Origin of the sequence: Rufibacter ruber (assembly GCF_001647275.1) — a bacterium.
Lineage (GTDB): Bacteria > Bacteroidota > Bacteroidia > Cytophagales > Hymenobacteraceae > Nibribacter > Nibribacter ruber_C.
Genome location: NZ_LRMM01000008.1, coordinates 1 through 57,671, shown reverse-complemented (window position 1 = coordinate 57,671; position 57,671 = coordinate 1). Strand labels below are relative to the sequence as shown.

At 51.5% G+C, this 57,671-nt stretch carries 41 protein-coding genes, 1 tRNA gene and 3 pseudogenes; 31 read left to right on the top strand and 14 right to left on the bottom strand.

Translation table 11 applies throughout. The features are described from left to right. The first annotated feature begins 222 nt into the window (after positions 1–222). The 3 genes from A8O25_RS05045 (at position 223) to pruA (ending at position 3,869) form a co-directional block, all read left to right on the top strand. Positions 223–963, top strand: coding sequence for a nucleotidyltransferase (locus A8O25_RS05045; RefSeq protein ID WP_066831810.1), 741 nt, complete (start codon positions 223–225; stop codon positions 961–963). 253 nt (positions 964–1,216) lie between these two features. Then, the gene (locus A8O25_RS05040) at positions 1,217–2,074 is read left to right on the top strand and encodes a metallophosphoesterase family protein (protein ID WP_241498938.1); all 858 of its coding nucleotides are present in this window, start codon (positions 1,217–1,219) and stop codon (positions 2,072–2,074) included. Positions 2,075–2,237: 163 nt separating this feature from the next. Continuing rightward, positions 2,238–3,869: an L-glutamate gamma-semialdehyde dehydrogenase gene (pruA, locus tag A8O25_RS05035; RefSeq protein WP_066831715.1), complete on the top strand. Its 1,632-nt coding sequence runs from the start codon at positions 2,238–2,240 to the stop codon at positions 3,867–3,869. Positions 3,870–4,148: 279 nt separating this feature from the next. Here pruA and A8O25_RS05030 read toward each other — a convergent pair whose 3' ends face one another. Then, the gene (locus A8O25_RS05030; protein WP_066831713.1) at positions 4,149–5,393 is read right to left on the bottom strand and encodes an N-acetylmuramoyl-L-alanine amidase; all 1,245 of its coding nucleotides are present in this window, start codon (positions 5,391–5,393) and stop codon (positions 4,149–4,151) included. 559 nt (positions 5,394–5,952) lie between these two features. Here A8O25_RS05030 and A8O25_RS05025 point away from each other — a divergent pair. The 9 genes and pseudogenes from A8O25_RS05025 (at position 5,953) to A8O25_RS04995 (ending at position 17,571) form a co-directional block, all read left to right on the top strand. Then, positions 5,953–7,134, top strand: coding sequence for a copper amine oxidase (locus tag A8O25_RS05025; RefSeq protein WP_153042598.1), 1,182 nt, complete (start codon positions 5,953–5,955; stop codon positions 7,132–7,134). A gap of 278 nt (positions 7,135–7,412) precedes the next feature. Beyond that, positions 7,413–7,706 (top strand): annotated as a pseudogene (locus tag A8O25_RS24045) (SGNH/GDSL hydrolase N-terminal domain-containing protein); the annotation flags it as partial. 12 nt (positions 7,707–7,718) lie between these two features. Beyond that, positions 7,719–8,303 carry an SGNH/GDSL hydrolase family protein gene (locus tag A8O25_RS05020; RefSeq protein WP_277620006.1) on the top strand — a complete coding sequence of 195 codons (585 nt, stop codon included), beginning with the start codon at positions 7,719–7,721 and terminating at the stop codon, positions 8,301–8,303. 102 nt (positions 8,304–8,405) lie between these two features. Further along, complete coding sequence (locus A8O25_RS05015) at positions 8,406–9,104, top strand: SGNH/GDSL hydrolase family protein (RefSeq protein ID WP_066831711.1); 699 nt, start codon at positions 8,406–8,408, stop codon at positions 9,102–9,104. A gap of 7 nt (positions 9,105–9,111) precedes the next feature. Further along, positions 9,112–11,412 (top strand): beta-N-acetylhexosaminidase, encoded by a 2,301-nt coding sequence (locus tag A8O25_RS05010; protein ID WP_082893452.1) that lies wholly within the window; start codon positions 9,112–9,114, stop codon positions 11,410–11,412. Between the two features lie 18 nt (positions 11,413–11,430). Beyond that, the gene (locus A8O25_RS05005) at positions 11,431–13,284 is read left to right on the top strand and encodes a family 10 glycosylhydrolase (protein ID WP_161947698.1); all 1,854 of its coding nucleotides are present in this window, start codon (positions 11,431–11,433) and stop codon (positions 13,282–13,284) included. Between the two features lie 283 nt (positions 13,285–13,567). Continuing rightward, positions 13,568–14,464: pseudogene (locus A8O25_RS24315) on the top strand (phosphodiester glycosidase family protein); the annotation flags it as partial. 39 nt (positions 14,465–14,503) lie between these two features. Continuing rightward, on the top strand, positions 14,504–16,735 hold the full coding sequence (locus A8O25_RS05000) for a TonB-dependent receptor domain-containing protein (RefSeq protein ID WP_082893462.1): 2,232 nt from the start codon (positions 14,504–14,506) through the stop codon (positions 16,733–16,735). Continuing rightward, positions 16,735–17,571, top strand: a complete 837-nt coding sequence (locus A8O25_RS04995) for a DUF4249 domain-containing protein (RefSeq protein WP_066831697.1) — start codon at positions 16,735–16,737, stop codon at positions 17,569–17,571. The genes A8O25_RS05000 and A8O25_RS04995 overlap by 1 nt, the downstream gene beginning before the upstream one ends. Before the next feature lie 116 nt (positions 17,572–17,687). Here the strand turns inward: A8O25_RS04995 and A8O25_RS04990 are convergent, their stop codons facing one another. Next, a complete protein-coding gene (locus A8O25_RS04990) occupies positions 17,688–18,506 on the bottom strand; it encodes a purine-nucleoside phosphorylase (RefSeq protein ID WP_066831690.1) in 819 nt (272 codons plus the stop codon). A 181-nt stretch (positions 18,507–18,687) separates the two neighbouring features. Next, positions 18,688–20,457 (bottom strand): signal peptide peptidase SppA, encoded by a 1,770-nt coding sequence (sppA, locus tag A8O25_RS04985; protein WP_066831687.1) that lies wholly within the window; start codon positions 20,455–20,457, stop codon positions 18,688–18,690. Between the two features lie 292 nt (positions 20,458–20,749). Between sppA and A8O25_RS04980 the strand changes: the two genes are divergently transcribed. Further along, positions 20,750–21,262 carry a hypothetical protein gene (locus A8O25_RS04980; protein ID WP_241498937.1) on the top strand — a complete coding sequence of 171 codons (513 nt, stop codon included), beginning with the start codon at positions 20,750–20,752 and terminating at the stop codon, positions 21,260–21,262. A 158-nt stretch (positions 21,263–21,420) separates the two neighbouring features. Then, positions 21,421–21,594, top strand: a complete 174-nt coding sequence (locus A8O25_RS23480) for a ferritin family protein (protein ID WP_206598648.1) — start codon at positions 21,421–21,423, stop codon at positions 21,592–21,594. Between the two features lie 360 nt (positions 21,595–21,954). Here the strand turns inward: A8O25_RS23480 and A8O25_RS04970 are convergent, their stop codons facing one another. After that, complete coding sequence (locus tag A8O25_RS04970; protein ID WP_161947696.1) at positions 21,955–22,293, bottom strand: hypothetical protein; 339 nt, start codon at positions 22,291–22,293, stop codon at positions 21,955–21,957. A gap of 286 nt (positions 22,294–22,579) precedes the next feature. Next, a complete protein-coding gene (locus tag A8O25_RS04965) occupies positions 22,580–23,857 on the bottom strand; it encodes a replication-associated recombination protein A (RefSeq protein ID WP_066831679.1) in 1,278 nt (425 codons plus the stop codon). A 202-nt stretch (positions 23,858–24,059) separates the two neighbouring features. On the opposite strand from A8O25_RS04965, the gene A8O25_RS04960 reads away from it, so the two are divergent. Further along, on the top strand, positions 24,060–24,488 hold the full coding sequence (locus A8O25_RS04960; protein ID WP_066831676.1) for a DUF6640 family protein: 429 nt from the start codon (positions 24,060–24,062) through the stop codon (positions 24,486–24,488). On the opposite strand, the gene A8O25_RS22410 is transcribed toward A8O25_RS04960, so the two are convergent. Continuing rightward, entirely contained in the window at positions 24,421–24,579 is a 159-nt protein-coding gene (locus A8O25_RS22410) for a TetR/AcrR family transcriptional regulator (RefSeq protein WP_338152733.1), read from the bottom strand. The genes A8O25_RS04960 and A8O25_RS22410 overlap by 68 nt on opposite strands. Here A8O25_RS22410 and A8O25_RS24040 point away from each other — a divergent pair. From A8O25_RS24040 to A8O25_RS04950, 3 genes are all read left to right on the top strand, one after another. After that, the gene (locus A8O25_RS24040) at positions 24,551–24,682 is read left to right on the top strand and encodes a hypothetical protein (RefSeq protein WP_277620008.1); all 132 of its coding nucleotides are present in this window, start codon (positions 24,551–24,553) and stop codon (positions 24,680–24,682) included. The two genes, A8O25_RS22410 and A8O25_RS24040, sit on opposite strands and share 29 nt — an antisense overlap. A 173-nt stretch (positions 24,683–24,855) precedes the next feature. Next, entirely contained in the window at positions 24,856–25,884 is a 1,029-nt protein-coding gene (gene thiL, locus A8O25_RS04955) for a thiamine-phosphate kinase (protein ID WP_066831674.1), read from the top strand. Next, positions 25,877–26,146 (top strand): hypothetical protein, encoded by a 270-nt coding sequence (locus A8O25_RS04950; protein WP_066831672.1) that lies wholly within the window; start codon positions 25,877–25,879, stop codon positions 26,144–26,146. Before thiL ends, A8O25_RS04950 begins: the two co-directional genes overlap by 8 nt. Positions 26,147–26,787: 641 nt before the next feature. Here A8O25_RS04950 and A8O25_RS04945 read toward each other — a convergent pair. The 3 genes and pseudogenes from A8O25_RS04945 to rlmD form a co-directional block, all read right to left on the bottom strand. Further along, the gene (locus A8O25_RS04945; RefSeq protein ID WP_066831669.1) at positions 26,788–27,837 is read right to left on the bottom strand and encodes a hypothetical protein; all 1,050 of its coding nucleotides are present in this window, start codon (positions 27,835–27,837) and stop codon (positions 26,788–26,790) included. Between the two features lie 171 nt (positions 27,838–28,008). Continuing rightward, positions 28,009–28,377, bottom strand: coding sequence for a hypothetical protein (locus tag A8O25_RS04940; protein WP_066831667.1), 369 nt, complete (start codon positions 28,375–28,377; stop codon positions 28,009–28,011). 409 nt (positions 28,378–28,786) lie between these two features. Continuing rightward, a pseudogene (gene rlmD, locus A8O25_RS04935) lies at positions 28,787–30,201 on the bottom strand (23S rRNA (uracil(1939)-C(5))-methyltransferase RlmD). A 444-nt stretch (positions 30,202–30,645) separates the two neighbouring features. Here rlmD and A8O25_RS04930 point away from each other — a divergent pair. Then, a complete protein-coding gene (locus tag A8O25_RS04930; RefSeq protein WP_066831804.1) occupies positions 30,646–31,452 on the top strand; it encodes an SDR family oxidoreductase in 807 nt (268 codons plus the stop codon). An 80-nt stretch (positions 31,453–31,532) separates the two neighbouring features. Here the strand turns inward: A8O25_RS04930 and A8O25_RS04925 are convergent, their stop codons facing one another. Then, positions 31,533–32,219: an SH3 domain-containing protein gene (locus tag A8O25_RS04925; protein WP_241498936.1), complete on the bottom strand. Its 687-nt coding sequence runs from the start codon at positions 32,217–32,219 to the stop codon at positions 31,533–31,535. A gap of 138 nt (positions 32,220–32,357) precedes the next feature. On the opposite strand from A8O25_RS04925, the gene A8O25_RS04920 reads away from it, so the two are divergent. Next, a tRNA-Lys gene (locus A8O25_RS04920) sits at positions 32,358–32,430 on the top strand. Between the two features lie 238 nt (positions 32,431–32,668). Here A8O25_RS04920 and A8O25_RS04915 read toward each other — a convergent pair. The 3 genes from A8O25_RS04915 to A8O25_RS23715 form a co-directional block, all read right to left on the bottom strand. Next, complete coding sequence (locus tag A8O25_RS04915; protein WP_066831802.1) at positions 32,669–33,100, bottom strand: hypothetical protein; 432 nt, start codon at positions 33,098–33,100, stop codon at positions 32,669–32,671. A gap of 39 nt (positions 33,101–33,139) precedes the next feature. Next, a complete protein-coding gene (locus A8O25_RS04910; protein WP_153042595.1) occupies positions 33,140–33,988 on the bottom strand; it encodes a hypothetical protein in 849 nt (282 codons plus the stop codon). 1,599 nt (positions 33,989–35,587) lie between these two features. Then, positions 35,588–36,040, bottom strand: coding sequence for a hypothetical protein (locus A8O25_RS23715; RefSeq protein WP_241498941.1), 453 nt, complete (start codon positions 36,038–36,040; stop codon positions 35,588–35,590). Between A8O25_RS23715 and A8O25_RS04900 the strand changes: the two genes are divergently transcribed. From A8O25_RS04900 to A8O25_RS04855, 11 genes are all read left to right on the top strand, one after another. Beyond that, positions 35,961–39,002: a SusC/RagA family TonB-linked outer membrane protein gene (locus A8O25_RS04900; RefSeq protein ID WP_241498939.1), complete on the top strand. Its 3,042-nt coding sequence runs from the start codon at positions 35,961–35,963 to the stop codon at positions 39,000–39,002. The genes A8O25_RS23715 and A8O25_RS04900 overlap by 80 nt on opposite strands. 53 nt (positions 39,003–39,055) lie before the next feature. Beyond that, on the top strand, positions 39,056–40,744 hold the full coding sequence (locus A8O25_RS04895) for a RagB/SusD family nutrient uptake outer membrane protein (RefSeq protein WP_161947695.1): 1,689 nt from the start codon (positions 39,056–39,058) through the stop codon (positions 40,742–40,744). Between the two features lie 168 nt (positions 40,745–40,912). Beyond that, positions 40,913–43,636, top strand: coding sequence for an Ig-like domain-containing protein (locus tag A8O25_RS04890; protein ID WP_082893447.1), 2,724 nt, complete (start codon positions 40,913–40,915; stop codon positions 43,634–43,636). Positions 43,637–43,640: 4 nt separating this feature from the next. Further along, entirely contained in the window at positions 43,641–44,627 is a 987-nt protein-coding gene (locus A8O25_RS04885) for a PorP/SprF family type IX secretion system membrane protein (RefSeq protein WP_066831646.1), read from the top strand. A 207-nt stretch (positions 44,628–44,834) separates the two neighbouring features. Continuing rightward, on the top strand, positions 44,835–46,412 hold the full coding sequence (locus tag A8O25_RS04880; protein WP_066831800.1) for an arylsulfatase: 1,578 nt from the start codon (positions 44,835–44,837) through the stop codon (positions 46,410–46,412). Positions 46,413–47,059: 647 nt separating this feature from the next. Continuing rightward, positions 47,060–47,539, top strand: a complete 480-nt coding sequence (locus tag A8O25_RS24035) for a sulfatase-like hydrolase/transferase (RefSeq protein WP_066831643.1) — start codon at positions 47,060–47,062, stop codon at positions 47,537–47,539. Continuing rightward, a complete protein-coding gene (locus tag A8O25_RS04870; protein WP_082893446.1) occupies positions 47,470–48,561 on the top strand; it encodes a sulfatase-like hydrolase/transferase in 1,092 nt (363 codons plus the stop codon). The genes A8O25_RS24035 and A8O25_RS04870 overlap by 70 nt, the downstream gene beginning before the upstream one ends. A 104-nt stretch (positions 48,562–48,665) precedes the next feature. Beyond that, positions 48,666–49,196: a sulfatase-like hydrolase/transferase gene (locus tag A8O25_RS24195; RefSeq protein WP_338152731.1), complete on the top strand. Its 531-nt coding sequence runs from the start codon at positions 48,666–48,668 to the stop codon at positions 49,194–49,196. A gap of 46 nt (positions 49,197–49,242) precedes the next feature. Continuing rightward, on the top strand, positions 49,243–50,382 hold the full coding sequence (locus A8O25_RS04865) for a sulfatase-like hydrolase/transferase (RefSeq protein ID WP_338152730.1): 1,140 nt from the start codon (positions 49,243–49,245) through the stop codon (positions 50,380–50,382). Positions 50,383–50,840: 458 nt separating this feature from the next. After that, complete coding sequence (locus A8O25_RS04860; protein WP_066831636.1) at positions 50,841–54,479, top strand: glycosyl hydrolase; 3,639 nt, start codon at positions 50,841–50,843, stop codon at positions 54,477–54,479. Between the two features lie 455 nt (positions 54,480–54,934). Continuing rightward, positions 54,935–57,385 (top strand): polysaccharide lyase family 8 super-sandwich domain-containing protein, encoded by a 2,451-nt coding sequence (locus tag A8O25_RS04855; RefSeq protein ID WP_066831634.1) that lies wholly within the window; start codon positions 54,935–54,937, stop codon positions 57,383–57,385. A gap of 87 nt (positions 57,386–57,472) precedes the next feature. On the opposite strand, the gene A8O25_RS23180 is transcribed toward A8O25_RS04855, so the two are convergent. Continuing rightward, on the bottom strand, positions 57,473–57,671 hold a 199-nt coding region (locus A8O25_RS23180), incomplete at its 5' end, for a beta propeller repeat protein (RefSeq protein WP_206598647.1).

Here is a 57,671-nt window from a genome sequence, read left to right as displayed (position 1 = left end):
CTGTTTTTGACCTTTTTTCAGAAAAACAGCCCGAAAACAGGAATCTCACAGTTTTCTGCCGCTGCCGCGCCTTTCTGGGATAACATTTTTCCAAGGATTCAGTAAATGCTATACCACTTGCTCTAACCGGCTGCGGCCCTGCGGCGTATGCCAAAGAAAAGCGGGTGGCGGCGCGGCCAGAACGGCGGCGTTTTCTTCTACTTTTCAAAACAAGATATACATATGGAACTGGATGATATGGCCCCAGAGGTGGCCTTGGAGTTTTATCCGCAGGCATTGAAAATGCTGCACGAGAGCGGTTTGCCGTTTATGATGGGCGGCGGCTTCGCGTTGCGCCAATACACCGGCATGCAGCGGGCCATGAAAGACATGGATGTGTTCTGCACCGCCGGCGACTGCCCGCGCCTGCTCAAGCTGTTTGCAGATGAAGGCTTTGAGACCGAGCTGGTAGATGCCCGCTGGCTGGCCAAGGCGTTCAAAGACGGCAAATACGTTGACTTTATCTTCAACAACCCTGGCAGCTTTACCCCCGTGAATGACAACTGGTACCGTCACACAACAGAGGGCACAGAGTTCGGGGTACCCGTGAAATATATTTCGGCCGAGGACCTGTTCAAGTGCAAAATCTACGTGCAGAACCGGGAACGCTATGACGGCTCAGACCTGAACCACCTCATTCTGCGCTACGGTGACAAGATGAACTGGCGCCGTATTTTTGAAACCCTGGAGCACCACTGGCACCTGCTGCTGGCCCAGTTCATGTCGTTTCAGTTTGTGTACCCGTCTGAGCGCGACATTATTCCCAGAGACATTTTTGACGAGTTGCTGCTGCGTGCCAAAGAACAGTTTGACATGCCCCCCCCTACGGAGAAAGTGTGCCGTGGCCTGCTCTTTGACCAGACCCAGTACGCGCCGGCGGTGACTGAGTGGGGCTTCAAAGCCATCACCAGTGTAACTATTTAAAGAGACGCAAGAAGGTAGAAGCCAGGTTGTAGAGGTTGGTTATGCTGTAAGGAAATAACTGGTGCTTTGCTTTGAGTGATGCTATATGAAAAATCCCCCTCGCTCGCCTTTTGCGGGCAAGGGGGATTTTTTCAATACGCCTCCCAGAAAGGGAGGAAAGACTTTTTTAAACCAACACCTATCCATAGAACGTATTCTATGTCTGTCAAAGATGTGTAACATCTGCAGTCTAGCGTCTAAAATCTAAACTAGAATGGAACAACAGCCCCTCACCAACCCGCAACCCGTGAACACCCTGCAGCCGGTCCCCCCAGCATCGGCGCAGCCGCAGCAGCATCCGCAGCAAATGGTTTCTGAGCAGCCCGGCGTGCCGCAAGAGCCGGCAAGGCCGTTCAGGATTGCCGCCGTGGGCGATATTCACGTGCGCGAAACCGACAAGGGCAAGTGGGTGGACTTCTTCAGGTCAGCTTCGCAGCAGGCAGACGTGCTGCTGCTGTGCGGCGACCTCACGGACCATGGCTATGCGGTAGAGGCAGAGGTGCTCTGCGAGGAGATGAAGGCCTGCACCATTCCGGTGATCTGCGTGCTGGGCAACCATGACCATGACAAGAATGAGCACCAGGCCATCAGGAAAGCCCTGGTGAAAGATACCGTGCATTTCTTAGACGGAGATTCTATTGTGATTGGCAACGTGGGGTTTGCCGGGGTGAAAGGCTACGGCGGCGGGTTTGACCAGTACATGCTCTCCATGTTCGGCGAGGCCGAAAACAAAGCCTTTGTGCAGACCGCCGTAGACGAAGCCCTGAAACTGGAAAGCGCCCTTTCGCGCCTGGACTCTGAGCACCCAGATGTGAAAAAAATAGCGATCATGCATTACGCGCCCATCAAAGCCACCGTGGTAGGCGAGCCTGATGCCATTCACCCGTTTCTGGGCTGCTCCCGCCTGGCAGAGCCTTTGAACCGGCAGAATGTGGTGGCCTGCTTTCATGGCCATGCCCACGTGGGCACGTTAGAGGGCCAGACCTCAAAGGGCGTTAAAGTTTTCAATGTGGCCAAACCCATTCTGCAGAAGGCGGGGTTGGCCTTGCCTTTCTTTTTGTTCGAAGTGTAGCTTTTGCATAAGAATCTTGACGTGCGTTTTGCTGTTTTCCGGAAAACAGGCCAAAAACGCACGTCGGCGTTATAGAAACGGAGCCTAGCGCCTGTTAGCCTTTTCCCCATGAAAGCCTTACCTTTGCTCACCTGATTTATTTTGACATCTAACCTACATTCATATGGCCAACGCATTTTTTAATGTTCCTATTCCGGTGAACGAGCCGGTGAAGGGCTATGCCCCGGGCAGCAAAGAAAGAGCAGAACTGCAGCAAGCATATAATGAGCTGCGGGAGCAGCAGCTGGATATTCCCATGTACATTGGCGGCCAGGAGGTTCGCACTGAGAACAAGCAGCCCTTCACCCCCCCGCATGACCACCAGCGCGTGATAGCCCATTACCATTACGGTGATGCCAGCCACGTGCAGCAGGCCATTGATGCCGCGTTGGCCGCGCGTGAGCAGTGGGCGAACATGCCGTGGGAAAGCCGCGCCGCCATCTTCCTGAAAGCCGCTGACCTGTTGGCCGGTCCGTTCAGGGCCAGGATGAACGCCGCTACCATGCTGGGTCAGTCAAAAAACGCGTTTCAGGCCGAGATTGACGCCGCCTGTGAGCTGATTGACTTCTTTAGGTTCAACGTGAAGTACATGACTGAGATCTACAAGCTGCAGCCTGAGTCTCTGCCCGGCATGTGGAACCGCCTGGAGCACCGCGGGCTGGAAGGCTTCATCTTCGCCCTCACGCCGTTCAACTTTACCTCTATTGCCGCCAACCTGCCTGCCGCACCGGCCATGATGGGCAACGTGGTGGTTTGGAAGCCCGCTAACACCCAGATTTACAGCGCTAAGGTGATCATGGATCTGTTCAAAGCCGCGGGCTTGCCAGACGGTGTGATCAACCTGGTGTACGTAGACGGTCCGGTGGCCGGAGACGTGATCTTCAAGAACCGCCATTTTGCGGGAATCCATTTCACGGGCAGCACGGGCGTTTTCAACCAGATCTGGAAAACCATTGGCGAGCACATCAACACCTACCGCAACTACCCGCGCATTGTGGGCGAAACCGGCGGGAAAGACTTTATTGTAGCGCATAAATCTGCCAACGCCAAAGAAGTGGCCGTGGCCATTAGCCGGGGCGCGTTTGAGTTTCAGGGGCAGAAATGCTCGGCGGCCTCGCGTGCGTACATCCCCAGCAACCTCTGGGAAGACGTGAAACGCTACGTGGTGGAAGACCTGAAATCCTTCAAGATGGGTGACCCCGAAGACTTCAGCAACTTCATTAACGCCGTGATTGACGAGAAGAGCTTTGACAAGCTGGCCCGCTACATTGACGCCGCCAAGAAAGATGACACGGTAGAGATCATTGCCGGCGGCGGATATGACAAGAGCAAAGGCTATTTCATTGAGCCTACCATTATTGTGGCGCAGGATCCTAACTACGTGACCATGTGCGACGAGCTGTTCGGGCCGGTGCTCACGCTGCACGTCTATGAGGCAGACCAGTTTGAGGAGACGCTGAAAATTGTAGATGAGACGTCGCCGTACGGTTTAACGGGGGCTATCTTCGCCAATGACCGTTACGCTATTGAGTTGGCTACCAAGAGGCTGAGTCACTCGGCGGGGAACTTCTACATCAATGACAAGCCCACGGGTGCCGTGGTTGGGCAGCAGCCTTTCGGCGGAAGCCGCGCCTCCGGGACCAACGACAAAGCCGGTTCTATGCTGAACCTGTTGCGCTGGACCACCGCCCGTACCATCAAGGAGACGTTTGTGCCCCCGGTTGACTACCGCTACCCGTTCCTGCAGCAGGACTAACCTATTTCTGGCTTACTTTTCAGAAAACAGCCCTAAAACGAGAGACCGTTTTAGGGCTGTTTTGTTTTGGGGCTGTTTTCAGGAAAACAGGTCAGAAACAGGTGGGAATTTCAGGACAAGTTCAGGCTTTTCTTTTGGGTGCTGCCAGAACGGTCCCAAAGCCGACAACTGCCTCAGTTTTTATGGTCATCGCGGCGTTGCTCTTACCCTATTCTAAAAAGGTATAGTAGGCCTCACGCTCATGGTATTCACCTGCAGAATCAAAATGAAGACAGGCTCTTAGTTAATTACTACCCGCCGCACTACTTTCCCAAAGTCAGGGGTCTGGAATTGGAAGACGTACACGCCTACTGTTAAATCCTGGGTGGAGATGTCCTGGCTGATTTTAGAGGATGTAGTGCGCACCAGTTTTCCGCCAAGGGTATAAATGGCAAGGGTTGACCAGGCAAACTGGGCTTTAATGACAGTGCCCGCTGCCGGGTTAGGGTAAAGGGCGGCCTGGCTGTCCAGCCCTAGCTCTGCCACCCCGGTGGTTAAGGGGCAGATGGAGCTTGCCTGGCTTCTGATTTCGGCCATTTTAGTGTACAGCATGTTGCCGGGGCAAGAGGTGTACCCGGGGCGGCAGCCATCACGGTGGCCCAGCACATTGGGCATCTGTTGTTTTACGCCGTAATCAGAAGGGCCAATGAGGTGCTCTGTGGTGCCAAAGATATCTATGTTGTCTTTCTGGGTTTTCCATTTAATGATCTTGTAGAGTGACTCCATGGCCTTCTGGGTGGGTAGAATGCTGGTGTAATCCCCTAGAAGGCAAATTCCCATGGCGTTAGAGTTGTTTGAGCAAAGATGGGCGCCAAAGACATAATCATTATCAAAAGACCCTGTGGGGTTGTCACGGCCCTGAAAGATGGTGCCGTCTGGGGCAATGAGGTAGTTGTAGCCAATGTCGCTCCAGCCGTTGGTATTTCTGTGGTAGAGGTAAATGTTCCGGACTTCCCGAAAGTAATCTGTGGCGGTGTTTGAGCCGGCGGCATGGTGAACGGCCACGTGCTTTGTTTGGGTGAAGGAGCGGGTATAGGTAGGGGCGGCAAGGCCCAACCGCCAAACAGAAGTGGGCACTACCTCAAAGGCACAATCTCCCGAGCCCTCGCGCAGGGCTGTCTTCTTTCTGTTGGCAGCCTTCACGGTGCCGGCTTTGATAAAGAAGAACTGCATAGAGCCACCGGTGCTGCTAAAGAAGGCAATGTTTTCTGTTTCTTTCTCAATTGAAACCAATGCAGATTGATCTGCGTGCGGGTCTGTCTTCACCCACAAGGTGTCTGCGCCCTGTAGAAAATAGGCGCCTTGCAGGGAGCAGTCTTCGCATTTTATACCAATGGCGGTAGCGTTTTTCAAGGGAAACTGGTACTGCTGCCCGGCAAACACAGAAACCAGGGTGTCTTGCACATCGTTTTCCTGAGCCAACCCCGTGCGGGTGAGGCAGAGCAGGAGAAGCCAGAAGAAAGTGGAACGGTAGAGTTTTATCATACAAGGGGGTGTGAAAGGATAACTATTTGAATTAAATGGATTAAGAGTGAGTAAATTACAGTTTTTTTGATTTGACCCATAGGCCTTCAGAAAAATAAATATAAACTGGGTGCAGCCCTTTAAAAGGATGGATTATGGAAGGGAGAAGATGGCGGCTGGGGTCCATCACACAGACAACCTGCTTCTGTAGTAAGAAAACGGTGCCGGTGCCTGAGAGCCTCCTCTTGTAGGGTATCTAACGTCAATGCGTTCTTCTGGCCTCCAGCCTATTAAAGAAGCTGGATTTTTAAGCGGAATCTGGAGAGGGTTGTTCAGCCTTAGCAGGCTTGGTCAGGAAGTCAGGCAGCAAGACGGGTTATAATTGAGTGAGTTAAATAAATTAAAAAGAGAAAATACATTTTAATATTTTTTAATAATAAAAAGTATTCTCTATATTTAACCAAACAAACACGTGCAGGCAAGATAGAAGCTAGAGCTGATTTCTCAATTACAAGAGGTAAGGCTCTGGTGCTTGGGCATTCAATGTGTCTTGCTGTCTCTGCTCTTTAAAACTTTCAACATGAAAAAACGCTCCCTCCTGATTCTGGCCTTCTTTGGGTGTGCCTCCCTGCTGGCGAAGGCACAAACACTTTCCCCTGAACTGAACCAAGTGCTGTTGAAAAGCAAGCAAGGTGCTGTGGTTGAGCTGCCAGGCTTTCTAGGTAAGCAGTATGCGCCCATTGAGTATCAGAAAATAGTGCTGCCCGGTCCTCAGTACCTGATCTCTGATGACCCTGAGTACATCAGGGTGCCAGAGGCCGTGGCGTTCAGAGAGGCAGTGCAGCCGGGATCTGTCAGGCTGTATGTGTATAACGTGAACGGGGTAAAGGAGCCGCAGAAAATTGACCGTAAAATCACCGCTGTCATTAAGAATACTGGTACCAGCGTGATGCACCTCCGCATGCTGAAGTACTCCTCCCAGCCGCCCAGTACTAACTATTTTAAAATAGGGAAAGAAGGCCTGGCAGATTATTTCGCCTCTAAAGGCGACAGCAAAATCAGAACCATTAAGCCCGGCGAAGCCATCACCATTGATGAGAAACTGGAGAAGAATGTGGTGAAGTATGATGAGTTGGTGCACGGCTTCTATGAGTTTGTAATAGACCAACCCGGTGAGGTGAGCGTGCTGCAGACAGACTTGAAAACCTCTGGCCCGCAAGCACTCAAAAGAATAACGAATGTCCTGCCTCCTAAATCACAAAGCGGTGCGGGCCGCGGGGTATTTGGGGTGAGCAATTATCAGGTGATTGCCAGTAACGTCATAGACACAAAGAATGGACCGGCCGAGTTGATTGTGGCAGATGGCGTTAAAGACCCATGGGTTACCGGGCATGAGAGCACCACCGGGCACATTGCCAGGCTGGCCGGTAACTACGGGGTCATGTATGAGGTAGAGCTCAAGTGGAAAAGCTCTGACGGGAAGGGCCTGGCCCTGGTGACCTGGAACTCCCGGGCAGATGACAACAAATGGTGCGGTGGTATGGCTGCCACCATGGTGATGGATAAAGGAAAGTTTGAGGGCGGTATTGTGCAGTTGCCCAGCGACCGCTTAACCACCAAGCGAGCCCCAGAGGCAATTTTGATTCAGGTGTTTCCGCCTGCGGCAAATGGCGAGGAGCAAACCATCAGGTTTACGTATTCTCCGCCCGGGGCGTCTTGCCTGCCTACTCCTTTGATTTTTGTACCAGTAGACATGAAGTAGCCCTGAACTATGCACGTTTTTAATATAAACACTACCGCTTCTGGAAAGCTGATGGCCTTCTTACTGGTCTTTCTGCTTGCCTTTTCTATGACTGAGGGAGGGCCGCTGAAACGTGGGGCCAAGGGTTCTGCTCCCGCCGCCCTGCCTGCCGCAGAGAAGACAGACTGGCATGATGTGCAGAAGTTTTCTTTGAAGGGGCTGGGGTGGGAAGAACTGCACCAGTCCTACACCCGGCTTCCTGCTAAAGCCGAAACCATGGTCACGGCACCGTCTGGAAGCTTTCTAAGCATTCTGCCGGGGTTTACGTGCAGTTTAAAACGAATTCTAAGAGTATCAAGGTGCGCTGGAACGTGCGGGCCAATAACAGCTTTAACCACATGGCCCCCACCGCGGTGAAAGGGGTGGATCTCTACGCCAAAAACGGCCAGGAGTGGAAATGGGTAGGGGTTGGAAAACCTTCTGGTAAATCCAACGAGGAGGTGATTGCGAGCAGCATGCCTGCCGCAGACCGGGAGTTTATGCTGTATTTGCCTTTATATGACGGGGTTGATACGGTTTCTATTGGGGTAGAGGCGGGCGCCACTATGCAAGACGTGAAGCCAGAGAAAGAAAAACCTCTGGTGTTTTACGGTACTTCTATAGTGCAGGGCGCCTGTGCCTCGCGGGCGGGCATGGCGTATCCGGCTATTATTGGCCGCACGCTGCACCAGGAGGTTGTCAACCTGGGCTTCTCCGGGAACGGAAAGATGGATGTGGAGTTAGCCCATCTTTTAGCCGAGATAGATGCCAACATGTATGTACTGGACTGTATGCCCAATATGACGCCAGAGGAGGTAGAACCCAAGGTGGTTGAATTTGTGAAGGTGCTGCGGGAGAAAAAACCAGGAGTGCCCATTGTGGTGGTAGAGAACATCAACTATGCCCATAGCTGGATAGATACCCGCGTAGCCGGGTTGGTGAAGTCTAAAAACCAGCATCTGAAGAATGCCTATAAAACCTTAACCGCCTCAGGCATCAAGAATCTGCACTATGTTTCTAACCAGAACCTGGCTTTGGCATCAGGGGAAGGCACCGTTGACGGAATCCATCTTACAGATCTGGGCTTTGTGCAAATAGCCTGTGAGCTTACCAAAGAGATTAAGAAGGTAGAGAAGAAAACCAAGCGGTAAGCTCTGTCCTCAGGTAGCACCATCATGGGAAAGTTGTTTCTGGCCTGTTTTTTAGAAAACAGGCCAGAAACAGCCTTCCCTTTATCCTAATCAAAACCAATTATGAATTTGAAGCCAATAAGCCATCGCTTCCCCGGCCTTTTATGGGGAATACTGATCACTTTTTTCTGTGGCTCTGTTTCTCCTGTTCTGGCGCAGAAACCAGACAACCCCACCATTTGGGAAAAAGAGATCATGGCGTTTGAGAAGAGCGACAGCCTGAAGATGCCGGCCCCCGGAGGAATCCTGTTTGTTGGAAGCTCTTCTGTGAGAGGCTGGCGCAGCGTGGGGCAGGACTTCCCTGATAAACCTGTGCTCAACAGAGGGTTTGGAGGCTCCAGAATAGGGGATGCTGTTTATTATTTTGACCGGATCATTAAAAAGTACCAGCCCAGGCAAATTTTCTTTTACGCAGGTGACAATGACATTGCCAGCGGGAAGAATGCAGACATGACGTTTGAGAAGTTCAAGGCCTTCGCCAAAAAAGTGAGGGACGAGCTGCCAAAGACAGAACTGGTGTATTTGTCTATCAAACCCAGCCCAGCCCGCTGGAGCATGTACCCTGAATCAGAAAAAGCCAACAAGAAGATAAAACGGTATGCCTGGTGGCACAGAAAGGTCAAGTTTGTAGATGTCTCCACGCCTATGCTGGGTCCTGACGGCAAGCCCAGGCCAGAGCTCTACATTGGAGATGGCATTCATATGACGCCGGCTGGCTATAAGCTTTGGGTAGAGATTGTTAAACCGTATTTGGCAAAGTAAGGAACGTATGCAGGTAATCAGGAGGAAGTGGGTGCGCAGTCCTTATTGGTTGGCGGCATGCCTGTTGCTGTTTTTTAGCGGTTGTGCCCCCCAGACTTCATCTGTGCCCGCAGGGGCTGCACAAAGTCTGGCGCTGATCCCGCTTCCCGCCAAGGTTGTCAAAAGGAACGAGGCTTTCTTGGTCAATGGTAAAACCGCTGTAGTGGTAGAGACCACTTTGCCAGAGGTGAACCAGATAGCAGACTATCTGACCAGTGTTTTGGGGCAACAGCTGGGAAAGGAATTGCCACTAAAACGGCAGGGGCAAAGGGGCAGGGGCAATTACATAGCGCTCCGCCTGAACCCGGACCTGGAGGTAGGCCCTGAAGCCTACAAGATCCAAATTACCAGGGGAAAGGTAGAATGTGTGGCGAAAACCCCTGCAGGTTTGTTTTGGGCGGCGCAGACCCTTCGGCAACTCACTTACCTACATGCACCGGCAAACCAAATATGGCTGCCGGGGGGAGAAATACAAGATGAACCTGCCTATAAGTGGAGGGGGCTGCTGCTGGATGTAAGCCGGCGCTTTATGTCTAAAGAGTTTATCAAGCGGTACATTGACCTGCTTGCTTTATACAAACTCAACCAGCTGCACTTGCACCTCACAGATGACCAGGGCTGGCGGATTGAAATTAAAAAATACCCAGCCTTGACCCAAAAGGGTGCCTGGCGTACTGAGCCCAACGGCACGCAGCATGGCGGCTTCTATACGCAGGCAGATATCAGGGAAATTGTAGCGTATGCCAGGGCCAGATACATCACGGTTGTTCCTGAAATAGATGCCCCTGGCCATGTGCAGGCGGCGTTGGCCGCTTACCCTGAATTATCCTGTACCGGTGGTCCTTTTGAAGTAGCCACTGCCGCCGGCGTGCATCCAGACATCTTGTGTGCCGGGAATGAGAAAACGTATGCGTTCCTGAAAGATGTGCTGACAGAGGTAGCAGCTTTGTTTCCGGGGCAATATCTGCACATAGGGGGAGATGAGGCACCCAAAGAACGCTGGCGGGTTTGTGCTAAATGCCAGGGGCGGATAAGGGCTGAGAACTTGCCTGATGAAGAAGCTCTGCAAGGGTATTTTACCAATCGGATTTCCCAAATTCTAACCAACCTGCACAAAGTGCCCGTTGCCTGGGACGAGGTGTTGAAAGGTGGTGCCCCGTCAGGCACGCGTGTACAGGTGTGGCATGGGCAAAAGCAACTGAAAGAAGCTTTGCAGTTAGGCTTGCCTGCCATCACCTCTTTCCGGAGTTTTTTTTATTTCGATTTAAACAGTGGGATCACCAACCTGGAGAAAGTGTACCAGGCTCCTGTTTCCCCTTCAACCTTGTCTAAGGAAGAGCAGCGGCTGCTGCTAGGGGCAGAAGCCGCGCTCTGGACGGAAGATGTGCCACAAGAGCGGGTAGATGAAATGGTATTCCCCAGGCTGCTGGCGTTTTCTGAAAACGTGTGGCACGGGAAAACTGCCCAGCCAGATCTCTTTGCTGATTTTCACCGCAGGCTGCAACAGCACTACCCGTACCTTGATAAGGTTGGAGTAGACTATGGTTTTGAGACCTGGCCGGTCCAGTTTGTTCCCACCTATACCCCAGCTTCCCAGACTTTTGCCCTTTCACTGCAGCCAGGTCTGCAGAAGGTAAGCCTGTATTATTCGCTTAATGGTTCAGAGCCAACCCTGAGCTCCCAAAAATATGAGGGGAGCCCCATTCTGTTCTCTACCTCTACTACCGTGAAAGTTGCTCCTTATAAAAATGGGAAGAAACTGGGGGAAACCGCCAAGGCTTCTTTTGAAAAACATCTGGCCCTTTATAAGAGAGCAGGCTTGAAATACGGCTACCATCCTGTGTATGCGGCAGGAGGGGAAATGGCCCTCACAGATGGAATATTGGGGGGCGAAGACTACAGGAAAGGCTTTTGGCAGGGGGTGGAAAAGGAAAATTTAGAAGCTACTCTAGATCTTGAGAAAGAGATTCCATTACAGGAAATCTCTATTGCCTTTCTGCAGGATGTCAACTCCTGGATCTTCTTGCCCACCAAGGTTGCCTTCTATGTGGCGGGGTCTGATCAGGTTTTTAAAGAAGTGCCTGTAGCTACTGCCGGTCAGTCAGGAAAAACAGAAAAGCCGTACCGCCTTGTCTTCTCAGCCCAAGGAAAGGGGAAACCGGTGCGGTATGTAAAAGTAGTAGCAGTGAATAGGCGTGTCTGCCCACCCGGCCACCCTGGTGCAGGGGGCGCCGCTTATATTATGGCAGATGAACTGATTGTAAAATAAATGCAAAGAGCTACACTATTGAATAAGACGAGAGCCTGTATAGCCGTTCTGTTGGTTCTGGTCTCACAGCACGTAGTGCAGGCGCAGGAATTGCGCGGTACGTGGCTCGCCAGGACCTCTTTTACCAGCAAGGCGAAGCTAGCCAGCCAGATGGACAGCCTGGCGGCGGCAAATTTCAATGTGGTGTATGTAAACGTCTGGAGCAGGGGGTACCCGCTTTGGCAGAGTGAGGTCTTTAAGCAGCATACAGGTGTTTCTATTGATCCTGCTTACGCCAATAGGGATATTCTGGCAGAAGCCATTGCCGAGGGGCATAGGGTAGGGCTGCACGTGGAGGCATGGTTTGAATATGGGTTTGTAGGTGGATATAATCCCGCAGGGGCAGGATCTAAGGGCCCTGTTTTTGATGCCCACCCCGCCTGGGTGGCCCAAACGCAAAGTGGGGTTGAAAAAGACGGAAGTAATTTTTACTGGATGGTACACAGCCACCCCGAAGTGCAGAAGTTCCTGATTGACCTGGCGACAGAAGTAGTAAACAACTACGATGTTGATGGTGTTGAGATGGACCGGATCAGGTACTCAAGCAAGGAGTATGGGTATGACCCCTTCACCGTAGATCTGTACAAACGTGAGCACAACGGGGCAGCGCCTCCGTCTGACGTGGCAGAACCCGCCTGGATGCAGTGGCGAGCCCAAAAGCTGAACGTATTTGTGGCCACCCTCTATGATGCGCTAAAGGCTGCAAACCCCCAGGTGAATGTCTCCAGTGCTCCCAGCCAAATGGGGGCGTCTACCTATACGGCGTATGAGAATTTGTTGCAAGACTGGAAGTGGTGGATCTCTAACCGCAAAGTAGATAATCTGCAAATGCAAAGCTATACGTCCAGCCTTACGGCTTTTCAGAGCTGGAATACCTATACCAAGCGCTCGGTGGCCAATTATGAGCAGATTTATCCGTCTTTTGCTGCCAGCCCGGGGAGTACCAAATTGACAGGTGCTCAATTGGTAGACTACATCAACAGCACCAATGAGTTAGGTTTTAAAGGAGCAGCCATCTGGTTCTATGATGATCTGGTGGGCACGTTTAAGTATCTGAAGCAGACCAGGTACGCTGCCCCTAGCCATCCTCCGTATGCTTCTGCAGACTGGCGGGCCCATAAAGCTGTTGCCCTTCATACAGATACAGATAATGTCATTAAAACCGGGGCATGGGCGCCCAGTTCAATAGAAGGGTACAATGGCAGGAGTGTCTACGGAGGGGCATCTGGGAACTTATCTATAGAGTATTTTCTAAACGTTCCTGCAGAGGCATTTTATGAAGTGTATGTTTTCAATACTCCGGCCAATAACAGAACTGCGAGTGCAGAGTTTCAGGTGTTTGATTCAAAGGGCACGGTAACGGTCAAGACTGTGAACCAAACCAATGCCCTCATGGCTGGTTGGGTTAAACTTGGTGACTTTTATCTGACCGCAGGCAGAAAGAGAGTAGTAAAACTCACAAATACTAATCTTGCCGCAGACCAGTACCTGAGTGCAGATGCCGTCATGATTGTCAGGAACCGGAAACTGGACCATGAGACTGCCCCTCCGCTAGGAGTAAAGGAAGGAGGTATTGTTGAAAGAGAGGTGCTGGTTATGCCCCATCCTATCACTGGTTCTTTCACAGTCCGGTTGCCAAACCGTTCTCCCCACAAGCTTCTGTCACTTACTCTTGTAAACACCACTGGCAAAGCAGTGTATAAAAAATATTTCTCAGAAGGGGCGGCGGCAAATAGTATTGCTATTTCAGATTTGAAAGCCGCAGCTGGGGTTTACCTGATGCTGGTAGAGACAGAGGCAGGATACAAAAAAGTAAAGGTTGTGGTTCACTAGCAACCCTCCCCAACCTACCTTCTACTCTTCATACTATCCCCTTTTAGATTCTGTTTTCGGCCTGTTTTTCAGAAAACAGACCAAAAACAGAAGTCGGTCTGAGTGAGTGTAACCTGTTTAAGCATGTTTTTCAACCTGTAAACAGGCCCTACCCGCAAATCTTTGTTTGTTCAGCCAGTCAAACAGCAGAAGCTTAAATAAATTATTTATTACCAATTGTTTTGAAATTAATTTAATAAAGTTAGTTTTAAATAAAATTATTGTTAATAAGTTACTGCCTGCTATGACAAAACAATTACAAGCTTTTAAAATTCTTTTGATGGTGCTTCCTGCGCTTGTGGTGCTACCACAGCTGGCAGAGGCTCAACAACTGACATGGTCTAAACCTGCCGCTCTAAATGCTGGTTTGCCCTCTTCTGTAGAGGTTTTTACTACTGCCTCACCCATTGCGGCGGGGGTTCCCATGAAGGCCTACTATACGGTGGCTGATCTTTCAGATCCTAAACTTGAGTTGAAAACGGAGTATGGCGGCGGTACTGCCTCAAAAACCACCTCAGATTTTATGGCGGCCCAACGTGAACCAGCGTATGTGGGGATTAACGGCGGCTTTTTTGCCGGGAACACCTCTTTGAGCCTTGTTGTACAGGAAGGATCTGTGCTTGCACCAAATGTAAAATCGTTCAACAGGGACTATAACGGGGCTTCTACCCCTTATTTTACAACCAGAGGTGCTTTTGGGGTGTTCCCAAATAATGACCTGGATGTCACCTGGGTCTATAATGTAGGTTCTGCTAATACTACGTATAGCTATCCGGCTCCTAGTCCCAATGCCCTGGGTTCTGCTCCCCAACCTCAGCCAACTGCTGATTTTCCGGCGGGAGGGCAGGTGTGGAACCCTAAAATAGCCATAGGCGGGGCACCTGTACTGGTGCAGAACGGGGTGAAAAATATTACAGATGCAGCTGAGATGATTGTAGTGGATAACACCTCCCGCAGGGCCCGGACAGCTATTGGGTACACCGCTACCAAAAAGATGATTATGTTGGTGGTAGAAGGAGGCAACCCTGAGGTAAGTGCAGGGGTGACCTTAAGTGAGCTGGCAGATATCATGGTAAGCCTTGGGGCGGTAGAGGCGCTTAACCTTGACGGTGGCGGCTCTTCTACCATGGTGGTGAAAGGGCAGCTTACCATACAGCCATCTGACGGGACAGAACGGGCAATGCCAACGTCCCTTATCTTAAAGCAGCGGGCACCGGAGCCCATTATTTATGACACAGAGATGACCAGCGTTTTCCAGGCAAGAAACGGTTGGACTGAGACCGGGAACGCTGGGTATTATGGGCCCTCTAAAGCCAAGATTGTGCCCACCGGTATTGGGAATAGAATTGCCAGTTATACTTTCAAAGATCTGGAACCAGGGCGGTATGAGGTCTATGCGTGGTGGGTGGCTTCAACCAACAGGGCGAAAGATACTCCCTATACCATTTACCGGGAAGGGGTGGCCCAGCCAGTGGTCAAAGTAGATCAGACCATTAATGGTTCAGCGTTTAACCTGGTAGGGACGTATGATCTGAAGCCGAATGATTCATTGGTGGTAACTAATCTGGCAACTGCAGGTACTGCTACCACTTATGTGACCATTGATGCTATCAAGCTTCAGAAAGTGGGCGGGGTCACTGGTTCTAAAAAAGCACTGGCAGAGATAGAAAGAACTGTGCAGGCCTACCCGGTGCCAACAGATGGGGTGCTGTATTTAAGTTATCCTGATGTGATTGCGAAGAAATCTACTTTGCGGGTGATCAGTATGGTAGGTAAGGTTGTACTGCAAACCAGGACCTTGGCAAGTAATTCAGTCAGATTAGACCTTTCAGCTGTGCCTGCTGGGGTTTATATCTCCCGCCTCACCGTAGAGGGCCCCATCCAGAAAGACAAATCCTCTTTTATAGTGTCTGGCCGCCGCACCTACGTAGATGTTTTCACCCGCATGATCAACAAAGCCCAAGAAGACGACCCAGACTGGAGCCCTATCCCTGACTACTATTTTTATGACTTCAACGCCAAGGCCACGTTTGAGCTGGGGCCAGATGACCGCCTCTTCTTTAGCGGTTACTACGGACGTGACTTCTTCAACTTTGCAGACGAGAACTTCAACTTCAATTTCTTCTGGGGGAACAGAGTAGCCAGTGCCCGGTGGGCGCACCAGTTCAACCCTAAGTTCTTTGTCAATACCACTTTTTCGGCCTCCAACTATGAGTATGAGATTGCCAACAAGTTAGATATCTTCAGTTTCAGCCTTACGTCAAACATCACTGACCTCACGCTGCAGACAGATTTTGAATACGTGCCTAATGAAACCCATCACCTGCGGTTTGGCGCCTCTGGCACTGACCACAGCTTTGTAGTAGGCCGGTTAGAGGCGGGCAGTGAAGATGGCTCTGTTGATGTGCAGGCGGGCAACTCGTATTCTGGCCAGGAGTTTGGGCTGTACGCCTCGCATGACTGGAGCTTCACCCCCACGTTTACCTTGAGCTACGGGCTGCGTCTTTCCGGGTTCAGGAACGAGAAAACGTTTATGGGGCTGGAGCCGCGCGTTTCTGCCAATTACCGGTTCAATGAGACCCTTTCCCTCAAAGCCAGCTATACCCGCATGTTCCAGTACGTGCACCTGGTGTCTAACTCCGGGGCATCACTGCCTACTGACATCTGGTACCCCTCCAGCCCGGGTGTAAAACCGCAGGTTTCTGACCAGGTGGCCATTGGCCTTACCAAACTGTACAAAGACAAATACCTGTTCAGCACTGAGGCCTACTACAAAACCATGAAACGCCAGCTGGACCTGCGGGACGGGGCGCAGATCTTTGGCAATCCGGTGCTGGAGGAGGAGTTTGTGTTCGGCAAAGGCGAAAGCTACGGCCAGGAATTCTACGTGGAGAAGAAAGACGGCAAGACTACCGGCTGGATTGGCTACACCCTCTCCTGGACCAACCGCACCTTCCCAGACATCAACAACGGCAAAACCTTCCCCACCCGCTTTGACCGCCGGCATGACCTCTCTGTGGTGGTGATCCATGAACTGAGCAAGCGCCTGAGCACTACGGCTACCTTTGTGTACGGCACCGGGAACGCATATTCCCTGCCGGTGCAGCGGTTTATTTTTCAGGACGTTCCCGGCGAAGACTACACCGTTATACCCGTGTACACAGAACGCAACTCGTTCAGGCTGGCCGCTTACCACCGCCTTGACCTGGGGCTGGTGTACAAACTGCGGCCTAAACGCGGGGCCTCTGACCTAACGTTCAGTGTGTACAACGCCTACAACCGCCGCAACCCGTACTTCGTTTACTTTGAAACCCTTAAAGACGAAGAGACAGAACAAATCACCGGCTTTGTAGCCAAACAAGTATCACTGTTCCCTGTGATTCCGTCTGTGACCTATAACTTTAAATTCTGATGATTTCCTTCGCTCGCCTACCACTTTTCCTTTGGGGCCTGCTGGCCCTGGTTTCTTTCAGCGCCTGTGACATGGAACAGGAAATTGAAGTAAAACTGCCTACCCTGCCGTCACAGCTGGTGGTAGAGTGTTATCTGGAAAACGGTCAGCCTTACCGTTTAGCTTTGTCTGAGTCTCAGAGCTATTTTGCCGGCAACCAACCCAGCCCCGTAGATGACGCCAAAGTCACTATCACTAAAAACAACGAGCCCCCTGTTTCCCTCACCTTTAAATTAGTGGCAGATGAGAAAAACGAGAAGGTGTACACCCACCAGAACACCAGGGTGGTTGACGGGAAGCCCGGCGATGTGTTTACCCTCCTGATCACTGACCCCAGAGGCAGACGCCTTACCGGCACCACCACCGTACTGGCGCCGGTGCCGTTTGACAGCGTAGGCTATAAATTCAATGACAAGCCGGTAGAAAGCCAGGAAGCATACCTTCTGGTACGCTGGCAGGACCAGCCCTCTGTCAAAAACTTTTACCGCCTGCTGGCCCACCAGGACAGTGCCGGGGTGGTAGACAGCAAAATGGATGCAGAATTAAATGACCGGCTGCGGGATGGCAAAAAGATCACCTATACCACCACCTACCGTTTTAAGCATGATGACACCCTTAACATTAAGCTCTTCCATATTGACGAGGCATACTATAATTTCATCAGCAGTATAGAAGATGCCCGCCGGGCGAATGGGAACCCTTTTGCGCAGCCGGTATCCATCAAGTCTACGGTGGCCGGTGGTTTTGGCGTGTTCACCCACCTGAACTACTCTGCCAAACAACTGATCATCAAATAACACATCTGTGCGTTTATTGGCTGTTTTTCTTAAAACAACCCAAAAGTAAAGGCCGAAGAAATTCACATTCCTTCGGCCTTTACTTTTGACACATGATCAGGTAGCGAGGCAGAAAACTACCCCTGCCGCTTGATCAGCTCTTTAATAAGCAGTGTCATATTGGGCTCTGCTTTGGCGGCGGCGTCTAAGATATCCAGCAGCACCACTTTCTTGATTTTGCCGGGCACGCACAGATCAGTGATCACAGAGACGGCAAAGACGGGCAGGTTCATGTGCACGGCGGCAATGACCTCCGGCACGGTACTCATGCCCACGGCATCAGCGCCAATGGTACGCAGGTATTTGTATTCGGCAATGGTTTCCAGCATGGGCCCGGGCACGCTCACGTACACACCGGTGCGCACGTTCAGGTTGTGCTGGTTGGCAATGTCCAGCGCCTGCTGCACCAGGTGCTGGCTGTACGGCTCGCTCATGTCTGGGAAGCGCGGCCCCAGCTCGTCTATGTTCTTCCCAATGAGGGGGTTGGCGGGCTGCAGGTTGATGTGGTCTGTGATCACCATCAGGTCAGAGGTGTTGTACTCAGGGTCTAACCCCCCGGCCGCGTTGCTCACAAACAGCTTCTTCACGCCCAGCAGCTTCATCACCCTGATGGGGAATACCACCTGGTCCATGCTATAGCCTTCATAGTAATGGAACCGCCCCTGCATGACCACCACGTTTCTTCCGCCCAGTTCACCAAAGATGAGTTTCCCGGAGTGGCTTTCAACGGTAGACACCGGGAAATGCGGTATGTCTGCATAGTCCAGGCTATGCTGAATGGAGATGTCCTGCACCAGGGCGCCCAGGCCGGTGCCCAGCACTACCCCAAAGTCTGGCTGGTACTGGTTTGTTTTGGATCTGATGAAGTCGGTGGCTTCCTGCAGTTGCTGTATCATGTGGTTTACGTGCTGTGTTTCTGTTTATGGGCTACTTTTTCTAAAACAGCTCCAAAACAGATTTGGTTGTGGCCTGCAAGGTCGTAAAAAATTTGCAAGCTGGCATGGGGGGCTGGGTGCCTGTAAAACAAAAAAGACTGCCAGCAGCAGTCTTTTTTGCAGGTGGGAAAGCTCTAATGGATTACTGTATCTCCAGGTCAAAGGCCATACGGGCCTGTACTCCCTGCATGTTTATAACGCGGTTATACTGCTGGTAGTACGGCAGTAAGCTCCCAAACTCCTTCTGCAGGGAATAGGCTCTGATCTGGGCCTCAGAGTCTGACATGAGGTTTTCCAGGAATGATTTCTGGGCCGGCAACGCCCGCAGGCGGTACTCCCCTTCCTTCAGTTTGGCTCTCTTGGCGGCCAGGGCAATGGCGTCTTCCATACCGCCCAGCACGTCAACCAGACCCCGCTCTTTGGCTTCAACCCCTGACCAGACGCGTCCAGAAGCGATTGCTTTCAGGTCAGCCACGGGCATGTTGCGGGATTGGGCGGCTTTGGTGGTGAAATCCTGGTAGATACGCTCCACCTCTTTTTGAATGTGCAGTTTCTCATACTCAGTCATGGGGCGGGTAACAGAGGGCACATCAGAAAACTTGCCGGTGTTCACCCGGTCTGTAGTGATCCCCAACTTGTTCTTCAGGAAATCCTGGGCGTTGACCATCATCCCAAACACGCCAATGCTGCCGGTAATGGTATTGGGGTGCGCCACAATGGTGTCACAGGCCATGGCAATGTAATATCCGCCAGAGGCGGCCACATCAGACATGGAGGCAATGACAGGCTTTACTTTTTTGGTAAGCATCACCTCGCGCCAGATCACGTCTGAGGCCAGGGAGCTTCCGCCCGGCGAATTAATGCGCAGCACCACCGCTTTTACATTTTTGTCCAGACGGGCTTTTCTGAGGGTTTCAGAAAGGCTTTCGCTGCCAATGGTGCCCTCGCCGCCTTTGCCGGTGGTGATTTCGCCGGAGGCATAGATGATGGCAATCTTGTTGCTGGAGGACCCTTTTGACTTGGTAGGGTCTGCGGCTTTCTTGTAGGTGCCCAGGTTGACCATTTTCAGTTCCTTGTCTTTTTTGACACCGGTCTTGCCCTTCATAAAGTCAGTGGCTTCATCAAAGTACCCCAGGTGGGTCACCAGCCCCAGACGGCGGGCGTCATCAGCGTTGTGCACCAGCATGGAGTCTGATATATTTCTGAGCTGGCCCAGGTCCTTCTTCAGCGTCTTGGCCAGGTTCTGGAGCATGAAATTGTTCAGGGAGTTCAGGAAAGAACGGGTCTGCTCTTTGCTGGGCTCGCTCATGTCTTCCCTGATAAATGGCTCCACGGCGCTTTTGTACTCACCCACCTTAAAAATATAGGGGTGCAGGTCCAGTTTATCAAGGGTGCCTTTAAAGAACATCACCTCAGAGCTGAGGCCGTTAAACTCTAGCGTGCCTGATGGGTTCAGGTAAAAGCGGTCTGCCACTGAGGCCAGGTAATAGGCTTTCTCTGTGGAGAACTCGCTGTAGGCCACCACAAACTTTTTAGACTTTTTGAAGTCCAGCAGGGAGTTCCTGATCTCCTCTATGCTGGCCATCCCGGCCTGGAGCAGGTCCAGGTTCAGGAAAATCCCTTTGATGTTGTCATCATGCTTGGCTTTTTTGATAGAGGCCTTGATTTCATCCAGCCCAATACCCGTCTCCCCCAGCACGTCTCCCAACCCCAGGTCGGCAAAGGGGCTGCGGGGGGTGCGCTCCACCACCGGCTGGCTGAGCTTGATCTCCAGCACTGAGCCTTCCTCAATGGTGACTTCATCACCGGAAGACGCCGCCGCCACCAGCAGCAGCAGGAACATGAGCCCCACGCCCATAAAAACGAAGAGCCCTACCACGGTAGCAAAAACAAACTTAAAAAACTGCTTCATACAGGAATATTGAAATGCAAAATTTGAACAGAGTCAGAGAAACAAAACGAAATTTCTTTCCCCAGATCCCTTCTGGCTCATTAGTCGGTGAAAAGGTAAAATATTACAGCACTGTTTACTTTTACTTTGTCTCCCGCAGGAGCGCCCAGACCGGTCAAATATAACCAATCTGGCAGATAGGCAGTAATAGCCTTACAACTGAATAGGTAGAATACTAATGGGTAAAAGATACTTTCTTTTTCTTCCACTTTTTCTTCTGTCGCTCTTCTGTCACGCCCAGTACACCCGCAATGTGAGCTTGAAATATTTTGGGCTGAGCCTGCACCCCAAGGGCGACGACAACGCCGAGCTCATGCCCCTGAACCCCGACGGCAAAGGCTATCTGGTCTTGAACGTGGGCGGCAGCGTGAGCTATGAGCACTTCTTTGCCTCTGACAAATTCTCTGTGAAAGCCATTCAGGCGCTGTACGCAGACTGTGCCCTTCGTTTTGCCGGGTTCACGCACCTGGGGGTACGGGCGGTGGTTTTCCAGCTGGGGAGACACTCCCTGAACGGCGGGTTGGGCCCCACCCTGGTGTACCGCCGCAACTGGTCTGAGCTGGACGGCTACAACCTCTCCACCTCCTTCTTCGGGGGGAACCCCGAAGACAAATGGCAATACCGCATGATCTGGTACGCCGGCGAGTTTGAGTACAACTACCGGTTCAAAGAACGCACAGATTTCTCGGTTTCGTTTGTGCCGGGCTACCCCAATATTATGAGCCTCTCTTTTGGCGTACGCTACTGGCTGAAGGACAAGGAGTGAAGAAAGCAATGCTTAAATCAGGAAATGGAACATGCTGTTTTCAGGCTGTTTTCAGAAAAAGAGGCCAAAAACAGACACCGTAGAGGCGTTTTGCGTAAAGGAGTTTTGTTATAGTCCCAAGAGATAATCACTCATTCACCCCTTCACTTAATTAAACCATGGCAGACCAATACCACGAACCCGCCCACGAACTCTCTGACTCTACCCGCACCCTGGTGCGCATGCTCACGTCCCTGATTGAGGAGGTGGAGGCCATTAACTGGTACGAGCAGCGCATTTCTATTGAGAAAGACTCAGAGGCGAAGGCCATTCTGCAGAACGCACAGCAGTAGGAATTCAAGCACTTCGGGATGAACCTTGAATTTCTGCTGCGCAAAATGCCTACCTGGCGTGCCACGGTCAAAGAAATTCTGTTCAAAGACGGTGACATTGTAGAGCTGGGCGAGAAAGGCGAAGAGGCGGCAGAGTAAGCCTCGCTGACCCAAATTGCGTTTCCGGGCTGTTTTTCTGAAAACAGCCCGGAAACACCTTACAGCTTGTTTATCTTTGGTTTTAGCCGCTAAAAGTGGGAACGAAAGATTCTGACGAAGCGATTGATGAGGGTCTAAGCAGAGCTACGGTGCTAGAAAATGGAGCTGGCCGGTTCATGCTGTGGCCTTTTGCAGCATGAAAGCCAAATTTTAAACACGCTCTTAATACAGCTCATCTAGCACCACCGCGTCAACCTTCATTTGCAGCAGGCCAGATAACGCATGAAAGGTATCTGCCAAAAACTTCTTCTCTTCTGGCGCCAACTCAAACAGCCCAATCTGGTTCAGTTCTGCACTCACTATGGTATTGATCTGGCTTTGCCGCAGCGGTTGCTCTGCCTGTAGAATTCTTTCAATAGATTGATTCACCACGGCTTCCAGCTTCTGCCTCACCTCCTTCCTGGGTGGCACTGCGCCCCGCTTCTCCCATTCAGCGGGAGCGAATTTCTCTTTCTCCTTAAACTCCAGCAACTGTTCCCGCACCGTCTGCGTCAGTACCAACTGCTGTTCAGCCCTTTGACAAGAAAAGAGCAGCAAAATCAGAGCCAGAGACAGCAGGGACTTTTTCATTGGCAATTCATTAGGAGACGCTTCATTTTTTAAATACCCCAGCTGTTTCAGTAAGGATAGACCCCGTTGCGCGCTGGCCAAAAGACTTTTCAGAATATCCCTTCGGGCGAAGCCCAAGATGTGCTCAGTGCCGCCGGTTTCCTGTTTTGAGCCTGTTTTCAGAAAAACAGGCCCAAAACGCGTTTCTCTCTCCAAATAAAACTCACTCCTTCACGCATTAATACCGGTACCAGCCGTCCCACTGGTTTTTCAGGTTTTTGCGCATCTCGTTTTCACGCGCGTTGTTGCCGGGGTTGAAGAAGACGGTGCCTTTGAGTTCATCTGGCAGGAAATTCTGGGCCACGAAGCTGCCCTCGTAGTCATGCGCGTATTTGTATTCCTGGCCGTAGCCAATCTCTTTCATGAGTTTGGTGGGCGCATTGCGCAGGTGCAGCGGCACCGGCGGACTGCCCTGTTCGCGCACGTAGGCCCGCGCCGCCCGTATAGCCTTGTACGCCGCGTTGCTCTTAGGCGAGGTAGCCAGATAAATAGCCGTCTGCGACAGGATGATGTCACACTCAGGGTAGCCAATCACCGTGACCGCCTGGAAACACTCGCTGGCCATGATCATGGCCGTGGGGTTGGCGTTGCCGATGTCTTCACTGGCCATAATCAACATGCGGCGGGCGATGAACTTGGGGTCTTCGCCGCCTTCAATCATGCGCGCCAGCCAATAGACCGTGGCGTTGGGGTCTGACCCGCGCATGGATTTGATGAACGCCGAAATGATGTCATAGTGTGCCTCGCCGCCTTTGTCATACAGGGCCAGGTTCTGCTGGGCAATCTGCTTCACCAAGTCATTGGTGATGACAACTTTCTCTTCGGCTTTGCCGCTGCCGTCAATGACAATCTCCAGGAGGTTGAGCAGTTTGCGGGCATCGCCGCCCGAGATGGTGAGCAGCGCCTCGTACTCCTGCACCTCAATGGCACGGTTTTTCAGGATTTCGTCTTCCTTCAGGGCTTTCTGGATAAGGTCAATGAGCTCCTGTTTCTCCAGTGATTTCAAAACGTACACCTGGCACCGGGACAGCAACGCCGGAATCACCTCAAACGACGGGTTCTCAGTGGTGGCGCCAATCAACGTGACCACGCCTTTCTCCACGGCGCCCAACAACGCATCTTGCTGCGATTTGTTAAACCGATGGATCTCATCTATAAACAGCACCGTACCCTGCCGCTTGCGGGCCTGCTCAATGACCTCGCGCACGTCTTTCACGCCCGCGTTAATGGCGCTCATGGCTACAAACGGCACTTTGAGGTGCCCCGCAATGATGTTGGCCAACGTGGTTTTGCCCACGCCCGGCGGCCCCCAGAAAATCATGGACGGCACCATGCCCGCCTCAATGTAGCGGCGAAGCACGCCCTTGGGGCCCACCAGATGCTGCTGACCCGCATATTGGTCTAAGTTGGAGGGGCGCATGCGCTCGGGCAAGGGGGCTTTGGTGGTCTGGAACATGGGCGAAAGTCAATAAGTACAACGTCTTCGGCGGGGCCGCGAAACCAAAGGCTAAGATACTTCCTTTCCTTTTCGTTTTTGGCCTCTTTTCTGAAAAACAGCTCAAAAACAGAATCCCTCAACCTAAGCCCTTAACCGGAAGATTGTTCAACTATGGCGCAAAAGAAGCGTACCTTTCCAGAGCAGATTTTATTCGCCGCCTATGAACAAGGACCAAACCGGACGTACGCTTCTCCAAACCATTGCCGCCTTCACCACCGTGGGAGGCTTTCTCATGGACTGGAACAAAACGCACCTCTTCAACCCCGCCTGGACGCCCCACGCCAAATTCCATGACGGCATGACCATTCTTCTGGGCACCTTGCTGGGCAGCGGCGGCCTGTATTTTCTGCAACGCAAAAAAGGGGAGGCCGCGCAAAACCTCCGGACCGGCGCCCTGCTGCCTGCGTTTTTCTACGCCGCCCAGGCGGGCGCGTTCGCGTTTCCCGGCGCAAAGGGGTTAGACGCAGAGTTTCCGGAGAAAATCCCCTCCGTGGGAAAGCTCAGGTTGAACGAAGGGCCTTTCAGTCTAGCCATGCTGGCGGGTTTGGGAATGGGGTATTGGCTGGCGCGGACTCATCTGCCATTCTGAAGCAGACGCGCTGCAGAATATCTTCCTTTGATTTGATGTGAGAATAAAGGCTCCCGGCCTCAATGCCTAATTCCTGGGCAAGGTCCCGCATGGTGGTGGCGGCAAACCCTCTGGATTTGAACAATGAGGTGGCGACTTGGTCAATTTGTTCTTTACGCGACATAGTGGTACTGATTGGTATCCAAATCTACTAAAGCTAACGCCCGTTAGCAAATAAAAGTTTATTCTTGAAGCTACTTTACACCTGCCATAGAGAGCGCCGGAGAAAACGCTATCTTTGCAGTTTAAAGATGTTTTTCTAAAAATAAGCCGAAAACGCATAGCTCGTGCATTTCAGGGCAAAAATATATTGTAAAGTAGAAATAGTATGTCTGAATATACTCCTTTAGAAAGCTTAGGCGAGTTTGGGTTGATTCGCCGGCTGCAGGAAAACCTGGAATATACCCAGCCGTCTACCGTGGTGGGTATTGGCGATGACGCCGCCGTGCTGGAGCCGGGCCAGAAACAGATTGTGGTTTCTACAGACATGCTGGTGGAGAATGTGCATTTCGACTTAACCTTCTGTCCGCTAAAACATTTAGGTTACAAAGCGGTGGCCGTGAATGTGTCTGACATTGCGGCCATGAACGCCATACCCACGCAGATTGTGGTGAGCCTGGCCATTGGCGCGCGCTATACCGTTGAGGCCATGGAGGAGCTCTACGCCGGTATGCGCCTGGCGTGTGAGAACTATAAGGTAGATCTGGTGGGCGGTGACACCACGGCTTCGCGCGGCGGTCTGGTGATTAGTATCACCGCCCTGGGCGAAGTAGAGAAAGGCAAAGCGGTTTTGCGCAGCACCGCCCAGGTCAATGATTTGATCTGTGTAACGGGTGACCTAGGCGGCGCTTATTTGGGCCTGCAACTGCTGGAGCGCGAGAAACAGGCGTATCTGGCTGACCCGGAAACCCAACCTGAACTGGAAGGAAAAGATTATGTGGTAGGCCGCCAGCTACGGCCGGAGGCGCGCATGGACGTGATTCACGAGCTGCGCGAACTGGGCGTACACCCCACCGCCATGATTGACATTTCTGACGGACTGGGCTCTGAACTGCTGCACATCTGTTCGCAGAGCCGGGTAGGCGCCAACATCTACCAGGACAAACTGCCCGCCGACCAGCAGACGCTGGAAACCGCCGAGGAATTCAAGCTGGACCCGGTCACCTGCATCTTGAACGGCGGCGAAGACTATGAACTGCTCTTCACCGTGAAAATGGCCGACTATGAGAAAATCAGGAACCACCCAGACATCACCATCATTGGCAACATCACAGACGCCGGTGAAGGCGTGAAACTGGTAACCCCTAGCGGTAACGCGTTCCCTATCAAAGCGCAAGGCTGGAACCACTTTGGGTAAGCGTTCTCTGCTGCTGGTGCGGTTGCTGGTCTTTGCCGTGGTGCTGGGCCTGCAGTTTCTGGCACTGGAGGCCTTGCTACTGGGCGCGCACCCGTGGGGCTTGTTCCTGATGACAGTGGGTACCTATGTAGCCGGAAAGCTCCTGCAGAAATATTCGGCTGCGCCGATGGGGAAAGCCATGGGCTGGGGCGTGCGTTGGGCCGGGGTAGCTGCGTTGGGGCTGTGGGTGAGTTTTATGGTGTGGCTCGCTTTCTTTTGGTAAGGGACAGTTTCAATTAAAAGCAGAAAGGCAGGAGAGAATCCTGCCTTTCTGCTTTTAATTGAAACTGGATTTGGGTTTTGAGGGCAAATTTTTAAGTAACGTCTTTCTCACCTGTTAAACTTCTGGCGCAAGCGTTCGCTTGTGGCCACGGTTTTGAGCTGTTTTCTGAAAAACAGGCCCAAAACAGAAGATGCCTTATTGGAGGCAAACGCATAGAGTAAGCAGGCTATAAAAGTCTTAACTCCTTTCTCCTGCATTTATCAGCTTGTCCTGTGTGCTATCCTTTGTCTTAGAGCATGGTTATATTTTGGTTTTGCAAGCGAAAAATGGGGAGCGAAAGGTTCTGGCGAAGCGATTGCTGAACAGCGTAGCAGCGCTACGGTGCGAGAAAATGGCAAAGTCAGGTTCTTTTGATCCATTTTGTAGCGCAAAAGACAAATTTAAACACGCTCTTAAATAGGCTCTAATGCCTAAGCTAAGTGCAGTAACAAAATCAGCTATAAATTTTGTCATTTTGAAAGGATCTTGGGGGGCAACTAGAAAAACATTTCCCATCGGCTACTGCCGTTCGCCACCAGGATTCTTCCAGAATGACAGAGAGTATGAGGCACCGGTATTTTTGTTCTGATACTTATTATCTCTCAGTCAGCATTTCCGGGAGGGACAATAGCGGTGATTTCAGCGGTTTCTGTTTTCCCTTTCCCTTTGTGGTGCTGGATCTTGATTCTCACCCGCTGCACCCCCAACTGCTGGAATTTTGCGGCGGGGATAGCATTTTCCGTCAGTTGGTTTTTGACTAGTTGCCTGCTCCACAACAGGCGGTTAGAAGCGGCGTCAAAGATCATGACGGTGAGTTGGGCGCCTGTGGGGTAACGGTCTAACGGAAGCGCCAGGGCAGCGGGGCGTTTTATTGGCGGTTTCAGCTGATACCATTGCTGCAAGACGACTGCGGGAGCGGCATCTGGCAACACGGCTAGCACCTGGTACTGGTAAACGCCAGCCGCTGAAAGGGAATCCTGATACTGGTACGCCCTCACAAAGTCGCCAAAGCTGTTCCGTTTAACAGGCAAGGTGGCAACGGTGAGGCTCTTCGGTTGGGAAGTTTCCCACCGCTGAACTTTGAATTGCTGTGCCGCTGAAAGCGAATCTGGCAGTACCCACTTCAATAGCGGCGAAGCGGCCGTGACCGTGGGCGCGGCGGTGATGGCAGAGGTGTTTCCTGCCGGAATACCTTTGGCTTCCTGGCTTACCTCCAGAGAGAAACGGCAGAAGTCATGCAGGTACCCATCCAGGTTCAGGAGGTACGGCTTGCCCGCTTCCAGATCAACGGCCACAAACACATCATCTTGGTTGCCCAGTGAAGTGCAGGAAAGCACGCGATAGGTACTAGGTTCACAGGGTTTTCCGCTTAGCACCACCAGCTGAACGCCCCGCGTATCTCTACATATCTGTTGACCAATATTGATATAGAAACGGCCTGGGCGGGGAGGGGTAAACTCAAACCACTGGTCATTGTGGTAGTCAATGCACTTGCCCGTCAGCTTCTCATTCACGCAAGCCCATTGCACCGTGCAATTTTCAGTTGAGGAGGCAACGGGCTTCTCTAACAGTAGCCGAAGTCTGCCCTCAATATTATCATTGTTCACTTGCGCAAACGTAGTAGTTACCACTAGGCACACTACCACCGGCATTAACTTTTTGATGAGACGCAAGAGAAAGTGACCCGTGAGGGGAGGAGGCGGCAGGGAATTCAAGATTATTCTTCGTTTTCGGTCTAAAATCCAGAAAATAAGCCGGAAACGCAAAAGCCCTCAGCGGTTTTCAAAACCGGTGAGGGCTTCCTGCTCTAAGAAACAATACGCTTAATCCTCTGGGTACGGCACAAACACGAAGTTCATGAAGTCACGGTCAATCACAAAGAGGCAGCAATACTCATCAGCGTCACGGTAGGCTTGTTGGAACTCCTCCACTTTGTCTTCGCCCACCAGCTGGCGGTTCAGAAAGTCTTCCAGGTACGAGGCGTTGATGTTCCACTCCAGGTCCCGCTCCTGCGCCCCAATCAAAAGCCCGCCAATCCTGGTGATATCGCGGGAGAACACGAAAATGGGATACTTGGAGATTTCGCGGCGTCTGATCTGGTAAGAAGCCTCTTTCAGGGTGTCAGACACCTGCACGAAGTCTTTGGTGATGGTGCCTAGGTATTTTCCGTTCAGTTCTGGGTCGTTCTGCATGGTAGTATCACGTATTGCGTATCAAGTAGCACGTACAAATTTAAAATCAGATGCGTTTTGGGGCTGTTTTTCTGAAAACAGGCTAAAAACAGAAGCACTCCTTCCGCCTATCGCGCTAAGCTTACTAAGTAAAAATAAGCAGCAGTTTTTTCTGCCGCACGGCAAAGCAGCTAACTGCTCCTAATCGCTCCATTAGGGTGCTAGCCGCTCGTTCCTATTTCTGAATTCTCGTCGCTCTTACGGAGTTCTACTCCGAAAGCACCCGGCCGGGCAGTTCCACTCCCCATCATTTGCCCGTAGTCCCGCGGGGAATAGAACTCCCCCCTAGATGAGTTCGGAAGTAGAACTCCCAAACTGCAAATGACTGTTTTCGGCCTGATTTCCAGAAAACAGGCGAAAACAGTCATTCTTACCGCAACGTGAGCAACGCCACGCTCTCCACGTGGTAGGTCTGCGGGAACATGTCCACGGGCTGGATCTTCACCACGTCATATAGTTCTGCCAGCATTTCTAAATCCCGGGCTTGGGTGGCGGGGTTACAGCTCACATAGACAATGCGGTTGGCTTTCACCTCCAGCAGCTTGGCACCACGTCTGGGTGCATGCCCGCCCGCGGAGGATCAGTGATAATCACGTCTGGTCTCCCATGGCGGGCAAATAACTCGTCATTCAATACATCTTTCATGTCACCCGCGTAGAAGTGCGTATTGGTGATGTCATTGATCTGCGAATTGATTTTGGCGTCTTCAATGGCGCTGGCCACGTATTCCACACCCACCACCTGCGCACTCTGCCGCGCCACAAAATTGGCAATGGTGCCCGCGCCGGTGTACAGATCATACACGTTCTCGGTGCCGTTAAGCAGGGCGAAGTCCCGGGTCAGCTTATAAAGGTTGTACGCCTGCTCAGAGTTGGTCTGGTAAAACGACTTCGGGCCGACCCTGAAGCGCAGGCCCTCCATCTGTTCATGAATGAACGGTTCGCCGTGGTAGCACACCACGTCCAGGTCATGGAAGGTCTCGTTGCCCTTGCTGTTCACCACGTAGTGCAGCGAGGTAATCTGCGGGAACTCCTGCAGCAGGTGGTCCAGCAGCGGCTGCAGCCAGTCCATTCTGTCCTGGAAGACCTGCACAATCACCATCAGGTCACCGGTGTTGGCCGTCCGGATAATCAAATTCCGCAGAAAGCCTTCCTGTTTTACCAGGTCAAAGAACGGCAGGTTCTGCGCCAGCGCATAGTTTCTCACCGCCAGGCGGATTTCATTAGACGGGGCCGGTTGCAGGTAGCAGTGCTGAATGTCCACGATCTTGTCAAACCGCAACGGCACGTGAAAGCCCAGGGCGCGGCGCTCTAGGTCCAGGCCGCTGTCAATCTGCTCTTTGGTGAGCCAGGCGTGGTCTGAGAAGGTGAACTCCAGCTTGTTGCGGTAGTAGCTCACGCGGTCAGAGGGCAGAATGGGCAACAGCTCATGCCCAGAGATCTTGCCAATGCGCTCCACGTTGTCATTCACCTGCTTCTGCTTGAAAAACAGCTGCGTGTCATAGCTGATGTGTTGCCATTTGCAGCCGCCGCACACGTTGAAATGCTCACAGAACGGTTCCACGCGCAGGTCAGACCGCTCATGGAAATGCACGGGCACGGCCTCCAGGTAATTCTTGCGTTTCTTGGTCACGCGCACGTCCACCACATCACCGGGGGCCACGTCTGAGATGAACACCACCAGGTTCTCATGGCGCGCCAGGCACTTGCCCTCGGCGGCCATCTCTTCCACGCGCAGCTGCGCAATGTTCTCGAACTTATGTTTTTTCTTCTTGAATTTTCTCACGATGCCGCAAAAATACAAAGAAATCCCGGGAACCGGGAGCCGGGCGCAGATTTGCGTTTTCGGCCTGTTTTCCAGAAATCAGCCCGAAAACGGAAATGTGCCTTCTCCCTCAGGAGGGAAATACAGGGCAAGCGGTGCTGCAGCGGGAGCAGTAGGGAAAGCAAAGCCGCAAAAATGGTTCCTGTGGCTTCTGTAGGGGGTTGGCGCCCCTTTCTGCTGGTTGCAAGACGCACGTTTCTCACTAGTGCTTTTGCTTATTCAACAAGTACGTCTTGGCCAGTTGTTACCGTTGCCCTTACCCTAGCCTCTCCCACGGGGAAAGATGGCGCTGATGTGTTTTTCGCTGTTGGCCAAAACAGCCCGAAAAAGGAAATCTTCCTCTTAAGAAACCAAAAGCGTAGCTTTGTGGAGGTGCTATGGCACGTGAACCTGGAAAAGAACCATATGAAAGATAAAGTCATCATTATCACGGGCGGGTCGTCGGGCATTGGGCGGGCCTGCGCGCTGGCCTTCGGGCGGGCCGGCGGAAAAATTGTCATCAACGGCAGAAACGCCCAGAAACTGAACGAGGTGGGGCAGGAGCTTTCGGCCGCAGGCATAGAGTATCTGGCCGTGCCCGGCGATGTAAGCCAGGAACAGGATTGCCGCCAGCTCATTGAACAGACCATAACCAAATATGGCCGAATTGACGTGATGCTCAACAACGCGGGCATCAGTATGCGGGCGTTGTTTCAGGACGTGGACCTGGACGTGATCCGGCAGCTCATGGACATCAACTTCTGGGGCACGGTGTATTGCACCAAATTCGCGCTGCCGTACCTGCTGCAGAGCAAAGGCTCTGTGATTGGCGTGTCTTCCATTGCGGGCTACCAGGGTTTGCCCGGCCGTACGGGCTACTCGGCCTCCAAGTTTGCCATGCAGGGGTTTCTGGGGGCGCTCCGCACCGAGACCCTGCACCAGGGCCTGCACGTGATGGTGGCCTGCCCGGGCTTCACGGCCTCCAACATCAGGAACACCGCCCTGGCCGCCGACGGCAGCCAACAGGGCGAGTCGCCGCGCGATGAGGCCAAGATGATGACCGCTGAGGAAGTGGCTGATCATATTCTGAAAGCCACCCGCCAGCGCAAACGCGACCTTGTGTTGACCACCCAGGGCAAGCTGGCGGTGCTGCTGGGGAAATTCCTGCCCGGCCTTACTGACAAACTGGTCTACAACCAGATGAAAAAAGAGCCCAATTCGCCCTTCAACTAAATTTCTGTTTTGGGGCTGTTTTTGTAAAAACAGCCCCAAAACAGAAATCAACCCGTGCGCGTGCGCTGCAGGAAAGAATGTTAATTGGTTTTCAGGGGGTGGGGGAGCAGCAGGAGGTTGTTCTTTCTGATGTAGGCTACCTGGTCTTCCCACTCAATGCGGTACCAGATGTCCTGCTCCCCCAGCACGTCTACTTTGTGGCCGGTTCCCACAGAGGCAATCAGTCCGGCCCCCGCCGAAGGGGCGGTCATGATAGGCACATTGGCTTGCTGGATAATTCCCTGCTGCCCCAGCGTCAGGAAATTCCCGAAGTAGAAGAGAAACAGCAGGAAGAGGAGGAACCCCAGCTTGAATTGCTTGCTAATGGGGCGCTTCTTGCGCCACCTGATTAAGGCAAAGGTGGTGGCCGCCGCCGCCAACAGAAGCAGCACCTCCAGTATCTGGGGGTAGTATTTGTAAAACTGGGTTTTAAAGAAGTCCCAGTCTGTATACTGGTACCCTTTCAGCCGCTGCTCCATGCCTACCTGTTCCATCTTCTGCAGGACAGAGCGGCTGGGGTACTTGCTGTAGTACAGCTGCAGGTAATACATAGACTGGGTGTACTGTTGAAGCCCCTCATGAATGAACGCCATTTTCAGGAGCATTTGCGGTGTGTACACCTGGTCTTGCTGCAGGAGGCGGGTATAAAGGTCCAGTGCCTGGGTGTACTGGTGGCGGGTATACAAAGAATCTGCCTGGGCTATGCGTGGGCTAGGCAATTGAGCCATAGAAAGTTGAGAAAAACTCAGCCACAGAACGCAAAAAAGCCAACAGAATTTATGGGAAATGTTTGGCATTTACAGAAAGGGATTATACTTTTGCATCGCAAATGAGGGTTACGCCCTTCTAAGCAAAGGTAGTAAAAAGATTCTGTAGCTCAGCTGGTAGAGCAATACACTTTTAATGTATGGGTCCTGGGTTCGAATCCCAGCGGGATCACTGGTTTTAGTTGAAGCCCTTAGATTTTTATCTAAGGGCTTTTTTATTGCCTTTCCGGCAGAGGTGAGAGCTGTTGTTCAGAGGGGGGTGGCCAGGAGGCCTTTCATGAAACAGGGCTGGAGCGAGGGCTTTCTGTTTTGGGGCTGTTTTCGCCAAAACAGGCCCAAAACAGAAAGCTATTGAGTGTGAGGTGTTTGCGCAGTGGCGGGAAGGTGATAATCAACTATTGTGAAGCCTTTCAGCAGTCATCATTCTGGTAGATGGTTTCTTCCAGGGCTTTTTCCAGTTTCTCCTTCTCAGTGGCCTTCAAGGGCTGCAAGACCAGGCTGACCGGCAGCTGTCGCTTCCCATCTGGGCTAAGCCAGGTGCCTGCCAAGCCTTTGGCGCTCTTTTTCAGCAAAAGCACCCCGGTAAACCCCGCCTCCATAAACCCAAAGTTATTCTGGTAGTCTGTGGTAGTGGTTAGCTCAATCCACTTGGGGTTGGCGCTGTAGCGGTACATGGCTGTGTAGAAGTCTTTTCCGCCGCATTCGTTGACCTGCGTTTTGAGGTAGAGTGTAATCTCTTTCGCGTCAAGTTTCCCTTTGTACAGCCAGACCTGAGCCTCCTGGGCGTTGGCCCGGTGAGCAGAGGCCAGTGACAGGATGAAGAACAGGAACCAGATTTTCATCTTTTGGAGCAGAGGTAGGTTTTCAGACATAGGAAGGAATTAGAGTGGTTGCTTGGACGTAATGATGTAAATAGAGGGTTGCTCGTGGGTTTTGGAGTAGACTAAAAATGCCACCGGCTGCGCCGATGTGGGCGAAGGGGGCAATGTGTAATAATACAGCCCCGTGTAGTACTCGCTGTCTGAGCCATAGAACATAGAAGATCTGGTGCAGGGAATCTTTACTTTTAGTTGCTCCTGCTGAAAGGTGATGTCATAATACCCGGTGCCTTCCCAGGTGGGGCAGGGGGTGCCGCCATTGAAGGGGCCAATCTTGAAGGGATTCAGGCACCCGCCGTTAAATTTTTCCTTTGCGAAATGTCTCAGGTAAATCTTCTGGGTAGGGTCAGTCCATTTCTGGTAAGGCAAGAGCTCATTCTGGAGCACAATGCAGTTCTGCAGAAAGTCCTTCCCGCGTAAGTCCATGCCCTTGACAGCTTCCACCACTTGACCGTTGTTGCCAATTCGCACGTAATGGGTCATCACATCTAGGGTGAGTTTACCGGTGATGGTGTCACGGGCATACTCTTCAGTATGTAGCACAACATTGTGCCGGAGGGTGTCATAGTAGAGGTGGCCGCTTGCATCTCTGGGCTGGCCGTACCGTACACCGGCCTCAGGGGCCGGCCGTTGAACGGAGGACGGGTGGTGGAAAGTGGTGCCCGGTACCTTCACCTTTTGGAGCCGGAAGTTTTCTGAGGTGGCCCCCTTGTCAATAGCCGCATACGCCTTGTCTAAGGCGGGATTAGGGAAGGAAAAGAACCACATACCTACCACGGTTAGTGAAAAGAGGAACGTCAGGAATAAGGTTGCCAGCATTAAGAATTTGAACCTGCGTTTTACTGATGTCATGGGGCTTGCCAGGGAAACATTATGTTTAACCAGGTATTTTAGCGACAGCAGGTGGTCCAAAGCTTTATTTCTCTATCTGCCAGATTGGCCTAAAATCACTTGTTCAGCTATATACGTGGTTTACCAGGGCCAGTTGAGTTGCTGTTTTCGGCTTGTTTTTGGAAAAACAGGCTTAAAACAGCTGGCACACTACCTCCCTGTTGCCTCTCTGAGCTGGTTTGAAATTGGGTTTGGACGTGAAAAAATTGGAGCATGAGGTGCGGGCAACGCCATTTAGTAAGAGGCTAACCACCGCTACAGGGAGAGAAACCGGCAACCACAGGTTCTATTAATACCTTTTTGGGTCCCGAAAGTGAGATGTAAACCTACCCCAACCCATCAGAAGATAGCCTCTGCTTTTTAACCAGGAGAAGTAGGGAAAGGCTAGAATGAACCATTTTACTATTTCTAATACCTCACTCAGGTTAGCAGAACAGGTACAACAAGTGTGGAAAGGGCACTCTAAAGGGTCACTACAAGTTAGGGTAAGTGCAACCAGCTTCTTTTGCACTGAATACGCTGGCTGTTGACTCCGGGGTTTTACCGGGGCTAGATACTTGGAGGCAAGGTGGGGCTGGAGAATACCTGGCTGGTTATCTACAATGTAGTGACGCTAAGAATTAAAGTCTATTATTTCTATAGAGATTCAGAATATATGAAACTTGTTATATCTTGGCGTTGCAAAGGCAAGGTGCCGAAACACATATACAGGAACAACAGGAACAGGCTCAATGAAATTGGAAAAGACAGAGCAAAATGAGGAGCACAGAAGACAGACCCAGCAAACAAAGCTGCGCCTGATTCATGGAGACGATCAGCCCTTAACCGTGACCATAGAGCCAGACACGGCAGCTTCTGTAGAAGCTCTCCTTACCCTCTTTCAAGTCAAGAAGGTAAGAAACCTAAGAACAGTTTAAAACTCAGTAAACCCACCAATTCCCTTTTTCCTCAAGGCGAAACAATTAAAGGAAAATAACAGGAGCCTGGCAGGAAAGCCTCGGTTTTCTGGTAATTGCCTGCTGTTCTGCCGCTGACTTACAAGAAGCCGGTATTAGCAAATTGTAAATGAATTATAGTCTTTATGTTATTAAGTATTGCTGAAAAAGCCACTCAGGAGCTTGTATTGTCAATTTTGCAATTTCTTCTACAATATTTACAGGAAAAGAGACAAACGTGATATTGCTGACTTTTAGATAAAACTAGCTTTGACACCATGATTAACCAATGGTTTAAACCTGTACCTGAAAATGTGGAACCTGGTTGAGGTTACTATCTGTCTCATGTCACATTTTTGAGGTTCCCTTTTGCATCTCGGGCTGTGGTTTAGGGGGAATAATAATTCTGTTTTAGGTCGAAAGTAGCCCTAAAAGAAAAGCACACCCCTGGGGCAGGAGAAGCTTTAATTGAAGACTCTATTCAGCTTCGTCCTCAAATAAAAAGATTATTTAAAGTTATATAGACAAGTGATGGGGAAGTCCTGATCAATTATTCAAAGCTCCTTTTTAGCTGTAAAGCTATTGGCAAGGAGATGTGATGCTGTGTCAGTTTCACTAAAACAAACTAACTGTGTTTTTTAGAAAGGAGGTTCTTATAGTGCAGATTTCTACTACCTGTTTCCAGCTCTTGCCCACACCCACTTCTCATTTGCCATGAAGATATGTCATCATGGCAATTCTCTCCTAAACTGACTAAACCAATCATAAAAGACAAAAGCATGAAAAAGCTTAATGATATATTCATAAGTAAAAACATTGTTAAAATACCGGACAAGGCTTTTAATAGACTCTTGCTTGTGCTGTTGGTGCCATTTCTAACTGTTCCGTCATTTGTTTGGGCGGGTACTTTCCCTGGAACCGAAAATTTTAAGGAAGACAAGTCTTTCAAACAACCCAAATCCCTGAGGGCCATAGCAGACATCACCGTTAGAGGGCGGGTGACTTCTGCCGCAGGTGAGCCACTGGTTGGGGTAACCGTACTCTTAAAAGGATCTACCAGGGCCGTAGTGACTGACATTGAGGGCCGCTTTACTATGGTGGTTCCAGACAATGCGGTTTTAGAAATCTCTTATGTGGGTTTTGTGAAACAGGATGTTCCTGTAAATGGACGTACCCAGCTAGAAGTAAAGCTGCAGGATGAGGCGGTTGCAGTAGATGAGGTAGTGGTAGTAGGCTATGGGACTGTGGCAAAAAGTGACTTTACCGGTTCAAGCAGTACGGTAAAACTGGAAAACGCCAATGACAACCGTTACCTGTCCATGCCAGAGGCTATACAGGGGAGAGTGGCAGGAGTGCAGATTATGAACAATACCGGTCAACCCGGTTCTGGCATGACCTTCAATATTAGAGGTATGACCTCTATCACCGGCAGTAGCCAGCCTTTGATTGTGATAGACGGACAACCCATTGATTCTGACCAGGGATCTACCATGGCCGGTTCAGGGATGGACGGCGGGAATGATATTCCTCCGGCAGACCCGCTGGCGGCAATAAACCCAGATGACATAGAGTCTATTGAAATTCTGAAAGACGCTTCCTCTGTTGCCATTTATGGTTCCAGAGGTGCGAATGGGGTGGTGTTAATCACGACCAAAACAGGCAAAGAAGGGAGAGATAAAATAAGCTATTCAAGCCGGTTTGACCTCAATATGGTTCCTAAAAAGCTGAAAGTGCTCAATACCCGTGACTATCTGAACTACCGGAATGAGGCGGCCATCAATGACGGGAATGATTCTCTGTACAAGCACATGGCCATGGATTCTATCATTAGGAACAGCCCCAATATAAACTGGCAGGATCAGGTGTACACTTCGCCCATCAGTCAAACACACCAGCTCAGCTTTTCAGGGAAAGATGAAAAAAGCACCTACCTGATCACTGCCAACTATACTAATCAGAACAGTATTCTGAAAAATGCTGACTTTACGCGGTACGGCCTCCGGTTGAATTATTCTAGGAACATTACTAAAAAAATATCAGTAGGGATTAGAACCTACTTCTCGTATGCAGACAGAAATTATGGACAAGAGTCAAACTGGACAGGAATCTTAGGTTCCTCGGCAGTCTTGGGGGCGCTGGCTTTTAACCCATTACGGGGCGCCTATGTCATCAATGACGAAGGGGATGAAGAGTTTGATGAGAACTTCACCAACAACCCCACTCTGGTTACTACAATAGTGAAAGATAGGACTCAGATTAGAACGCTCATCTCTAATCTTGACTTTAGCTATAAGTTCAATAATAATCTTAAGTACACTTTGAAAGGGGGGGTGAATGACCTGTACTCTCTGCGGCAGGTCTACAACCCAACCGGAACTTTTATTGGGGACACGGCACCAGGCGGTTCTGCCACCAGAGCTGATAATGCTAACTCTAATTATTTGATTGAGAATTTACTTTCCTACAATAAAACCTTTAGCCGCTTACACAGAGTGAGTGCTGTAGGAGGGTACTCTTATCAGTATTGGACAAACAGAAGTTCCAGCAATACCAGTATGACCTTCCCGTCTAATGCTCTTATCTATTACAATATGCAGAGTGCTGCCAATCCAGGTCGCATGATCACTTCAACTGGTATGCGGGCACTCCAATCAGTCTTGGGAAGGGTTAATTATTCTTTTGACAGAAGATATCTGGTAACCTTTACTGGCCGGTATGATGGGGCTACCAGATTGTCTGGCGCCAACAAATGGGCATTCTTCCCTTCAGTTGGGTTAGGTTGGAATGTGTCTAATGAAGATTTCTTCAAAAACAAAGTTGTCAACTTCCTTAAACTTAAGGCTAGTTATGGGGTAGCTGGTAATGAAAACATAGCCATAGGCGCAACCAGAAAGAAATATGTGGTTAATTACGTTGTGATTGGTGGCAACATTCTACCGGCATATGTGGTGGAAGATTTTGAAAACCCTTACTTGAAGTGGGAAACCACTACCCAATTTAATGTGGGGGCAGAGGTAGGTGTCTTTAATGACCGCTTAACTTTAGACATTGACGTTTACCGGAAAAATACCAAAGACCTGTTAATTAACCTTGAATTGCCCGGGTCTGCTACCTTCAGTAACTATTTTACGAATCTTGGGGAGGTACTAAATCAAGGAATTGACGTGGAAGGCAATTTCAAAGTATTCCAATCTGGCGGAATGCGTTTAGACTTAGGGGGAAATATCTCAGTATTTGAGAATAAAGTGCTTAGTTTAGGCTCTACTGATATCTTATATGGCCGTGGTTACTTTGCGGGAGGGGCTGTACTGTTAAGTCAACCAGTACACATTGCCCGCCCAGGAGATCCTATCTCTTCTTTTTGGGGTTACAAGACCAATGGAATTTACCAAAACCAGGGCGAAATAGAAAGTGATCCGGCTTTAGCTAATGACAATACCCGCTCCAACTACAAACCTGGTGATGTAAAATGGGTGGATACAAACGGAGATGGGCAGATCAATGACGCTGACAAAACCATCATTGGAAATCCTAGTCCAGATTTCACCTACGGTATTAATGCCAGTTTCACTTATAAACGCTTCAGCCTGAGTGTGAATGTGTTTGGCAGCCAAGGCAATGAGCTGATTAACCTTACCCGCTGGGTGGTAGGCATCAATAACACTACCGGGAACTACAATTTGTTGCAGTCTGCCTATGATGGAAGATGGAGAGGGGAAGGTACTAGTAACCTGTTGCCCAGAGTCACCACCAACGGGGTGAGGCTTTATCAACGCATGCCTGATTGGTTAGTAGAAGATGCCTCCTTTGTAAGGTTGCAGAGCATTAACCTTGGGTATACATTTAACCTGCCTAAAGGTCTTGTGATGCGGTCAGTGAGGGCGTTTATTTCCGGTACAAATTTATACACCTGGACCAAATACTCAGGCTATGACCCTAACATCAATGCTTTTGGGCATTTGGCTCTGAACAGAGGGGTAGATTTAGGAACCATGGGGCAGCCTCGCACATTCTCTACCGGTTTTGAAGTAAACTTCTAAAGTCTTTAATATTTACACAAATGAGAATTTATAGATATTTTATACTCATGCTTATGGTTCCTCTCTTGTGGGGGGCACCGTCTTGCAGCCTGGAGGAAGAGCTTTATTCTACTCCCACTCCTGAAGCCATCAGGACTGAAACTGATGCTACGGCGGTGGTGAACGGTATGTATGCCCGCTTCAATGATGCGGCAGCCTTTAAGTTTCAAGGTATGCTCATGCTCATGCTCATGGCAGATGATTTGTATTCAGATTCAGGTTCAGAGTATGGGCCTTGGGGGCAACGCACATTGAGTGGGGTGAATACCGCTTCTTTCTGGAACCAGCTATACTTGACCATTGGTCATGCAAATGACGTGATCAAGCTCATGGATGACAGGCAGTTTAGTGCAGAATTTGAGAAAAGGATATACGGCGAGGCATATTTCATCAGGGCATTTTGCTACTACTACCTGGTAAGAATGTATGGTGGGGTGCCTCTGCGGTTAGAGGCAGTAGACATTAACAGTAATTTCTATTTGCCAAGAAGCTCTGTAGACCAAGTGTATACTCAAATCTTTGAAGACCTAACTAAGGCGTCTATCCGGTTACCCCTGGCTAAAAGTATTGCTGCTGCTGAGTTAGGCCGTGCCTCTAAAGGAGCTGCCCAAGCATTTATGGCACAGGCATCTCTAACCTACGGCAATCAATTGTCTTTGAAAGGACAAGACCCTACTTTGCACTACAGCAATGCTATTACGTATGCTGATTCAGTAATCACAAGTGGGCAGTATGAATTGCTGAATTTTGCAGACCTGTTTGATATCACAAAAGAGACAAATGCTTATAACGAGGTAATCTTCGGCGTGCGTTTCCAAACTGATAACCAAAATAGAGCGCAACCAGCAGCAGGCTCTGAGTTTGCCTTACGGTTTATGGCCCCCGCTACCGTTGGCGTGACCGGAAGGCCAAACACCAGTGGCGCTGCTAATATTAAACCTATGCATTGGTTTGCTGATTTCTACCGTACCGGGGATTATGCTTTGGGCACGGGAAACACAGCTATTTTAGATTTTAGGAATGAGGTGTCGTTTTACCTCAGAGGTAAGAATGCCGCTGGCAATACAGTAGTCATGTACCCAGATACTACGCTTAGGTCCAATACTGCCAGAGTAGCATTCCCATTGGTTGGGAAATACAAAGACCCCGGCGGAAAAGATGAGCGAAACCATGGGAATGACCTCTTCATTATCCGCTTTGCGGAGATGTACCTTATTAAAGCTGAAGCGGAAAATGAGCTAAGAGGACCTACACCAGTAGCAATTACGGCCTTTAATGAGGTAAGAAAAAGAGCGCAAAGGGCAAATGGGACCCCTAGGGCTGTTCCGGTGTTGCTGCCAGATAATAATTCTGGGAATCTAACCAAGGCACAGTTTAGGTTGAAGATCTTTCATGAGAGAGGGTTGGAGTTAGTAGGGGAGGGGCAACGTTGGTTTGACCTGGTACGCATGCAGCATCCAACTGACCCAAGTAAGACAATGTATGAGTACCAGTTCAAAGAGGAACTGCCTCAGACAAAATATCCCAAAACATTGCCTGTCTGGAGACCCAATGTTGCTCCGCCCAGATGGAGTAACTCAAACGCCGTGTATGCCCCGGCATTGAATGTGAGCGTGCCTAAATTCTTATTGTTCCCGGTGCCTACCAGCGAGTTGCTGCAGAACCCTAGCATTGGGTTGAGGAACCAGAATATTGGCTGGTAAGCTGCACAACTAACTGTATTTTCTGTTTCTGACCTGCTTTCTGAAAAACAGGCCAGAAACAGGTACAGCCTGTGGCTCTAAAACACTTGAGACGCATAGAGGTGCAACAGAAGTATCTGTCAATGCATCTAAACGTTGCCTGCTTTATAAAATACAAAACATGTTATTATGAAAAGACTTTTACTGCTCTGTAGCCTTATGCTCCTGAGTGCATACGGCGCTACTGCGCAAGTTCTGTTTTCACAGGACTTTAATGACCCTTCAAAAACATCACCGGCAGACTATTTGGCAGCTGACCCGAACAATCCTAACGCAGCCCAGTTTTCAGGTCTTATAAGTGCAAATACCACCAATGTGATCAGTGTCACAGACGGCAAACTCCGTTTTGCCAAATCAATTGCTGGTAACATGGCCTTTACTAGGACCAATATCTCTGAAGCCCCCAAGTTTGTGAAATTTGAGGTAGACCTAACGGTATCAAATAATACTGCTGATGAAGCAAACGCGGCCTCTTTCAATTTTGCCACCAACTTGGCAACTGGCCTCGGAAGCCCAGGAAATTCTGCGGTGCATTCTAAAATAATGTTGTATCTGTCTGCTACAGATGGATATTTCACCCTAGTGCCAGTAGGAATCACCACCATTCAAACCCCAGATAAATTATTCCACGGTACCCAACGCATCACATGGCTTGACAATAGGAGTGGTGCCGAAGTTAGCTACATTGGGCCTGACCATAAAGTATATACGTTAGCAAATGATGCCAGCGACACTTGGGTAGGAACTACCAGAATTGCTGATTTAACAGGGCTTCCGGCCAGGGTGCCTTCCCAGGATATCACCTCCTTAAAATTTACAATTACCGCTGGGGCTGCCACGTTAGACTTTGACAACTTTCTGTTGACCAAAATGCCGCTGGCAGTGCCTACAGGTTCAGTAAGTATTAACAGTGGGGCAGTAGCCACTAACAACACGGCAGTCACCTTGGCCATCACATCTAAGAATGCTGCCCAGATGAAGTTTTCAAATGATGGTAATACCTGGAGTGACTATGAACCCATGGGCACATCTAAACTATGGAGTATACCTGCGGGCGAAGGCACTAAAACAGTGTTCATGAAATTAAAGGATGCCAACGGAGTGGAATCTGTACAGGAGATCAAAGATGATATCATCTTTGATGTGACGGCGCCAGCGGTTCCTTCAATACCAGATCTTTTAGCCTCTGATGACAGCGGCCCCAGTGACACAGACAATGAAACAAATTTTATCAAGCCAACATTTGCAGGTACTGCAGAGGCAGGTTCAACGGTGAAAGTGTATGCAGGTACAGTTGAAATAGGCTCTGGAACGGCTAACGCAAACGGGGAGTGGGTGATAAAGTCTTCAGTAGAACTGGCAAATGGAACCTATGAAATAAAGGCCAAGGTCATTGACTTAGCCGGGAATGAAGGCCCGCTGAGCAGTGCATTGCTAATTACCATCAAAGCCGGGCCAACTGTAGCTATTACTTCGTCAGCCACCATTAGTACCAATGCCCCATTTACCTTGACCTTTACTTTTAGTGAAGAGGTAGCTGGTTTTGCACAAACAGATTTGGTGATTACCAATGGTGTAGCGTCAAATTTTACGGTAGTTAACGGTACCACGTACACTGTACTTATCACACCCCAAAACAATGCCGAAGTAACGGTGGGCATTCCGGCAGATGCTGCCCAGAATCCTCTTACAAACAATGGCAATAATGCGTCAGATACTTTTAAAATCTTATTTGATAATATAGCACCAACGGTAGCTTTGACTTCCCCGGGAAACGAATATGTAAAAGGCCCCTTTACTGTTACGTTTACCTTTAATGAACCTGTCACCGCTTTTGAGCAGTCTGATATTACCCTGACCAATGCAACGGCTTCAGCGTTTACAAAAGTGAGTGATAAAGTATACAGTATTTTGGTAACACCCATAGCTGCAGGGGAGATAAAAGTCTCTGTGGCCGCTAATGTCGCTCAAGACCTGGCAAATAATGCGAATACAGGCTCAACTGTACTTTCTAAAATCTATGATATAGTTAGCCCGGGAGGGTATGCTGTGGCATTCATGGGTTCTAGGATTGATGGCATAACTTCTTTATCTGCCACTTTGCGGGTGACAGGTGCTGAGCATGGCGCTACGTATAACTATGCCATAACCAGTTCTGGCGGCGGTACAGAAGTAAAAGGAAGTGGAACTGCCGCAACTTCTCAGTTTGATATTACTGGCATTGATTTGAAGGGACTAAAAGATGGCATACTGACCGTTACCTTCTCACAGACAGACTTGGCAGGGAACAAAGGCGCCAACGTAACAGCAACGGTAACAAAGGTAATACCCAATGTGAAAGCTGTGGCCAATGTAAGCCCAATCAGTGTTCCTGTACGAACAATCTTCACTATTTTACCTCTGCCTGCCCAGGTTGAAGTTGAATATTCTACCGGCGAGGTAGAGATGACCCCTGTTACCTGGGCAGTAGGCACCTATAATGGCTACCATTCAGGTAAATACACACTCAAAGGTACCGTCACCCCTAATTATGGTGGAACCAACACAAGTAATCTTTTCTCCTCGGTTGAAGTAATCGTTAGCGCTGATTTTAGCGTGGCAAACCTTTTCACTCCTAATGGTGACGGGAAGAATGACACCTGGATCATACCAGATCTAAGCTATTACAAAGAGGTGGTAGTAGAGGTTTTTGACCGGGAAGGGGTGCGCTTGTTCCATACTACTGATCCTGCTAAAGGGTGGGACGGCAGAAACCTGAATGGCAAGGTGATAGCAGGTCCGTATTTCTATGTCATTAGAGTAGCAAGTATCAGTTCAGTTAAAAAGGGAGTGGTAACCGTCATCAAAGATTAGTAACATGAAAAAGTTCCTTATCATAATAGGCTTGGCCGTCACTGGTTTAACCGTACAAGCCCAGAGCAGAAAATTCATTGGCAACTTCTCCCATTTTTCCCAGACATACAATCCCGCGCTCACAGGACAGCAAGGCTCAATAATCAAATCTTTTTACCGTGACCGCTGGAACGGTTTTGACAATGCCCCGCGCACCTTTTTTATTTCTGGTGAGGTGAACATGGCAGATATCAGAAACCACACGCTGCTTTCTTCCAGCGAACCGGAAGACGCCGCTGCACCGGCAGAAGCCACCGGGGTACAGCATGGGTTTGGAGTTTCAGTGCTCCATGACAGGTTCGGGCCGCTCAGGGAAAATCAGTTTACCTTAAACTATACCTCCGGAATCAGAATTTCTCAAAATGTTAACCTCCAGGGGGGAATTGGCTTTTCCTACGGCAACTCCAGAATGGCCAGCGAGGGGGTAATCCTGAATGATCAAGGCGATGCCAGTTTTGACAAATTCCTCTATGGGAATGAGCGCATTCACCGCTACGGTGTCAACCTTGGGGTGGCCCTCACCGCTGCAAATTACTACGTGGGATACGCGGTGCAAGACCTGGTGACGGGCTCTTTCTCAGACAATGATTTCCTGAAAGACAGATTCCCTATGCAGCACGTGGCCCAGTTTGGGGTGCGGCACAGCTTCACAGACCAATTGGGAGCGGTGCTGAACGGTATGTACCGGTATGACGCCAATGAAGAAGGCCTGTATGAAGCCCAACTCAAGGGCGTGTACAACAATTTCTTCTGGTTGGGCGCCGGTTACCGCCAAGACCTGGCTTACACGTTCAGCGGGGGCATACGGTTTGGTCAGCTCAACATTGGCTACCTGCGGGAAGAGGCCACCGGCAAAGCCGAAACCGTGTTCAATACCGCCAATGAAATTGTAGTGTCTTACAACCTGGCTCCGGTACTGACCGGCGCAGGCAAAGCCCTCTCCATTTGGTAGGCAAAGAGAGTAGTGTAGATTGTTTGTAGTGTGTGTGCCGGCCTCATCTATTTCTTTGGGTGGGGCCGGTTTTTTACCCCTGTTTTCGGGCTGTTTTCTGGAAAACAGCCCAAAAACGCAAAGTTATTCTCCCTCACTGAACCAAGTACGCATATGGTGTTTTCTGCTCGGTTTCCCTCGCCCCGTTTTCCGCTTTTTCTCTGGTTAGTGGCTTGTCTACTGGTTTTTCCTAAGGGAAGCCATGCCCAGGAACGGCCCAACATTGTGCTTATCATGGCAGATGACATGGGCTTCTCAGATATTGGCAGTTACGGCGGCGAAATTCCCACGCCCAACCTTGATCAATTGGCGCAGAAAGGGCTACGGTTCTCGCAGTTTTACAACGTGGGCCGCTGCTGTCCGTCACGGGCGGCGCTGCTCACCGGGGTGGCGCCGCACCAGGCGGGCATCGGCCACATGGCCGAAGACCCTGAAAAACCGAAAGTGAACGACTGGGGCGTGCACGGCTACCGGGGTTATCTCAACCGCAACAGCGTCACGCTGGCCGAAGTCCTGAAGGCCGCCGGCTACCACACCTACATGGTGGGCAAATGGCACGTGGGCATGCATGGCAAGGAAAAATGGCCTGTGGGCCGAGGGTTTGAGCAGTTCTACGGTATTTTATCGGGTGGGGCCAGCCACTTGCAACCCTTTCCGCCGCGCGGCGTGACCCTGAATGACGGGCCCACCCAATATGACTTCGCCCCAGATTTTTATGACACAGACGCGTTCACAGACAACGCCATCAACTTCCTGAAACAACAGAAAGACAACAAGCCGTTCTTCCTGTACGTGGCCCACACCGCGCCGCACTGGCCGCTGCAGGCAAAGAAAGAAGACTATGAGCCGTTTGTGGGTAAGTACCTGAAAGGCTGGGACGTAGTGCGGCAAGAGCGCCTCAAAAAGCAGCTGGAACTGGGCTTCATTAAACCCGACTGGGGCATGGCCCAGCGCGAGATGCGCCCCTGGGAAGAGCTGACCCAGAAAGAAAAGGAGGACGTTGATTTCAGAATGGCTGTCTACGCGGGGCAGATGTCTAACATGGACCAGAACATCGGCAAACTGGTGAACTACCTCGAAGAAACCGACAAGCTGGACAACACGCTCATCCTGTTCCTGAGTGACAACGGCGCCTGCGCCGAACCCTACAAAGAATTGGGCGGCAAACCGCAGGCCGAAGTAAACGACCCGCTCAAGTTCTGGGCGGTCTCATACGGGCAAGGCTGGGCCAACGCCAGCAACACGCCTTTCAAACGGTTTAAGGTGGAAACCTATGAAGGCGGCATCGCTACGCCGTTTATCGCGCACTGGCCCAAGGGCATCAAAACCCAGGCCGGCAAATGGAACCACACGCCCTACCACATCCAGGACATCATGCCCACGCTGGTAGAACTGGCGCAGACTAAATACCCCAGCACGTTCCACAACGGGCAGAAAATCATTCCTGCAGAGGGCATTAGTTTGGCCGCTGCGTTCAAAGGCGCGCCTGAAAAGAAAAAGCATGAATTCATGTACTGGGAACACCAGGACAACTGCGCCATACGCTGGGGCAACTGGAAAGCCGTAAAAAAACTGAAAGACCAGACGTGGGAACTCTATGACCTGGCCAAAGACCGTACCGAGCGCCACAACCTGGCCCCCCAGCACCCAGACCTTGTGAAGAAACTGAACGACCAATGGTATGCGTGGGCCAATTCGCACCATGTGCTGCCCAAAGGAAACCAGGTTGACCCTTATAAAGAGTAAGCCGTTTCCGGCCTGTTTTGGCTAAAACAGGCGAAAGGGAATGAGAGTAATGATGGAAATTGTACGAGTCTTGTGCTCAGGTATCAGGTTCCTGTTTCTGCTTCGTTTCCGGTGTTCGGGCCCGCTGTTTGGGATTGCCAAGTCTGCTGTGCCTGATTGGTAACGTCTGCTGCTCTGCTTGTTCACCGCTGTTAGGGATTTCTAACCTACTGCTGACTGTTGACGGCTGACGGCTGTTCGGGATTTGACGGCTGTTCGGGATTGGTAAATCCGGAAGAGCATAACAAGTTTGGTGCAATCCGGAAGAGCAAAGAGAGCGAAGATTGGTAAATCTGGAAGAGCAAAGAAAAAGCTAAGAGGAGTTAATAGAGAGTAACTTCAGAAAAAGCCATGAAGAGCGCAGGCATGAAGAAGAAGTGAGCAAGGCGTGGCCGGAAAGGAACACCACGGCTTCTTCATCGGCTGGCCAGAGATTTATAAGCAATCTGCGTTTTCGGCCTGTTTTGGCCAAAACAGGCGAACGCAAAAATATAATAAATGGAAACGAAGGGGCAGTCATTAAACTACTGCTGCCGTTGCGGGTCTAAAACCTAATCTCCGGAGAAGACCCATCGGCTGGCCGCACCCACTTTCACCCACGTACCAACATGAACGCAAACTTTTTCAAACACGGCTTTTTACTGGTCAGCTTTCTGGGGCTGGCGTTTGCCGCATGTGCGCAAACCCCGGCCAAATCTGACAAGAAGCAACCCAACATCTTACTCATTTTAGCAGATGACCTCACCTTCCGGGACATTGAGCCCTACGGGAATACCCAGGTGAAAACCCCCAACCTGGCCCGCTTAGCCAAGGAAGGCCTGTGCTTGGACAACATGTACACTGCCACGGCCATGTGCGCGCCCGCCCGGCAGCAACTGTACACCGGTTTGTTTCCGGTGCGCAACGGCGCGTTCCCCAATCACAGCCAGGTGTACCCGGGCACTAAAAGCGTAGCGCATCATTTGCAGGCGTTGGGCTACGCCACCGGTTTCCTGGGCAAGAAGCATTACAATCCTGAATCTTCGTTTCCCTGGACCTATTTGGGCGCCGCGACCATGACGATGGCACCGGCCAGGACATTGACCTAAGCAAAGCTGATGATTACGTGGCCAGCCAGAAAACCAAACCGTTCTTCCTGGTGGTGGCCAGCAACCAGCCGCACGCGCCTTTGAACCGGGGCAACGCCGCCGCCTATCCGCCTGCCCAAATCAAGGTGCCTGCAGACCTGGTAGATACCAAAGAAACCCGCGCCCAACTCTCAAAATATTTCGCTGAAATCACGTACCTGGACAGTCTGGTGGGCGTGTGCCTGAACATCATTGACAAAGCCGGCCTCAAAGAAAACACGGTGGTCATGTTTGCCAGTGAGCACGGCTCGGGGTTTCCGTTTGCCAAATGGACCACCTATGACAGCGGCCTCAAGGCAGCATTTATTGTGCGGTGGCCCGGCCAGGTGAAACCTAATTCGCGCAGCAACGCCATGATGCAGTACGCAGACGTGGTGCCTACTTTGGTGGACATCGCCGGGGGCGACCCAACTAAAATCAACACGGGTAACAAAGACGCCGCCGGCCAGACCGGGTTTGACGGCACCAGCTTCAAGCAAGTTCTGTTGGGGAAAACAGAGAAGCACCGTGACGTTGTGTACGGCGTGCATACCACCCGCGGCATTATTCAGGGCAGTGATTCCTACCCCATCCGGTCGGTGCGGTCTGGCAAGTATCTGTACGTGCAGAACCTGAACCACCAGGCCAAATTCCAGAACCTGGCCACCAAAGGCAAACTGATTGAATCCTGGTCCCAGACCGGGAACGCGCAAGATGCGCAGCGTGCCCAGAAGTTTGTTTCCCGCCCGGCGGAAGAATTGTATGACGTGCAGAAAGACCCTTACCAACTTATCAATCTGGCGGGTCAGCCAGCGCTCAAAAACGTGCAGCAAGACCTCAGAAACCAACTGGTAGCCTTCATGAAACAGCAAGGCGACCAAGGCGTGGCCACTGAGATGCAGGCCCTTACCCGCCAACCCAAACACGCTGAAGACGGCGAAGCCGCTGAAACCCACGGTTCTGCCAACAAGAAAGGCGGCAAAGGCAAGAAAAAGAAACAGTAAGCCCCTTTCGGCCGCTGGCCGATGTGCCATTTTAAATAGACGCGTTTTGGGGCTGTTTTGGCTAAAACAGCCCCAAAACGGAAACTTTACCCTTTAAGTACAACATGAAAAAACCGTTTACAACCCTTCTCCCCAAATCTAAAATAGCCCTGGTGGGGCTAGCGTTGCTGGGGCTGGCCCAGCCAGGATTCGCCCAAAAGAAAAAAGCCCCCGAGAAACGCCCCAACATTGTCTTGATTTTAGCAGATGACCTTGGCTTTTCAGACATTGGCAGCTACGGCGGCGAAATCCAGACTCCCCACCTGGACCAACTGGCTACCAATGGCCTGCGGTTCAATCAGTTTTACAATGCCTCGCGCTGTTGCCCCACGCGGGCGGCGCTGCTCACCGGCTTGTACAACCACCAGGCGGGCATAGGCAACATGACCACCGACCAGAAACTGCCCGGCTACCGCGGTTACCTCACCGAGAATACCGTCACCATCGCCGAAGTCCTGAAAACCGTAGGCTACCAGACGGGCATGGTGGGCAAGTGGCACGTGTCAAATACCGTTGAGAAAACGCCGGTAGAGGAGCATTTGCGGTGGCAGGCCAACCAGGTGAAATATCCAGAGTTTTCGCCGCTGAACCAGTAACCCCACCGCGCGCGGGTTTGACAAATACTACGGCAACATTTGGGGCGTGGTGAACTTCTTTGACCCCTTCGGGCTGGTGAACGGAGACCAGCCGGTGCCGTTTGTGCCCAAAGGCTTTTACTACACAGACGCCATCAATGACAGCGCCGCCGCCTACGTACGCCAGTTCCACAAGAAAGAGCAGCCGTTTTTCCTGTACGTGGCCCATACCGCGCCGCATTGGCCGCTGCACGCCCTGCCCGAAGACATTGCCAAATACCGCAAAATCTACCAGGCCGGCTGGGACTCAGTACGCAATGAGCGGTACCGCAAAATGCTGAAATGGAACCTGTTCCCCAAGGACAAAAACATCTTGTCAGAACGGTTCGCGCCAGAGGTAAGCTGGGCCGATAACCCGGACAAAGCCTATGACATTGAAGCCATGGCCGTGCGCGCGGCCATGATTGACCGCATGGACCAGGGCATTGGCCGCCTCCTGAAAGCCCTGAAAGAAACCGGTGAACTGGACAACACGCTGGTGCTTTTCCTGAGTGACAACGGCGCCAGTTCAGACAACGCGCAGAACTACGGCCCCGGCTATGACCGCCCCGGTGAGACCCGCGCGGGCGAGAAAATCCATTACCCGGTAAAAAAAGAAGTGCTGCCCGGGCCAGAAAACACCTTCGCCTCGCATGATAAAATGTGGAGCAACGTGGCCAACGCGCCGTTCCGGTTCTGGAAAACCGAGTCGTATGAAGGTGGGCTTTGCACGCCGTTGATTGTGCATTGGCCGCAGGGACTGAAAACCAAGAAAGGCAGCGTCACCGACCAAGTAGGCCACGTGTTTGACTTCATGGCCACCTTTATTGAACTGGGCGGGGCGCAATACCCCAAGCAGTTCAAAGGCAACGCTATTACGCCTACCGCCGGGAAAAGCCTGGTGCCTATCTTCCAGGGCAAGCAGCGCCAAGGGCATGAGTACCTGTTCTTTGAGCACATCGGCCGCCGGGCCGCCCGCCACGGCGACTGGAAAATTGTGACTCTCAACAACAAGCCCTGGGAACTCTACAACCTCAAAACTGACCGCACCGAACGCGTGGATCTGGCTGATAAACACCCAGAGATTGTTAAGAGTATGGCCGCCAAATGGCAGGAGTGGGCCACCAGCCATCAGGTGTTACCCAAACCCAACGTAGCTAAGAAATAGGTTTTTACTCCGGAGCGAGGTCTTCCCAGAGGTAAAGGGAAACTTAAAACGATGCCGCTTCTGAGGGAACGCCACACAGACGTTTCCCTGACGCTGGCATTGCGTTTTGGGGCTGTTTTGGCTAAAACAGCCCCAAAACGCAATGCCAGCGCCGGAAGTACCGCCAACCGGAAGGTTCTTCTGTAAACAGAGAGCATCCCTTCTCCAACCAAAAAGTGTAGCGGCTACGCCGAAAGAAGGGAGGGAAACACGGCTTCCGTTTTCGGCCTGTTTTGGCCAAAACAGCGAAAACGCAAATTTCCTCCGTGAGGAGAACCCCTGGGTTGGGCCTCTTGTCTGGCGAATTCATAGACTGCAGGTTCAGAGAGAGAGGGTTTTACCTGGAAAGTTAGAGTCACATGTAAGGAAGAAGGTGCCTTTAAACCAGGCGCACCTTCTCAAGCTATTTTCAATTCTATATGAAAAGACGTACGTTTTTAAAAAGAACGGCAGCCGCCAGTCTGGTGACGCTCATCACGCCCAGCGGGTTGGTGCAGGCGTTCAGACCAAGTTTTGCGGGTTCGCTGGAGCAGGGCTTTAAGAACCCGCCCCCGGTATCCAGAACGCAGAACTACTGGTTCTGGATGAACGGCAACATCACCAAAAGAGGCATCACCCTTGACCTGGAGGCCATGCAGCGGGTGGGCATGGGTGGCGTGCAATGTTTCAACGTGGGCAACGCCATTCCCAAAGGGCCGGTAGATTATCTGAGTCCTGAATGGGTGGAGCTGACCAAACACGCCATGAATGAGGCCGGTCGGTTAAACCTGGAATTCTCCATGCACAACTGCCCGGGCTGGTCGTCCAGCGGCGGGCCTTGGGTCACCCCTGAGCTGGGCATGCAGCAGATTGTCTGGAAGAACACCTACATCACCGGCGGCACCGAAATCATCGTAAAACTGCCCCAGCCTACCACCGTGCGAGGTTTTTACAAAGACACGTACGTCTTGGCGTATCCCACGCTGGAAGGGGAGGAACAGGGCAACCCCTATATCATTGATGGCTTGCTCAGGAAAGCGAATTTCCCGCTCAAAGTAGCCGGTCAAAATCCGTTTCTCAAAGGCCGTCCGGTTTCCGCTGACACCAAGTTGACGCCCGGTACTTTCATTGACCCGGCCAAGGTGCTCAATATTTCACAACAACTGGGCAAAGACGGTACCCTGAAGTGGAAAGCCCCCAAAGGCAAATGGACGGTGCTGCGCCTGGGCCACACCGTTATAGACCGGGAAAACCGCGCCGCGCCAGAAAGCGGCATTGGGCTGGAAGTAGATAAATACCGCAGCCAGGCGCTGGACTTCCATTTCAACAAGCTGTTAGAGAAACTCATGCCGGTAGTGCGGCAATGGGCGAACAAAACCAAAGTAGGCTTGCTCATTGACAGCTACGAGGTGGGCCTGCAAAACTGGACGCCCGCCATGGCCGCCGAATTTGAGAAACGCCGGGGCTATGACTTCGTGAAATACCTCCCGGCGGTGACTGGCAGAATTGTGGGGGATTTAGACATCACCGAGCGGTTCCTATGGGATTTCCGGAGAACCCACGCCGACCTCATTGCCCAGAACTATTACGGCCGCTTCGCGGAGCTTTGCCGCCAGAACGGCATGACCAGCTACGTGGAACCTTACAGCGAGGTGGCACCCTTTGACCAGATGGAGGTTGGCTCTAAAGTTGACATTACTATGGGCGAATTCTGGGGCCGGGGCTCCCGGCTTTTCTCAACAGACAAGCTGGCGTCTTCCATTGCGCATGTGTTCGGGAAATATACAGACGGCCGGCAGATTGTGGGCGCCGAGGCCTTCACCGGTGACCCCCGCCATTCTAAATGGATGGAGCACCCCTACACCATGAAAAGCCAGGGCGACTTTATGTTCACCAGCGGGGTAACCCGGTACATTTTCCACCGGTACGCCCACCAGCCGCACAGTACCGCCCGGCCCGGCATGACCATGGGGCAGTTCGGGTTTCATTATGACCGCACCAACACCTGGTTTGAGCAGAGCAGAAGCTGGCTGACCTATATCAACCGTTGCCAAAACGTCTTGCAGCAGGGCGTTTTCTGCGCAGATATTTTGTACTACGCCGGGGAGACCGTGCCCAGCGACAAGCTTTCCCACACCGTGGAGCCCAACCCGGCACCCCCCAAAGGCTATGACTGGAACTGGGCCAACAAAGACGTCCTGACCAGAATTCGCATTCAAAACAATGCCATCTCGCTGCCGGGCGGGCCCACCTACAAAATGCTGGTGCTTATCCCCAAGAAAGACATGTCTCTGGAGGTGCTGCAAACCCTGCGTGAACTGGTCAACCAAGGCATGGTGCTGGTGGGCAATCCGCCGGAGCGAACCCCGGGCCTGCAAGGGCACCAGAAGAATGAGGCCGCGCTCCAGCAATTAGTGCGTGAGCTTTGGGGAGACAGTCCGGCCGCGGTGCGGAAGGTAGGGGCGGGAACGGTGTTCCGTTACCAGCCGTTAGACCAGGTGGTGGCGCAACTGAACCTGAAACCAGACTTCGAGTTTACGTCTAAATCCGGAGACGCAGAGGTGAATTTCATCCATCGGACCATTGCCGGCGGCGAGGTCTATTTCATAGGCAGCAGGCGCCGGTTAAAAGAAGACCTCACGGCCACGTTCAGGGTGACCGGCAAGCAGCCCGAGCTTTGGGACGCCGCCACCGGTGAAATTAACAAGCTAGAAGTCTTTGACCAGATAGACGGCCGAACGGTGGTTCCGCTGCAACTTGACCCCAGCGGCTCCTGTTTCATTGTGTTCCGGGAACCGGTGGCCTCCACCAGCATCAAATCCATTGAAAAAGACGGAACTGCGTTGGTGTCTACCCAAGATTTCAGGCGAATTGCCCCTGGCCGCTACAGAGACGTCACCGCCAACTTTACGCTGACCGCCTGGGTGAAGCCCGAGGTAGATGACCAACTGGACGGCCGCTTTGAAGGGAAACAGATTTCAAGCCACCTGTTTTATCCGCCGGAAGGCGAAGTGCTCTACGGCGAAGGCCATGCCGCCTGCGGGATGGTGGTGGCCCGCAACGGCATCATTGTCTCTGAACGGGCCAAAGGCGGGTTGAGCAAGGCGCTCATCGTGCCGCTGTCGCTTTCTGGTTGGACCCACGTGGCGCTGGTGTACAAAGACAATGTGCCTTCTGTGTACGTGAACGGTAAATTCATAAGCGCCGGGAAAAAATCCAGGAAGATAGTGCACCCCGGCGTAGGCGATTTTAAGCAGGATTACAGCGGCTGGCTGTTCGAGGGCGATTTGAACAGCCTGGAGGTGACCAAAGAAGCGCTCTCCGCCGAGCGAATCCAGCAGCTGGCCCAAATCCCCGACAAAGGGCCCGAGCAACCGGGCAGCGTCTCGCTGGCCTCGGGCCAGCCGGGTCTTCTGTTCTGGGAAAACGGGAACTATACTCTGCGTACCAATAAAGACAAAGCGCTCACAGCCAAGATTTCTGGCATTGACCGCCCCACTGTACTTTCAGGGGAATGGACGGTTAATTTTCCGCCCAATCTGGGCGCCCCGGCCAAAACCGTATTGCCCCAATTGATTTCCTTGCACAAACACCAGGAAGACGGAGTAAAATATTTCTCGGGCACGGCTACTTACACCAAGGAATTCACGGTGCCCGCCAATGCCTTAGACAACGGCAAGCGTCTGTTCCTGGATTTGGGCAGGGTAGAAGTGATTGCCGAAGTCAAGGTAAACGGCAAAGACCTGGGTATTTTCTGGAAACCGCCTTTTTTGGTGGAGATAACCAATGCCGTAAAGAAAGGCCGGAACAGTCTGGAGGTGCAAGTGACGAACCAATGGCCTAACCGGTTGATTGGCGATGAGCAATTACCCCCCGAGAATAAGTATGAGGGCCGCGGGGAGAACAGCACCGGGGTGATTCAAAAGCTCCCGGACTGGTATGTGCAGGATAAGCCCAAGCCTGCCGGTGGCCGGGTTGCCTTCAGTACGTTCAAGCATTTCCTGAAAGATTCGCCGTTGCTGGAGGCAGGGCTGATTGGGCCGGTGGTGCTGCGGTCTGCGGTACAGCATAAAGTATAAAGCCCGGCATTGCTCTTTCAGGCTGTTTGGTAGCAGTTGAAAAGCTGAGGCTGGCCTCTGGCCGTTCTGCGGCCAGGATTGCGGGCTGAATAAAACTTGAGTGTAGATTACTTTAAAATCCTGCCTTGGTTTCCGGGGCGGGATTTTCTTTACTGCCCAAACCGCCTTCCTGTTTCTGGCCTGTTTTTCTCAAAATAGGGCCAAAACGTCTCATTCTGGTTCAACCCATTGCACGCGGGCCAGCGAAGGGTGATCTTGTAAAGGAACCGGAGTGAAGGAACAGTCCTGGGAGCTTTTACTTTCTGTTTCAGGGATACGCCGGGCGTTGTGGGTTTTCTCTCTCAAGCCTCCAATAAAAAGGGCCCTGGGGAGCAAGTGGCAGGTGAAGTCGGTTCCCTGCTGGGTTACACCGTGCCCGGGCCAATCTGCTAAATCAGTACTTAACTTATTGACCTATGATTCAACGTTACAAAAAGGCATTCCTGCTGGTATTTCTGAGCCTGGCAGCTCTTGCGGCACAGGCCCAGTCCGCCGCCGAGTTAGAGACCATGTACACCCGGGTGTTCAACACTTACAACGGCCCTGCCGGTTATGACCTAAGTAACCAGAACGCAGACGGAACCTTCAAAAATGTGGTGTACCCCGCCGCGTATCCTACAGACAAAACGGGCGGGCCGCGGCCGCACTTCACTGAGATGGTAGTAATTGCCCGCGCCTACCACACCCAAGGCCCAAGCTACAAGAGTGACGAATACCTGGACGCTTACTGCAAAGCCTGGAACTGGTGGACCGCAACCAACCCCACAGACACCAACTGGTGGTACCGCAGCATTGGCTGGCCCAATTCACTCATTCAATCATTTGTGCTCATGGCAAAAGACCTGAAAGAAAAGCGGCCTGCCGTGTACAACAGCCTGGTGTCTTTCCTGATGTTTGAGTGGACTCCAGAAAAACTGGAAGAGTACAAGCAGGAGCCAGACGCCGCCAATACCACCGAGGTCTGCAAATACATCATGGCAACGGCCATTGTCAACGGTGACACCAAAACCCTGGCCGAGGTAGCCGAAATGTTCTACAGCCTCATCAAAATTGAGAAGGAAGACCGCACCAACGGCATTCAACCCGACTTTGCCTTTAACCAGCACACCGGCAACGGACGGCAGCTGTACATGGGCAACTACGGCAAGGAATATCTGGGCGGTATCAGCTATTTCATGAGCATTACCTCGGGTACCTCACTTGCCGTTCCGGACGATAAAATTAAGATTTATGAAGACCTTTTCCTGCACGGGGTAGCCTGGTTTATTTACCGCAACGTGTATGATTACAACCAATTGGGCCGCCGTATTCTAGGCGATGGCTACGAGAAAACCGTGGCCTGCCTGGCCGCCCTCATCAATGAGAATACGCCCCAGAAAGCCAAGCTCCAGGAACTATACGCCTGGTTGACCCGCCCGGCAGACGCCAACCAGCTCAATGTGCTGCAGGGCAACAAAATGTTCTGGCGCCATGACTACATGGTGCACAAAGGCACCAATTACTACGCCACTACCCGCATGACCTCTCCCCGCACCGTGGGCAATGAAAGCGCCAACGGCGAAGGACTCAATAACTTCTACACCGGCTCTGGCCCCAACTATGTGTACATTACCGGTACTGAAATTCAGGACATCTATGAGGATATGAACTGGCGCCGCCTGCCGGGTGTCACCGCCCCCCAACGACCCATGAGCGTGGCGTTGCCCACAGTTCCCATTGGCAAGGGCGGGAACAGCCTTAATCCCTTTGCGGGAGGCGTGTCTGACGGCAGAACCGGTGCCGCCGGTTTTATGTACAACATGAACAAATCAGGGGAGATACGGCTAAGTGCTAACAAAAGCTGGTTTTATTTCCCAGACTACATTGTGGCCCTGGGCACCGACATCAAAGCCGTGTCTGGCCTAACCGTCCCATTCACCACCACCGTGAACCAGGTGAAGTATACCAATAACTTTTATGTAGACAACAACGGCCAGGAAGCCATGCTGGCGAATGGGCAGTCGTTGGCACCGGTCACCTCCAACTGGGCGCACCTCAACAACATTGGGTACCAGTTCATCAACAACCAGAAACTGAACTTTGAAGTGCAGACCTCGGGCAACACCCAACTGGCCTGGATAGCCTTTAACCACGGGAACTTTCCGGCGGCCGAAAAATACGCCTATGCCCTTTACCCCAATGTCACCAAAGAGCAATTAGCCCAGAAAATCAGCAGCACGCCGTTTGAGGTGGTGTCTAACACAGCTTCGGTGCAGTGTGTGGTAGACCAGAACCTGAAAGTGGCCCAGGCCGTTTTCTTCACCGCCGGCCGCCAGAACCTACCCGGCGACCTGGGCTTTCTAGAAACCGATCAACCTGCCGTCATTCAGCTGCGCTGGACCAATGACTCCTTGTATGTGGCTGCGGCCAACCCGTTCTGCGAAACCAGTCCGGTCAATTCCATCACCGTTAAAGTGAAAGGCCTGTACGCCGGCGAGCAAACCACGGCAGAGCCGTCTACCCAGGTTAGCACGGTGGTGGTGCCTATGCCCAGCGCCATAGAATTCCAGGGCCAAAGCGTGCTAGTGGGCCTAAGAAATACCACCGTTTTGAGCAGCGCTCAGGAAATGGCAGAGAAGGGAACCGCTTTATTAGTATATCCCAGTCCGGTGGTCTCTGGTGCCCAATTCCTCATTCAGAATGCGCAGGCAGCTGGCCGCAAAGAGCCGCAAAAGGTGCGCATCTATTCTCTGGCGGGTTTGAAAGTGCAGGAAACGTTGGTGAAACCCAATCAGGAGAATCAACTGTCAATAGCTACCGCAGGTCTGGCCCCGGGCCTTTACGTGGTAAGCTGCGAAGGCAGAGTAGCAAAGATTGTGTTGCAGTAGCGGTGGGGCACGGGCCTGTTTTCTTCCGCTGGGCGGAAATCTGGGTGGAAGAATGCCCCGGCCTAAAAGCCAGCTGCAAAAATAACTTCATGAGTGTAGAGTATTGCTTGAAAAAGCTGCGTACATGTTGCCGCTATTCCCAATGGCAATATCTGTAAAGTAGGGGCTGGCGTTGAAGTCATTTACACCGGCCTCATACCCCAGCACACTCTGCCAGGTACCCCCCCCGTCAGTAGACCTTCTGACAGAGCCTACGGTAGCCGCAAAAACTTCATCCTGCGCCGCA

Coding starts and splice junctions, on each gene's coding strand:
- A8O25_RS05045 (WP_066831810.1), top strand. CDS start 223: ATGGAACTGGATGATATGGCCCCAGAGGTGGCCTTGGAGTTTTATCCG.
- A8O25_RS05040 (WP_241498938.1), top strand. CDS start 1,217: ATGGAACAACAGCCCCTCACCAACCCGCAACCCGTGAACACCCTGCAG.
- pruA (WP_066831715.1), top strand. CDS start 2,238: ATGGCCAACGCATTTTTTAATGTTCCTATTCCGGTGAACGAGCCGGTG.
- A8O25_RS05030 (WP_066831713.1), bottom strand. CDS start 5,393: ATGATAAAACTCTACCGTTCCACTTTCTTCTGGCTTCTCCTGCTCTGC.
- A8O25_RS05025 (WP_153042598.1), top strand. CDS start 5,953: ATGAAAAAACGCTCCCTCCTGATTCTGGCCTTCTTTGGGTGTGCCTCC.
- A8O25_RS05020 (WP_277620006.1), top strand. CDS start 7,719: ATGCAAGACGTGAAGCCAGAGAAAGAAAAACCTCTGGTGTTTTACGGT.
- A8O25_RS05015 (WP_066831711.1), top strand. CDS start 8,406: ATGAATTTGAAGCCAATAAGCCATCGCTTCCCCGGCCTTTTATGGGGA.
- A8O25_RS05010 (WP_082893452.1), top strand. CDS start 9,112: ATGCAGGTAATCAGGAGGAAGTGGGTGCGCAGTCCTTATTGGTTGGCG.
- A8O25_RS05000 (WP_082893462.1), top strand. CDS start 14,504: ATGCCAACGTCCCTTATCTTAAAGCAGCGGGCACCGGAGCCCATTATT.
- A8O25_RS04995 (WP_066831697.1), top strand. CDS start 16,735: ATGATTTCCTTCGCTCGCCTACCACTTTTCCTTTGGGGCCTGCTGGCC.
- A8O25_RS04990 (WP_066831690.1), bottom strand. CDS start 18,506: ATGATACAGCAACTGCAGGAAGCCACCGACTTCATCAGATCCAAAACA.
- sppA (WP_066831687.1), bottom strand. CDS start 20,457: ATGAAGCAGTTTTTTAAGTTTGTTTTTGCTACCGTGGTAGGGCTCTTC.
- A8O25_RS23480 (WP_206598648.1), top strand. CDS start 21,421: ATGGCAGACCAATACCACGAACCCGCCCACGAACTCTCTGACTCTACC.
- A8O25_RS04965 (WP_066831679.1), bottom strand. CDS start 23,857: ATGTTCCAGACCACCAAAGCCCCCTTGCCCGAGCGCATGCGCCCCTCC.
- A8O25_RS04960 (WP_066831676.1), top strand. CDS start 24,060: ATGAACAAGGACCAAACCGGACGTACGCTTCTCCAAACCATTGCCGCC.
- A8O25_RS24040 (WP_277620008.1), top strand. CDS start 24,551: ATGCCTAATTCCTGGGCAAGGTCCCGCATGGTGGTGGCGGCAAACCCT.
- A8O25_RS22410 (WP_338152733.1), bottom strand. CDS start 24,579: ATGCGGGACCTTGCCCAGGAATTAGGCATTGAGGCCGGGAGCCTTTAT.
- thiL (WP_066831674.1), top strand. CDS start 24,856: ATGTCTGAATATACTCCTTTAGAAAGCTTAGGCGAGTTTGGGTTGATT.
- A8O25_RS04945 (WP_066831669.1), bottom strand. CDS start 27,837: ATGCCGGTGGTAGTGTGCCTAGTGGTAACTACTACGTTTGCGCAAGTG.
- A8O25_RS04940 (WP_066831667.1), bottom strand. CDS start 28,377: ATGCAGAACGACCCAGAACTGAACGGAAAATACCTAGGCACCATCACC.
- A8O25_RS04930 (WP_066831804.1), top strand. CDS start 30,646: ATGAAAGATAAAGTCATCATTATCACGGGCGGGTCGTCGGGCATTGGG.
- A8O25_RS04925 (WP_241498936.1), bottom strand. CDS start 32,219: ATGGCTCAATTGCCTAGCCCACGCATAGCCCAGGCAGATTCTTTGTAT.
- A8O25_RS04915 (WP_066831802.1), bottom strand. CDS start 33,100: ATGAAAATCTGGTTCCTGTTCTTCATCCTGTCACTGGCCTCTGCTCAC.
- A8O25_RS04910 (WP_153042595.1), bottom strand. CDS start 33,988: ATGACATCAGTAAAACGCAGGTTCAAATTCTTAATGCTGGCAACCTTA.
- A8O25_RS23715 (WP_241498941.1), bottom strand. CDS start 36,040: ATGTCAGTCACTACGGCCCTGGTAGATCCTTTTAAGAGTACGGTTACC.
- A8O25_RS04895 (WP_161947695.1), top strand. CDS start 39,056: ATGGTTCCTCTCTTGTGGGGGGCACCGTCTTGCAGCCTGGAGGAAGAG.
- A8O25_RS04890 (WP_082893447.1), top strand. CDS start 40,913: ATGAAAAGACTTTTACTGCTCTGTAGCCTTATGCTCCTGAGTGCATAC.
- A8O25_RS04885 (WP_066831646.1), top strand. CDS start 43,641: ATGAAAAAGTTCCTTATCATAATAGGCTTGGCCGTCACTGGTTTAACC.
- A8O25_RS24035 (WP_066831643.1), top strand. CDS start 47,060: ATGAACGCAAACTTTTTCAAACACGGCTTTTTACTGGTCAGCTTTCTG.
- A8O25_RS24195 (WP_338152731.1), top strand. CDS start 48,666: ATGAAAAAACCGTTTACAACCCTTCTCCCCAAATCTAAAATAGCCCTG.
- A8O25_RS04860 (WP_066831636.1), top strand. CDS start 50,841: ATGAAAAGACGTACGTTTTTAAAAAGAACGGCAGCCGCCAGTCTGGTG.
- A8O25_RS04855 (WP_066831634.1), top strand. CDS start 54,935: ATGATTCAACGTTACAAAAAGGCATTCCTGCTGGTATTTCTGAGCCTG.